The following is a 56,547-nucleotide window of genomic DNA, read 5'->3' as shown; positions in this document are numbered from 1 at the left end:
CGTTGATGATCGTCTCGGATGTGGGCCGGACGACCACGGGCTCCTCGAGCTTCTTGCCGCCGCCGTGCGTGACGATGGCGAGCTCAGGGGCGAACCCCTCGACGTGCTCCGCCTCCTTCGTCAGATACGACTGCGGGATGAAGAGCGGGAAGTACGCGTTCTGGACGCCCTCGGCCTTGATGCGGGCGTCCATGTCCTGCTGCATCCGCTCCCAGAGCCCGTAGCCATACGGTCGGATGACCATGGTGCCGCGCACCGGACCGTTGTCGGCCAGCTCGGCCTTGTTGATCAGATCCTGGTACCAGCGCGGAAAATCCTCCGCCTGGGGGGTGAGAACGGGAGCCTTCGCCATGGCGCCGATCGTACGGCGACGGCCCGCCGAACCGTGAATTCATTTGGCCAGGGCAACAACAGGGGAACAAGAGGGGCAACGGGGCGGCAGCCGGACCGCGCCCCCGGACGCAGTCGGGAACAGGGGGCGCACAACGGGGGCATACAAGCATGGCCGCGAAAGCTCTGGACGCGCGGACGGATGCGCAGTTCCCTGGCCTACGGGGGTGGAACGCGCGGCGCACAACGGTGGCAACAGGCTCTTCGGCTCACGGCACTGCTCTCGTCGGATTGGGGCGCATTCCATGACATCTACGCTCATACGGCGGCACCATTCCCCGTACCCCTCCTCCCCCTCCGCACCGGGCGCCGCGATATCCCGCGCCCGTGCCCGCGACTGGGCGGAGATCCAGGAACGGATGATGGTGCCGCTGTACGAGGCCGTGTACGAGCGCCTGGAGGTCGGCGCCGGTACCCGGCTGCTGGGCCTGGGCTGCGGCTCGGGCCTGGCCCTCCTCATGGCGGTGGCGCGCGGCGCCACCGTGTGCGGGGTGGACCCGGACGAGGAGCGCCTGGGGCTCGCCTGCGAGCGGCTGCTCGCGGGCCCCGGAGCGCGGCCGGGCGGCGCGCGCCCTGGCGTACCGGGCGGCGTCGCGCGCCTCGCCCGCCTGGCGGACGGCGTCGGCCTGGGGAGCGCTCTGACGGCGGCGGGGGCCGAGTCCGGATTCACCGTCGTTACGGCCTTCGGCCCGCTGTCGGCTCTCGGGTCCGGAAGCGCCCTGCCGGAGCGGCTCGCCTCGGCCGCCGCCCTCGCCGAACCCGGCAGCCCGGTCGTTCTGACCGGCTGGGGTCCGCCCGAGCGGTGCGACACCTCCACGGTGCTGCGCGTGGGCGCGCGCCTGGCCGACCGGACGGTCCCCCAGCTACCGCTGGGAGGTACCCCCTGCTGGCAGCCGTGTGGCAGGGACGAACTGGAGGACCTGGCCCAGCGGGCCGGGCTGCGGCTCGACGGCTCGGGCCGGGTGGCCTGCCCCTTCGGGTACGCGGACATGGACAGCGCGGTGCGCGGGCTGCTGTCGACCGGGCTGTTCGACGCGGCGGAACGCACCACCGACGCCATACAGGTGCGCAAGGAGATCACGGAAGCCCTCCATCCGTACCGGCGCCAGGACGGCACGGTGTGGATGGAGAACGTGATGCGCTATCTGATCGCGCGGACGTAAAGGCGCCCAGGCGTAAAGGCACCCCGGTGTAAAGGCGTGCAGGTGTGAGGGCCCGCGGGCGCCTCGGCCCGCCCAGCCCTCGCGCCTCGCCCGCTCAGCCCATGAACTTCTTGAACTCGTCGGGCAGTTCGAAGTCCTGCGCAGCCTGGCCGGCGGGCAGACCGAACGCCCCGCCCGGCTGCCCCGCCTGCTCACGGCGGGCCGCGGCGGCCTGCTCCTCGGCCTTGCGCTTCATCGGGTTGCCACTGCGCTGCTTGCCCTTGGCCTTCTTCTGCGGCTTGCCCTTGCGCTTGGCGGCGCCGCCGCCCATGCCCGGGATGCCCGGCATGCCGGGCATCCCGCCCTGCGCCATCTTCGACATCATCTTGCGCGCCTCAAAGAACCGCTCCACCAGGTTCTTGACCGCGCTGACCTCGACACCCGAGCCGCGCGCGATACGGGCGCGGCGCGAGCCGTTGATGATGGTCGGGTCATGGCGCTCGCCGGGCGTCATCGACTTGATGATCGCGGCGGTGCGGTCCACGTCCCGCTCGTCGAGGTTGTTGATCTGGTCCTTGATCTGGCCCATGCCCGGCAGCATGCCGAGCAGCTTGGAGATGGAGCCCATCTTGCGGACCTGCTCCATCTGCGCCAAGAAGTCGTCGAGCGTGAACTCCTTGGGGCCCTTCGCCAGCTTGGCCGCCATCTTCTCGGCCTCTTGCTGGCTGAAGGTCTGCTCGGCCTTCTCGATCAGGCTGAGCATGTCGCCCATGCCCAGGATGCGGGACGCCATGCGGTCCGGGTGGAACGCGTCGAAGTCGTCCAGCTTCTCGCCGTTGGAGGCGAACATGATCTGGCGGCCGGTGACATGCGCGATGGACAGCGCGGCACCGCCGCGCGCGTCGCCGTCGAGCTTGGAGAGCACCACGCCGTCGAAGCCGACGCCGTCGCGGAACGCCTCAGCGGTGTTCACCGCGTCCTGGCCGATCATCGAGTCGACGACGAAAAGGACCTCGTCCGGGCGGACCGCGTCGCGGATGTCCGCGGCCTGCTGCATCAGCTCCTGGTCGATGCCGAGGCGGCCGGCGGTGTCGACGATCACCACGTCGTGCTGCTTGGTCTTGGCGAACTCGATCGAGTCCTGGGCCACCTTCACGGGGTCGCCCACGCCGTTGCCCGGCTCCGGGGCGAAGACCGCGACACCGGCCCGCTCGGCGACCACCGAAAGCTGGTTGACGGCGTTGGGGCGCTGCAGGTCACACGCGACCAGCAGCGGCGCGTGGCCCTGCCCCTTCAGCCAGCGGCCGAGCTTTCCGGCGAGCGTCGTCTTACCGGCACCCTGCAGACCCGCGAGCATGATCACGGTCGGCGGCTGCTTGGCGAAGCGGAGGCGGCGGGTCTCGCCGCCGAGGATGCCGACCAGCTCCTCGTTGACGATCTTGATGACCTGCTGGGCGGGGTTCAGCGCCTGGGAGACCTCGGCTCCCGTCGCCCGTTCCTTGATCTGCTTGATGAAGGCCCGGACGACGGGAAGCGCGACGTCCGCTTCGAGCAGGGCGATACGGATCTCACGCGCCGTGGCGTCGATGTCCGCCTCGGAGAGGCGGCCCTTGCCCCGGAGGTTCTTGAAAGTCGCTGCGAGGCGGTCGGAGAGGGTATCGAACACGGTGGTCGCGAATCCTTCGGTCGGATGTCGGGTCGGCGGTCGGCCTCCAAGGGTATCCGCCCGCCGCCCGAACGGTCTGCCCCCTGGTGCCGCGCCCCGGTGGAGCCGCACCCGCCGGGCGCTACGCGCTCAGCGTCCGCTCGACCTCCTTGGCCACCTCCGCCGCACGCATGGGCTGCAGCGGGGCGCCTGAGGCGTCCGTGACGTAGAAGGCGTCCACCGCGTTGGCTCCGAGCGTGCTGACGTGGGCGCTGCGCACCGTGACCCCCGCGTCCTCCAGCGCGCGGCCGATGCGGTGCAGCAGCCCGGGGGCGTCCTGGGCGCGCACCTCGATCACCGTGGCGAGCTGGGAGCTGCCGGGCGCGACGGTGACCCGCGGGGGCGGGGCGTGCACGCCGCGGCGGCGGGGGTATTTGCGGTACGCGGCCTCGCGCTCCGTGAGCCTGGCCACTATGTCGAGCGACCCGTCCAGGGCCCGCAGCAGGTCCTTGCGCAGCCGTGCGGCCTGCGGCAGCGAGCCGTACTCGGCGGCCACCCGCCAGCTCAGCAGCAGCGCGCTGGGCCCCGCCCCGGACACCTCTCCTGCCGGTTCCCCGGTCAGTTCGCCGGGCAGCTCGACAGCGCGCAGGTCCGCCGCCCGTACGGTCAGCCGGTGCAGCGCCAGTACGCCGGCCGCCGCCGGCAGCACGCCGGGCTGCTCGGGTACGGCGATCAGAAGCTCGACTCCGATGGGCTCCGCACCAGGCTCCGCGTCGGCCCCCTCGCCCGCGCCCGGCTGTCCGGCGGCGGCCGCCTCGCCCGGCGCCAGCGCCTCCGAGCGCGCGCGCAGGGCGAGCACGGGGCCGCCGGTGCGCCAGGCCTCGATGGCCAGTCGCTCCTGTTCGGCGGTGGTCTGCTGGGGCGCGGAGGAGTCCGCCGCCGGCTCGCCGGCCAGGACCGCCGAGACCCGCTTGACCAGGTCGGTCACGAGCGAGCCGCGCCAGGCGCTCCAGGCCGCGGGGCCGGTGGCGAGGGCGTCGGCCTCGGTGAGGGCGTGCAGCAGCTCCAGGGTGGCCGTGGAGCCGACGGCCTCGGCGACCGAGCGCACGGTGGCGGGGTCGTCCAGGTCGCGGCGGGTGGCGGTGTCGACGAGCAGCAGGTGGTGGCGGACCAGCGTGGCGAGGACGGCGACGTCGGCGCGGTCGAAGCCGATCCGGGACGCCACGTCCCGGGCGATGGTCTCGCCCGCCACCGAGTGGTCGCCGGGCCAGCCCTTGCCGATGTCGTGCAGCAGCGCGGCGACCAGCAGCAGGTCGGGGCGGCCGACGCGGCGGCTGAGCGCGCTGGCCCGCACGGCGGTCTCGACGAGGTGGCGGTCGACGGTCCAGCGGTGCACGGCGTTGCGCTGCGGGCGGCAGCGCACCCGCTCCCAGTCCGGCAGCAGCCGGGTGATCAGCCCCTCGGCCTCCAGGGCCTCCCAGACCGCGACGGTGGACTCGCCCGCGCCGAGCAGCGTGACCAGCTGCTCCCTGGCCTCGGGCGGCCACGGTACGGGCAGGGGCTGTGCGGCGGCGGCCAGGCGCCGTACGGCGTGCAGCGACAGCGGCAGACCGGCCTGGGCGGCGGCCGCCGCGGCCCGCAGCGGCAGGACCGGGTCGCGCTCGGGGCGCGCGGTGCGTGCCAGCACCGCCTCGCCGTCCTGTTCGACGACGCCCTCGGCGAGCGGGCTGCGCTCCCCCGCCGCGTCCGCGCCGCCGCCCCCGGAGCCGCGTCCGCGGCTGCCGAGGAGGCCGCGCAGCCGCGGCCGGGTCGACCGGGCGCGCAGCACCCGCTCGACCTCGCGCCAGGTCACATCGCTCGCGTACGAAATGGTCCGGGCCGACTCGTACACCTGGCGCAGCAGGGTGTCGGCGTCCAGCAGGCCGAGCTCGGCCGCGACCTGGTCCTGCTCCTGGAGGGCGAGCCGGTCGGTGGCCCGGCCGGTGGTCAGGTGCAGCGCGTCCCGTACGTCCAGCAGCAGCCGGCGCGCCTCGGCAAGGCCCTCGCGCGGCGCGTCGGCGAGCCAGGAGGCGGCGATGGCCCGCAGCGCCGTCGCGTCGCGCAGCCCACCGCGCGCCTCCTTGAGGTCCGGTTCCAGCAGGAACTGCAGCTCGCCGTGGCGCTCGGCGCGCTCCTGGCCCAGTTCGCGCAGCTCGGGCAGGCGCTTGGGGGCCCTGGCCCGCCAGTCGGCGAGCACCGCCGTGCGCAGCCCCGCGCTGAGCGCGGCGTCGCCCGCGATATGGCGCGCGTCCAGCAGGCCGAGGTGGGCCTTCAGGTCCTCGCCGGCGGTCTTACGGGCCTGGTCGGGGGTGCGTACGGAGTGGTCAAGGGCCAGCCCCATGTCCCACACCGGGTACCAGACGTGGTCGGCGAGGGTGGCGATGGCTGAGGCGTCCGCCGAGCCGTCGTGGAGCAGCAGCACGTCCAGGTCGCTGCGCGGGGACAGTTCGCCGCGTCCGTATCCGCCGACCGCCACGAGGGCGACGCCTTGGGTGATACCGGCCTTCTCCGCCCCGCCGGCCAGCAGCGCGGCCAGCCATTGGTCGGTCAGCTCGGCGAGGGCGGTACGGCGCGGCGGCCCGGACCGCGACTCCTCTTGCAGGAGTCGCAGCCGGGCCGCCGCGTAGCCACCGGGCACCGAGTCGGCCATCTTCTCTGTCTTCGCCTCGACGCTGTCCGTCAACTCGGCTCCTTGATCACAGGGAAGGACGTCCGGGCGGTGGGGTTCCACGACACGTCGGAGATATGTCAGAGCGCGTCCGGACCGCGCTCGCCGGTCCGTACCCGCACCGCGGTGTCGACGGGGACGCTCCACACCTTGCCGTCCCCGATCTTGCCGGTGCGGGCCGACTTGACCACGACCTCGATGAGGTCGTCGGCGTCGTCGTCCTCGACCAGCACCTCGATACGGACCTTGGGCACCAGGTCGATGGTGTACTCGGCGCCCCGGTAGACCTCGGTGTGGCCGCGCTGGCGGCCGTAGCCGCTGGCCTCGGTGACGGTCAGGCCGTGCACCCCGAAGGCCTGCAGGGCTTCCTTGATCTCGTCCAGCCGGTGGGGCTTGACGACCGCGGTGATGAGCTTCACGCGTCCACCTTCTTGTTCTGCGGCGCGCCCGCGCCGGTCCCGTCCTGGATGGAGGCCACCGTAGACCGCCCCACATGCGCGCCTCCGACGGCGCTGAAGTCGTAGGCCGTCTCGGCGTGGTAGGCCTGGTCGAGGCCGCCGACCTCTTCGTCCTCACTGGCCCGCAGGCCGATGGTGACGTCGATCGCCTTGGCGAGGATCCAGGAGACGACGAATGAGTAGATCAGGACCGTGAAGGCGCCGAGCGCCTGCCTTCCCAGCTGGTCCAGGCCGCCGACGCCGTCGGTGGCGAGGAGGCCGACCAGGAGGGTGCCCAGGATGCCGCCGACCAGGTGCACGCCGACCACGTCGAGCGAGTCGTCGTAGCCCAGCTTGTACTTCAGGCTGACCGCCCAGGAGCAGACGACGCCCGCGACGAGGCCGATGATGATCGCGCCCCAGGCGTTGACGGCCGCACCGGAGGGGGTGATGGCGACGAGGCCCGCGACGGCGCCGGAGGCCGCGCCCAGCGTGGTGAAGGCGCCGTGCCGGATGCGCTCGTAGGCGAGCCAGCCGAGCATCGCGACGCCGGTGGCGAGCTGGGTGTTGAACGCCATGTTGGCGGCGGTGCCGTTGGCGGCGAGCGCGGAACCGGCGTTGAAACCGAACCAGCCGAACCACAGCAGACCGGAGCCCAGCATCACCAGGGGGAGGTTGTGCGGCCGCATCGGGTCCTTCTTGAAGCCGATGCGCTTGCCGAGGACCAGGGCCACGGCGAGACCGGCCGCGCCCGCGTTGATGTGGACCGCCGTGCCGCCCGCGAAGTCGATGACTTCCTTCTTGAACAGCCAGCCGTCGGCCTGCCAGACCCAGTGGGCGACCGGGAAGTAGACGACGGTGACCCACAGGGTGATGAAGAGCGTCCAGGCGCCGAACTTGACCCGGTCGGCGACCGCGCCGCTGATCAGCGCGGGGGTGATGACCGCGAACATCAGCTGGAAGAAGGCGAAGGCGAGTACCGGGATCGCGTCGGGCTTGGTGCCCCACAGCGACTCGGGGTTGATGCCCTTGAAGCCGATGTGGTCCAGATTGCCCAGCAGCCCGCCGCCGATGTCGTCACCGAAGGTGAGGGAGTAGCCGAACAGCACCCACAGGAGGCTGACGACACCCAGGGCGATGAAGGACATCATCAGCATGTTCAGGGCGCTCTTCACCCGGACCATGCCGCCGTAGAAGAAGGCCAGGCCGGGGGTCATCAGCATCACGAGCGCGGCGCTGATCAATACGAATGCGGTATTTGCGCCATTCAATGTGGACGTCTCCTCGAAATGACGGCCCGTGCGGGCAGAACTCTGTGGGCCGGTTTTCGCCACGAGGTTGGCGCAGCGCCGTTTCAGTCGATGCCGCTCGATGTTTCACGGCAGTGACGAAGGGCGTGGAAGTGTTACGCGCTGATGAACTGGTGCTGGACGGCCGGAGGGCCTGGTTACCGTGTCGCACCCACGGCCGGGCGGCTCAGACGGCGCGGACGGACTCCGCCGTATCCGATGAGTCGGGCAGGTGGTCGGCAAGCCGCTCGCCGAGCTGGACCACCTCGGGGACGCTCCCGAAGTCGCGGATCGCGGTGTCCACGGTCTTGCGCAGCCGGTTGCTGACCCGCTCGGAGCGCACCCGCCGGGCGAGCGGCAGGGCCTTCTCGGCGACCGCCGCGCACTGCTCGGGCTCCTTCTGGAGGAGGTGGACGGTGGCAAGACCGATCAGGTTGAGCGCATACGAACGCTGGTGCCCGCCCTCCTCGGCCGTCTCCTGGCCGAAGAGGTCGACCGCGCGGTGCATCACGGGGTCGGCCAGCTTGGCGTAGGTGGGGCTGCGGCCCGCGACATAGGCGAGGTCGCGGTACGAATGCGCGTTCTCCGCGTTGAGCTCGGCCTCGGAGAAGAAGCCGATCCAGTCCGGGTCCCCGTCGCCCCCGGCGGATTCGGCGAAGGTGTCCTCGGCCATCTTCACGGCGCGGTGGCACTTGCTGGGCTGTCCGATATTGGCGTACGCCCGGGCCTCCATCGCATACAGCATGGCCTGGGTGCGCGGCGTCGCGCTCTCCCGGCTGCCGTACTGGGCGAGGTGGATCAGCTCCAGAGCGTCCTCGGGCCGCCCCACATGGATCATCTGGCGGCTCATGCTGGAGAGGATGTACGAGCCGAGGGGCCGGTCCCCGGACTCCTTGGCCGCGTGCAGGGCGAGGACGAAGTACTTCTGGGCGGTCGGCTGGAGCCCGATGTCGTAGCTCATCCACCCGGCGAGCTCGGCCAGCTCACCCGCGACCTTGAACAGCCGCTTGGAGACCGCCTCGGGGTGCGGCTCCTGCAGCAGGTCCGTCACCTCGTGGAGCTGGCCGACCACCGCCTTGCGGCGCAGCCCGCCGCCGCACTGGGCGTCCCACTTCCGGAACATCACGATGGTCGACTCGAGCAGTTGGAGCTCGGGCTCGGAGAGCCGGGAGATCCGCCGGGAGCGGCCGGCGTCCGGCTGGGTCCGGCCGTCGGACCGGGCGGAGGGCGAGGGGACCAGCCAGCGCTGCATCGGCTCGATGAGGGCCGGGCCCGCCGACAGGGCGAGCGAGGTGCCGAGGAAGCCCCGGCGGGCGAGCATCAGGTCGCTGCGGGAGAATTCGCCGATCAGCGCGACCGTCTCAGGACCGGCCCAGGGCAGGTCCACCCCGGATACGGACGGTGACCGATGGGCGGTGCGCAGCCCCAGGTCCTCGATGCCGACCACACAGCCGAAGCGGTCGGAGAACAGCTCGGAGAGAATCTGCGGAATCGGCTCGCGCGGCTGCTCGCCGTCGAGCCAGCGGCGCACCCGCGAGGTGTCGGTGCTGATGTGGTGGGCGCCCAACTGGCGTGCTCTGCGGTTGACTTGACGCGCGAGCTCGCCCTTGGACCAGCCGCTGCGCACAAACCACGAACCCAACTGCGCGTTGGGACGCTTGTCAGCACTGCCGCCGTTGTCGCCCACTGGAACGCCCCCATCCCACGATTCCGCTCGCACCGCGACCAGAATGCCGTCTGTCACGGTCAGTTGTCCCCGCGATCCGCCGCATCAATCACGGGAGAAGGGGGGTCGTGTACTGAAAGTAATCTTACGATCACGCCTCCGGCGAGGAAGTTCGCTAAAACGCCACCATTCGCCACCCCTTCGAATGAACGCCACTGGCGATTCACACGATTCACTTGACACCGAACGACCAGGAAACAGTGGAAACAGGTGGAGGGGTGCGCACGACGGCGCGCGCCCAGTGTCTCACCACCCCTTTCACCACGCCGCACCACACTGCACTACTCCGTATCACCGCACCGACAGCCGCCGCACCACATCCGGCTACGGAGCGCGAGCGGGCGGCATCACTGCGTCATTCGGCTCGTAACCATCGGCAGGGCGACCCGTTGGAGGGGGCATGGGCTTCACGATCGGCGGCATCCGGGACATGCGGCCAGGCTCGCGGCGGCGCGGCCGTACATCCGAGTGCACGACGGTGGCGGAGTACACCGGCCTGTGGGGATGGGATGTGGTGCCGGGCGCCCGGGCCACCCGTGGCGCGGGCGGCAGCAGAAACGAATGTTCATGTGGCGAGGCCGACTGCGCCGCCCCTGGCGCCCACCCCCTCGCCTTCGCCTCCGCCGTCCCCGCGGGCGCCACCCTCGACGATGCGGCTGCGGCCTGGGAGCAGGTCCCGGGGGCCGCGGTGCTGCTGCCCGTGGGCAAGTCGTTCGACGTCCTGGAGGTCGCCGAGCAGGCGGGCCGGCTCGCCCTGGTCCGGCTGGAGCGCATGGGGCTGCCGCTCGGCCCGGCGACCGCCACACCACACGGGCGCGCCCAGTTCTTCGTCGCCCCGGGCGCCGCCGAACAGCTGCCGCAGCTGCTCTACCGCATGGGCTGGGACGACGCCGACCTGGACCTGCGCTGTCTGGGGCCCGGCGACCACATCACCGCCCCGCCCAGCGACCTCGGCGGGGTCGGCCCGGTCCGCTGGCTGCGCCCGCCCGCGCTCGACACCGCGGGCAACCCGCCCCATGCGCGGCTGCTGCTGGGCACGCTGGCGTACGCGGCCCACCGCGCGGGCGGCTGAACCGGAAACCGGGAACCGGATACCCGCCCCGGAGAAACACCCCGGATACCCGCCCCGAAGAAACGCTTCGGGCGCCCGAGAGGTCCCGGGCGCCCGGAGGGGAGAGGGCGGAGTGGATCAAGGGAATCGGCCAGTCAGTCGCCGATCAGCGCGTCGACGAAGGCCTCCGGCTCGAACGGCGCGAGATCGTCCGCGCCCTCGCCCAGGCCGACCAGCTTGACCGGTACGCCCAGCTCGCGCTGGACCGCGATCACGATGCCGCCCTTGGCGGTGCCGTCCAGCTTGGTGAGCACGATGCCGGTGATGTCCACGACCTCCGCGAAGACCCGCGCCTGCACCAGGCCGTTCTGCCCGGTGGTGGCGTCGAGCACCAGCAGCACCTCGTCCACCGCGCCGTGCTTCTCGACGACCCGCTTGACCTTGCCCAGCTCGTCCATCAGGCCGGTCTTGGTGTGCAGCCGTCCCGCGGTGTCGACGAGTACGACGTCCGCGCCCTCGGTGATGCCCTCCTTGACCGCGTCGAAGGCGACCGACGCCGGGTCGCCGCCCTCGGGGCCCCGGACGGTGCGGGCGCCGACCCGCTCGCCCCAGGTCTGCAGCTGCTCGGCGGCCGCCGCGCGGAAGGTGTCGGCCGCGCCGAGAACCACCGACTTGCCGTCGGCGACCAGCACCCGCGCGAGCTTGCCGGTGGTGGTGGTCTTGCCGGTGCCGTTGACCCCGACGACCATGACGACGCCCGGCTTCTCCTCGCCGTTCACGCCGATGCCGCTCTCGGTGTGCACGACGCGGTCGGCCTCGGTGCCGATCAGCTGGAGCAGTTCCGCGCGCAGCAGGCCGCGCAGCTCCTCGGGGGTACGGGTGCCCAGCACCCTGACCCGCTCGCGCAGCCGCTCCACCAGCTCCTGCGTCGGCGCGACGCCGACGTCGGCGGTCAGCAGAGTGTCCTCGATCTCCTCCCAGGTCTCGTCGTCGAGGTGTTCCCGCGACAGCAGGGTGAGCAGCCCCTTGCCCAGTGTGGTCTGGGAGCGGGAGAGCCGGGCCCGCAGCCGCACCAGCCGGCCGGCGGTCGGCTCGGGCACCTCGATCGCGGGTGCCTCCGGCTGCGCGGGCACAGCGGGCGCGGGGGGCGCCTCGGTGACCGACAGATCCACCTCTTCGATGGTTCTGCGCGGTTCCTCGAGCGTGGTTTCCGCCTCCTCGCCGACCTGCGGCTCGGCGGGCGGCGCGGTGACGGACGGACTGCTCGGCGGGGCCGGGGGCAGCCGCTTCTTCTTACGGCTGCCGATCACGAGCCCGCTGACCGCGGCGAGCGCGATCAGAGCGATGACTACAGCAAGGATGACTTGTTCCATAACGCACCCAGTATCAGCCAACGGGCTGCGGGGAGTCATTCACCTCCCAGCCCGGCCTCGCGGGCCCGGACGATCGCCTGGGCGCGATCGCGGACCTGCAGCTTGGCGAAAATGGAGCCCACGTGGTTACGCACGGTCTTGTCCGTGACCACCAGCCGCTGGGCGATCTGGCGATAGCCGAGCCCGCCGGCCAGCAGTTCCAGGACCTCGCGCTCACGGGCGGTGAGGGTGGGGAACGCCTCCTTGGCCGAGGCGGTGCCGAAGGAGCCGAGCAGGGTGCCGAGACGCTCGGCCATGCGCGGGCTGAAGACCGCGCCGCCGCGCGCCACCGTGTGCAGGGCGCGCAGGATCTCGTCCCGGCCCGCGCCCTTGAGCAGGTAGCCGCGGGCGCCGGCTCGCATGGCCGCCAGCAGGCTGTCGTCGTCCTCGGACATGGTCATGACGACCACTCGGGCCTCGGGGCGGGCGCACAGGATCCGACGTATGGCCTCCGTACCGGATCTGCCGGGCAGCCCGAGGTCCATCACGACCAGATCGGGCTCGGTGCGGTCGGCCTCGGCGACCGCCTCCTCGGCGGACGCCGCCTGCCCGACCACGGTGAACGCGTCGTCCAGGTTGACCGCGGCCGCCAGTCCCTCGCGGAAGAGCGGATGGTCGTCCACGAGCAGTACGTGCCACTGCGGTGCTCCCGCCGCCGCTGTCACCGGCCCGGCCCCTCTTCCCCACGCTCTCCGCCGTGCTGCCGACCGTGTTCCCGGCCTCCTTCGCGGCGCTGCTCTTCCGGTGCGAGGGATACGGCCGCCTCGTGCACGGCGTTCACAGCGTCGCGTTCGGGCTGCTCGGCCTCCCCCGGCCCGGCGAGCGGCAGAATCGCGTGCACCACCGTGCCCGTCGCGGATCCCGTCACCGAGCAGGAGCCGCCGATCTCCTCGGCGCGCTCCGCCACGGAAGCCAGCCCGACGCCGGGCACGGCGCCCCGCCGCAGCCCGCTCCCGTCGTCGATGACCTTGACCTCGAGCGTGTCCGGGCCCGCGGTGAGCTCGATCCGGACCTGCCGGGCCCGTGCGTGCCGCACCGCGTTGGTCAGCGACTCGGCGGAGATCCGGTACGCGGCCGTCTCCACGCCCGGCGACAGCGGCGGCAGCGCGGTGGGGTGGGTGGCCACGGTCACCCGGGGCCCGGCGCCGCCCAGCCGCCGTCCCAGGTCCCGTACCGCCTTGGCCAGGCCGCGCTCGGCCAGGGCGGCAGGGGCAAGCCCCGAGGTGATCCGCCGCACCTCGACCAGGGCCTCGGCGAGGGTTTCTGCGGCCTCGCGCAGCTGGTGGCGGGCCGGATGCCCGGGCGGGCAGGTGGTCTGCGCGATGTCCAGGCGCAGCCGTACGGCGGCGAGCTGCGGGCCGAGGCCGTCGTGGATCTCGCGCCGCAGCCGGCGGCGCTCCTGCTCACGGGCGAGCACCAGCCGCTCCCGCGCCGCCTGGGCCTCCTCGGCCAGGCGCAGCGCGGCGAGCGCCGGGGCCGCCTGGTCGGCGAGCAGGGAGAGCAGTCCGCTGTCCCGTTCGGCGGGGGTGCCGAAGCCGTCCCGGGCGACTTCGAGGCGGCCGACCGTACGGCCGTGATGGCGCAGCACGAACGCCTGGACCGGGCCGGTGAGCGGCGCCCCGGCCGCGGCCAGCCGCCGGGGTCCGGACCGGGTGTCGACGCTGACGGCGGCGCCCGAGACGCCGAGGTCCTCGACGGCGCTGCGGCAGATCTGCTGGGGCACCTCGCCTGGGTGGGGCGCCTGCTGGAGGCGTACGGCCAGGGCGCTGGCCGCCTCGTGGGGGCGGGCGCGCGGCCCGTAGAAGGCGCGCTCGACGCGCAGGGTCAGCCAGCGGGCGGTCGGCCGCAGCGCCCAGCCGAGCAGCAGGGAGCAGCCGACGGCGGTGCTGATCGCCCCGCCGCGCAGGGAGGGCAGTCCGGCCTGGACGGCGACGACCGCGCAGACCACGACGGCTGCGAGGGAGGTGAGGACGAAGGCGCGGGCGAGTCGGTGGCTGGTGACGCGGTCCAGGCGCCATATGCCGGTGCGGGCGACGCCCAGGCAGATCGCGGCCGCCCATACGGCGCTGCCGACGGTGCGCGCGACGATGGTGGGCATGCCCTCGGCCCATTCGGACAGCAGCAGGAACACGCAGGCCGGGTAGGCGGCGGCGAGCAGGGCCCAGTTGCGCCGCTCGGCGCTGCGGGTGACGGCGGCGCGGCAGCACAGCGAGCCCGTCACCACGGCGGCCACGGCGCGCAGCACCCACTCCTCCGCCTTCGCGTAGTGCTCGAGGTGGCCGAAGGCCCACTGACCGAAGTCGGTGGCGAAGAAGGGGTTGCCGGCCGAGCCGACCATCGGCTCGCTGACCAGCCAGAGGGCGGCGTAGCCCAGCCAGTACGCGGAGGCGCCGACGCTCATCGCCCACCACTGCCACCGCCGCTGGGAGCCGCGCGGGAACAGCCACAGCGGCAGCAGCAGGACGGTCAGCGGGCGGCAGGCGATCCCGGCGGCCGAGATCAGCAGCTGGACCACGGCGCCCGCCGAGCCCAGATCGGCCAGTCCCAGCAGGTCGGCGGCTGCCGAGGGCAGCAGCCACAGCGCCCCGGCGACCAGCAGGACGCTGCCGTAGCGGCGGGCGGAGCGCTCGGCCAGCAGGAGCACCCCGACGCCGAGGACCGGGATGCCCACGGCGACGCGGGTGAGCACGGCGGTGCCGCGCGGCTGCGGATAGGACAGGGCCAGCCATTCGTCGTTCACCCGCAGCAGTCCGGCCAGCCACCCGGCGAAGACCACCACGAACAGGGCGGAGACTCCGCCGGCGGCCTGCACGGCGCGGTCCTTGGGCTGGACCGCGCGCCTCATCCCATCCCAGAGCCCTGGGTCGGGGCAGGGGCCGAGGCCGGGCTCGCGGCCGGAGCCGGGGCCGAAGCCAGGTCGGCGGCATGGCTCCTGCCCGTGCCCTTGACCCACAGCGTGATGTAGTTGTCGCTGTGGCCCGGCCGGCATTTGTACTCGCTCCACTTGTGGGCGTCCACCCCGTTCCGGCCCGCCTTGCGGCAGGCGCTGGTGGTGTCGAAGTGCCCGGCCTGCCGCCATGCCGGGGCCGCGGCGGCGGACGCCGCCGGGGCGGCCCCCACGACGGCGCCGGTGAGCAGGGCGAGCGTGGTCAGGACGCGGGTCCGGCGGGTCCGGGATGGGGTCATCTGGCAACCTCCTTGGTTCTCCGGTCCGAGCACTACCCGCGGTGGGGCGGGTGAAGTGTGCGCGGGCCCGGGCCCACCCGAACCGGTGACGGACCCGCACCCGCGTTCCGGCCCTGTTCCGTCGGGCTCACCCGTCACCACACCAGCAGCAGGATGGCGACGGCGATGGCTTCGGCCTCGATATAGGGGACGCCGAACCGCATCAGGGTGAGCATGATCGGCTTGGCCGACCAGATCTCGAGGGTTTCCAGGAAGTAGCCGAGCCGGTGGGCGTAACGGCGGACCATGGCGGTCTCGCGCGGCCCGAGCCGGGTGAGCAGTTTGGCCAGCAGGTCGCCGCCGTGGTGCAGGGCGACGGTCAGCAGCCGCTGCCGGATGAGCTGCGCGTCGGCCGGGGCGGCGCCTGCCGTGCCGAAGAGCGCCGTCTTGGCCGCTTCGAGCTCCGCGGTGTCGCCGGCGGCGTGCCGCACCCGGATGACCAGGTCGTCGATGTCGGGTCCGGTGATAGCCGGTTCCCCCGTCGTGATCGTCACGCGCCCCTCCTTTTTATGTCCGCACGGCGGCTTTGTGTCGGCACGGCGGCGGGAAGTCGAGGCCCGGGGCACCGGGCCTGCCCCTACCGTCAGCCGCCCTGTGTCCCAGGCGCATGAGTCATCCGCCCCGCCCCTGCCCGGAGCGTCGCCAGGCAGCTCCCCTCTCTGTTTATTTGACGGACCGTCAGATAACGTGCCCCTCTCACCCGCCCACCGCTCAGGGACAGAAGGGGGACCTCCGCCATGCCCGTCACGGTCGTACGGCTCAACCTGGTCGATCCCGACGCCACACCCGAATCCCTGTCCCGGCGCTACCGGACGGCCGTCGAGATGGCCGCCTTCGCCGATGAGCAGGGCATCGACACCGTTCAGACCGAGGAGCACCACGGCGCCGCGAACGGCTGGCTGCCCTCCCCGCTGACCTTCGCGGGCGCCGTACTGGGCGCCACCCGGCGGATCGCGGTCACCGTCTCCGCGCTGATCGTCCCGCTCTACGACCCGCTGCGGCTGGCCGAGGACATCGCCGTACTCGACCTGGTGAGCGGCGGGCGCCTGGTCGCGGTGGCGGGCATCGGCTACCGGCCCGAGGAGTACGCGGGGCTCGGCAGGGAGTGGAAGCGGCGCGGCGCGCTCCAGGACGAGGCGCTGGAGACCCTGCTCGCGGCCTGGACCGGCGAGCCCTTCGAGTACCGGGGCCGTACGGTGCGGGTCACCCCGCGCCCGTACACCCGGCCGCATCCGACGCTGCTGGTCGGCGGCAGCTCCAAGGCCGCCGCGCGCCGGGCCGCGCGGCTGGGGCTGCCGTTCTTCCCCAGCGCCCATCTGCCGGAGCTGGAGGCGTACTACCACGCCCGGCGGGCGGAGTACGGGACGCAGGGCTGGTGCGTGATGCCCGCCGCGCGGACGTCCCTGCTGCATGTGGTCGAGAACCCAGAAGAAGCAGAGCGCGCCTGGGCGGAGTTCGGCCCGCATCTGCTGCACGAGGCGCGGATGTACGACTCCTGGCAGTCGGACGGGGCTGTGCACTCCGCCGTCCGCTCCCACGCCGAGGACGTGGCGGCGCTGCGCGACGAGGGCGTGTACCGCATCGTCACGCCCGAGGAGTGCGTGGCGCTGGCCAAGGAGGGCGGCGAGACGGCGAGCATGGTGCTGCATCCGCTGTGCGGCGGGATGCCCGTGGAGGAGGGCTGGCGCTCGCTGCGGCTGTTCGCGGAACGCGTTCTGCCCCGCCTCAAGGAGTGAGGCGGGGCAGAACCCTTGAAAGGTGAGGAGGGGGCTGGCGGGGGCGGGGTTAGCCCATCTCCTCCAACGCCTTGCCCTTGGTCTCCGGCACCCACTTGAGGATGAAGGGGATCGAGAGCGCGGCGAAGACGGTGTACATGATGTACGTCGCCGACAGGTTCCACTCGGACAGGCTCGGGAAGCTGGCGGTGATGGCCCAGTTGGCGATCCACTGCGCGGAGGCGGCGACGCCCAGCGCGGCGGCGCGGATCTTGTTCGGGAACATCTCGCCGAGCAGCACCCAGACCACCACGCCCCAGGAGAGGGCGAAGAAGAGGACGAAGGAGTGGGCCGCGATCAGGGCCAGGACGCCCTGGGCGTGCGGGAGCTTGCCGTCGACCAGGTGCGCCGAGAAGGCCCAGGCCACCAGACCCAGCGAGACCGCCATACCGGCCGAGCCGATCAGCGCGAGCGGCTTGCGGCCGATCTTGTCGACGAAGATCATCGCGATGACGGTGCCGATGATGTTGATGATCGACGTGGTGAACGAGTAGAAGAACGAGCTGCTCGGGTCGACGCCGACGGACTGCCACAGCGTCGAGGAGTAGTAGAACGCCACGTTGATGCCGACGAGCTGCTGGAAGACCGAGAGACCGATACCGATCCAGATCACCGGCAGCAGCCCGAACCGGCCGCCGAGCAGGTCCTTGAAGGTGGACTTGTGCTCGCCGCGCATGGCCTGCTCGATCTCGGCGACGCGCGCGTCGAGGTGGCCGCCCTCGCCCTCGACCTGGGCCAGGACCTCCTTGGCGCGGTCGGCCTTGCCGACGGAGATCAGGAAGCGGGGCGACTCGGGGATGGCGAAGGACAGCAGTCCGTACACCACGGCCGGGACGACCATCACGCCGAGCATCCACTGCCAGGCCTCGATGCCGCCGATCTTGCCGCGCTGGTCGCCGTCGGCGAGGTGGAGGATGCCCCAGTTGACGAGCTGGGACAGGGCGATGCCGACGACGATCGCGGCCTGCTGGAAGGAGGCCAGCCGGCCCCGGTACGCGGGCGGGGCGACCTCGGCTATGTAGGCCGGGCCGATCACGGAGGCCATGCCGATGCCGATACCGCCGAGCACCCGCCATACGGCCAGGTCCCACAGGGCGAAGGGCAGGGCCGAGCCGACGGCGCTGATGGTGAAGAGCACGGCGGCGATCTGCATGACGCGGATCCGGCCGATGCGGTCGGCGACCCGGCCGGCGATGGCGGCGCCGATGGCCGAGCCGATCAGGGCGATGGCCACGACCTGGGCGAGCGCGGCGGAACCGATGTCGTAGCGGCCGCGGATGGCCTCGACCGCTCCGTTGATCACCGAGCTGTCGTAGCCGAAGAGAAAGCCGCCCATCGCGGCGGCGGCGGTGATGAAGATGACACGGCCAAGGGGGGCCGGCCGGGCCTGGTGGCCCGCGGACCCCGGTGCCTGCGCGGTGGTGGTCAACGTGAACTCCTGTGGCCATCCGGCAGCGCTGCCGGACGTGGGGGGCCTTCCAGAGGGGGCTCGGCCGACCGGTCGGCCACCACTTGAAGGTAAAAGCGACGTTGCAGAGACTATGCCTTCAAGTTTCGAAGTCAATGGGATGTGACGCAGCAGTCATCACAGGTGGGTTGGTGGCTCACGGGCGCACTTGATCGAATGACTTCAAGTATTGAAGTGCTTACCGCAGCCTCTGGCTGATGACCTTCGAGACCCCGTCGCCCTGCATGGAGACCCCGTACAGCGCGTCGGCGACCTCCATCGTCCGCTTCTGGTGGGTGATCACGATCAGCTGGGAGCTCTCCTGCAGCTCCTCCATGATCCGGATCAGCCGCTGCAGATTGGTGTCGTCCAGCGCCGCCTCGACCTCGTCCATGACGTAGAACGGGCTCGGCCGCGCCTTGAAGATCGACACCAGCAGCGCCACGGCGGTCAGCGACCGCTCGCCGCCGGACAGCAGCGACAGCCGCTTGACCTTCTTGCCCGGCGGCCTGGCCTCCACGTCCACGCCCGTGGTCAGCATGTTCTCCGGGTCGGTGAGCAGCAACCGGCCCTCGCCGCCCGGGAACAGCCGCGAGAAGACCCCCTCGAACTCGCGCGCCGTGTCCCGGTATGCCTCCGTGAACACCTGTTCGACGCGCTCATCCACCTCCTTGACCACCTGCAGCAGATCCGCCCGCGTCTTCTTCAGGTCCTCCAGCTGCTCGCTCAGGAACTGATGCCGCTCCTCCAGCGCCGCGAACTCCTCCAGCGCCAGCGGGTTGACCTTGCCCAGCTGCTGGTACGCGCGCTCGGCGGCCCTCAGCCGCTTCTCCTGCTGCGCCCTGACGTAACGCACCGGCTGGTTGCGCGGATGCGACCCCGCGGCGGAGCCGCTATTCGATGCAGTCTCGGGCAGCACCTCTCCTTCCGCAGGAAGGAACGGCGGCACCAGTTGGTCCGGGCCGTACTCGGCGATCAGCCCGGCCGGCTCGACGCCCAGCTCCTCCAGCGCCTTCGTCTCCAGCTGCTCGATCCGCAGCCGCTTCTCGGCGCCCAGCACCTCGCCCCGGTGCACCGAGTCGGTCAGCTTGTCCAGCTCGCCCTTGAGCTCACGCCCGTGGTTGCGCTCGGCGACCAGTTCGCGCTCCCGCTCCGCCTTCGCCCGCTCGGCCGCGTCCCGCTCCTGCTCGGCCCGCACCAGCGAGACCTCCACATGCGCCAGCAGCTGCCGGGCGCCCGAGGCCACCGCCGAGGCCATGGTCGCCTCGTGCCGCAGCCGCGCCCGGCGCTGCTCCGCACGCGCCCGCGCCTCGCGCTCGGCGCGCGCGCCCCGGTCGAGCGCGTCCGCCCGCCCCGCGAGCCCCTTGACCCGCTCCTCATGCGTACGGACCTGGAGCCGCGCCTCCATCTCGGTCTGCCGGGCGTTCGCCCCATCGGCCGCCAGCCGATCCCGTACGGAGGTGTCCGGCTCCTCCTCGCCAGGCTCCTCCTCCGCCACGATCAGCCGCTCAGCCAGCTCCTCGGCCTCCTCCGTCGCTCTGGCCAGCGCCTCCTCCGCCTTGGCCGCGGCCGCGGTCATCCGCTCGGCCTCGCCCGCCGCGGCCCGCGCCTGCCCGGCCAGCCGCCCCAGCGACTGGGCGACCTGCGACTTCTCCCGATCGGCCGCGCTACGCCGGGCCGCCAGCTCCTCCACCCGCGCCGCGCACTCGGCCCGCCGCTCCGCCGCCGCCCGCTGCCCGTCGGTCAGCTCCTCGCACCGTACGGCGAGCTCCTTCAGCTCCGCCGCCGCCTCGTCGACCGAGGCCTGCACCTCCAGCAGACTGGGCGCCCCGGCGGAGCCGCCCTGGGCGAAGTGCGCCCCGAGCAGATCGCCCTCCGCGGTCACCGCCGTCAACTCCGGCCGCCGCTCGACCAGTTCCTCGGCGTCCTCCAGCGTCCCGACCACCACGACGTCCCGCAGCAGCCACCGCACCGCCGACAACAGCCCCCCGGGCCCGCTCACGAGCTCCGCCGCACGCGGTGCCCCGAGGTCATCGTCCGGCCCGGCCGTATCTTCGGCCGCCGACGCCGCCCGGCCCTCGTCGGGGACGTACGCGTCCCCGCCCTCGGCCACGGAAACCCCTCCGTGCGCGTCGGAGTCAGCCGCCCAGACCGCCCGGCCCCCGTCGCCGGAGACTGTGCCCCCGGCCGCGTCCGCGTCGGGCCCGTACGCCGTCCCGTCCCCGGGCTCCCCGGGTCTGGCGCCCGGAACCGTGATGCCCGCGTCGGCGGAAGCCCCACCGCCCGCCGGGGAGCCGGTCGTCAGGACGGCCGCCGCCGCGCCGGGCTCGGGCGCTGGCGGTGGCCCCGACGGGCCCGGGCCGAAGTGCGGGTCAATGTCGACCGCCGCGGCGCCGTCCGCGCGCGCCCCCTGGCCGTCCGCGCCGCCTTCGGCGGGGTGCGGCAGGCGTACGGAGCCGAGCTGACCGACCGTCGGGCCGCTGGGCGCGTCCGGCGCCGCGGCCCCGGGCGCGGACGAGGTGCCCGGGACACCCGGACCGCCCAGCGTTGCGCCGGCCCCGGCCGCCGCGCCGTCCGTCGGGTGCTCGCCGGGGCCGCCGTGGCCCGTTCCCGAGCCATTCGTCTCGGCCGGTCCGCCTGCCGCCGGCACCGCGACCCGGGCGTGCCCGGCCGGTGCGGCCGCCGCGGGGGCGCCGAGGAGGAGCGCCGCGCGGCCCGCGTCCTGTTTACGGAGGAGGCGGATGGCCTCCGCCGCGGTCCGGGGGTCCTCGACGGCGATCGCGTCGGCCGCGGCGCCCAAGGCCGCGGCCACGGGGACCTCGAAGCCGGGGGCGACCGTGAGGAGTTCGGCGGCCGGGCCGAGGAGGCCGGTCAGCCGGTCGGCGGAGCCGAGCAGGGCGCCCGTACCGTCCTTGCGGCGCAGGCCCAGGGCCAGCGCGTCATGGCGGGCGGCGGTCGCGGCGCGTTCGCGTTCGGCCGCGGTCAGGGCCTCACGGGCCGCCCGGTGCGCGGTCTCCGCCTCGGACAGCTCCCGTTTGGCGGCCTCATGGCGCTCCGCCAGTTCCGCGTCGCCCGCGTCCAGTCCGTCCACTTCGGCCTGGAGCTGTTCGTACTCCTCCTGCGCGGCGGCCGCCCGCTGCCGCGCCTCGTCGCGGGCGACGGCCAGCCGGTCGATCTCGGCCCGGGCCGAACCCGCCCGGCCCCGGGCGGCGTTCACCTGGCCCTGTAGCCGGGCCAGCCCCTCGCGGCGGTCGGCGATGGCGCGGGCCGCGTCCTTCAGCCGGCGCTCCTCGAGGGCCAGCTCGCGCTCCAGTTCGGCCCGGTGTGTGACGGTGTCGTCCAGCGCCCGGCTCGCCGCCTCCAGCGCGGCCTCCAGCTCCGCCTCCTGCTCGCGGATCCGGGCCGCCTCGCGCTCCATGTCCTCCGGGTCGCGGCCGCGCCGCTCCTCGCCGGGGGCGGAGGTGGCGCTCTTGATCCGGGCGTCGGCCAGACTGATCGTGCCGCGCACCCGCTCGGCGAGCTGCGAGAGCTCGTACCAGGTCTGCTGGGCGTCCCGCAGCCGCGGCGCCAGCTGCCTGACCTGCTCCTCCAGCGCCGCCTCCCGCTGCTGCGCGGTGCGCAGATCGGCCTCGGCACTCTCCTTGCGCTGCTTGAGCGCGGCCTCGTCGGCGATCTCGGTGCGCAGCGCCTCGCGCATGGTCACCAGGTCGTCGGCGAGCAGCCGCAGCCGGGCGTCGCGCAGATCGGCCTGGATGACGGCGGCCCGCCGGGCGACCGCGGCCTGCCGCCCGAGCGGTTTGAGCTGGCGCCGCAGCTCGTCAGTGAGGTCCTGGACCCGGGCGAGGTTGGCCTGCATGGCGTCGAGCTTCCGCAGCGCCTTCTCTTTGCGCTTGCGGTGCTTGAGTACGCCCGCGGCCTCTTCGATGAAGGCGCGGCGCCCGGTCGGGTCGGCGTGCAGGACGGAGTCGAGTTGGCCCTGGCCGACGATGACGTGCATCTCGCGGCCGATGCCGGAGTCGGAGAGCAGCTCCTGGATGTCCAGCAGGCGGCAGGTGTCCCCGTTGATCTGGTATTCGCTGCCGCCGTTGCGGAACATGATCCGCGTAATGGTGACTTCGGCGTATTCGATGGGCAGGGCGCCGTCGGAGTTGTCGATGGTGAGGGAGACCTCGGCGCGGCCGAGCGGGGGCCGGCCGGTCGTCCCGGCGAAGATGACGTCTTCCATCTTTCCGCCGCGCAGCGACTTGGCGCCCTGTTCCCCCATGACCCAGGAAAGCGCGTCCACGACATTGGACTTGCCCGAACCGTTGGGGCCGACGACGCAGGTGATACCCGGCTCGAAGCGGAGCGTCGTGGCGGAGGCGAAGGATTTGAAGCCTCGGAGGGTCAGGCTCTTGAGATGCACGCCTTTGGACTCTACCTCCCGTGTCTCACCCGGCACCGCCCATCGGCCGTGGCGTCACAGGGTCGCCCTTGGCTTCTCTCGGCTTCTCTGAGCTTCTCTCGGTGTTTCTCAGTGTTTCTCGGTTCTTCGCGTTCTCGCGGTTTCTTCTCGGTTTCACCGCTGAGGGGGTGGGGCACATCAGACGGTAAGGGAAGCGCGGCCGGCCGCCGCGGAAACGACGAAGGGACGCCGTCGGCGTCCCTTGCAGATTCTCAAGCGGCTGACGGTGCAGCCCGACCGGCCCGGAAGCCGGGTCAGGCGAGCGCAGGCTCCGCCTGGGGTACGTCGATGCTTTCGAGCAGCGAGTCGCCGTGGTGAGCGGCGGCGGACAGAGCGTCGTTCTCGGCCTGGATCCGAATGAGCTCGGATTCGAGGTCCTGGACGCGCTGCTGAAGCCGTCGCATCTCGGCGAGGACTCGGGGGTCGGAGCCGCCGACGTAACCGAGAAGCGCCTTTGCCATGATGGATGGTCCTCCACACTGAGTGACCGCGACCGAAGCGGTAGTGGGTCGTGAGGGATTTCGCACCCGCGATGCCTGCCGTTACTACCGTGTTGAGTGGCAAACAGTTAAGGTGCGCGGGGCTTCCAGCGTCTCACCAAATGGTTTGAGGGTCAACACGATCACAGGCCGACGGGACCCCTGCGGCCGGGGGCATATCGAGCGGCGAGAAGCGCCGAGCCCGTATCGATCAGGCCGTCGAAGCGAAGGGATCATCCCTTACGCGGCAGCCTTCCACGGACCGGCCGCATTGGCAACCATCAGCCTCTTTCCGCTCACGCGCGGTGTAAAAAGCCCGCCCGGCGCGGGGTCGCGGCGGGCGGGTGCGGCGGGGTGGCTCAGCGGATCTCGAAGGTCTCGTAGCCGCCCTTGGGTGTGTCCCAGATCTCGGTCACACCGTCGACGCGGCCGGGCGTGTCGTCGCTCCGCAGCCAGTCGAGCAACCGTTCGCAGTTCATACGTTCGCCTTCGGCGACGATCTGCACCCGTCCGTCGGACTGATTGGAGGCGAACCCGGCCAGCCCTCCGATGCGCAATGCGTTTGCCCTGGTGAACCAGCGAAAACCGACCCCCTGGACCCGACCGCGGACCCATGCGGTGAGGCGCACTCTCTCGTTCATGGCTGGCACGCTAGCGGAGCAATTTGCTCCCCGGACACCTCAGCCGCCCCCGCGATGGCGTACAGTCCCGGCTCAACGCAGTACTCACTCGTACGAGTGACGCATGTGACCCCGATCTTGCAAGGAAGGCAGGAGATGGGCCGCCATCGACGATCTGCCCTCGGATCCGCGCCGACACCTCCCGCTCCCGGCGCAGGGCGCCACCGAGGAGCCCGCCGAAGCCATCTGGCACCGGTGCGGACCGGATTGCTGAGTGTTTCCGCCGCCGTCGCGGTAGGCGCGGTTGCCATGGCCACCGGGCTGTTGCCGGGAGGTCCGACCCTTAGCGGAAGCAACGACCCGGCCGGAGGCGTGCGCGCCGACGCCCCGCCGGGCTCCGCCCTGGAGACGCAGGGCACCCCCTCGACATCGCCGGTGGACCGCGGTACGACCCCCGCGGACCGTGGCAACGACCGGCCGCAAGCACCGTCCACCACCCCCTCGAAGACCCCGGGCAAGCCCTCCGCCACGCCCTCCACCCCCTCGAAGCAGCCGGGCTCCTCGGACTCCGGCCAGGCGAACGGGAACGGGAACGGAAAGGGCAACGGGAACGGAAACGGGAAGGCGAACGGCAGCGGGAACGGCAAGGGGAACGGAGGTTCGGGCGGCAAGGGCTCCTCGTCGTCCCAGAAGCCCACCACGCCCCCCGGACAGAGCGAGGACCGCAACACCCCGGGGAACCCCGACAAGGCTGCGAAGTCCGCCGCACAGGAGGTCCTGGCGCTGGTCAACCAGGAGCGGTCGAAGGTCGGCTGCGAGCCGGTGACTGCGGACCGGAAACTGTCCCAGCTGGCCCAGGACTTCACCGACGACATGGCCCTGCGGGGCTTCTTCGACCACCTGGACCCGGACGGCGACACCCCCTGGGAGCGGGCGGAGCAGGTCGGCATCCTGAACCTGGGCGGGGAGAACATCGCCCGCGGCCAGCAGGACGCGCAGGCGGTGATGGACTCCTGGATGAACAGCGCCGGCCACCGCGCCAACATCCTCAACTGCACCTACAAGACCCTGGGCGTCGGTGTGAACTTCGGGGACGGGGACGGCCCCTGGTGGACGCAGGACTTCGGCTACTGAGCCGGTCCTGAGCCACCGGCCCACGCCGAGCCACCGGCCCGCACCGGCCCCGCCCCGCCCACCCCCTCGCCCACCGGGTCAGGCGGCGAGGGCGGCGCGCCCCGCGACGACGATCTTCGCGCTCTCGGCGATCCGGCGGCCGAGGTGCTCGGCGGTGGCCACGTCGGCCTTGTGCACCGCCTCCGGGCCCTCGTCCACGTTCGTCTGGGCGGCGGCGCCCAGGAAGACCCCGAGGCGGTTGAGGTCGTTCTCGGAGGCGGCCGAGCTGTTCCAGCCCGGGTGCAGACCGAGGTTCACCCAGTTCATCCCGTGCTGGGCGGCGAGCACGGTGAAGAACTGCAGGGTGTGCACCTTGTCGCCGCTCTTGGACCCCGAGTTGGTGAAGCCGGCCGCGAGCTTGTCCTTCCACGCCTGGGTGAACCAGCGCTGGGAGGACTGCTCGGCGAAGGCGTGGAAGGCGCCGGACGCGGTGCCCATGTAGGTGGGCGAGCCGAAGACGATCGCGTCCGCAGCGTCGAGCAGGCCCCACTGCTCCTCGGTGATCTCATCAACCTTGATCAGGTGAACGGTGGCGCCCTCGGCGGCCGCTCCGGCGCGGACGGCCTCGGCGAGGACGGCGGTGTGCCCGTGGCCGGAGTGGTAGGCGACGGCGATGACGGGGGTGGTCACGGTATGAGCTCCTGAGGTCAGGCGTACGTGCACCGTGGAATGGTTCGTGCACGGTGGAATGTCCGGAACAGAAAAGCACTAACTTTTAGAAAGCGCAACCCGCCGGTGAGCGCTGCGTTCAAGTATGCTCATGACATGGAGAGCGACTGCGCCACGCCGACGAGCACCGAAACGGCAAGCGACGACCTGGCCTTCAACGTGTTCGCCCGCGCCTGCCCCTCCCGCGGCACGCTGGAGCACATCACCGGCAAGTGGGGCGGGCTGACCCTGGGGGCGCTCAAGGAGGGCAGCTTCCGGTTCAACGAGCTGCGCCGCCGGGTCGACGGCGTCAGCGAGAAGATGCTGTCCCAGACGCTGCACGCGCTGGAGCGCGACGGCCTGGTGCACCGCGAGGCGCAGCCGACCAACCCCCCGCGCGTGGACTACGAGCTGACCCCGCTGGGCCACGCCGTCGCCGAGCGGCTGCTGGCGCTGATCGGCTTCGTCGAGGAGCGCATGCCGGAGGTGCTGACCGCCCAGGTGCGCTACGACGAGGAGCGCGGCACCGCGGTACGGGGCGCCGCAGCCGGAAGCGCCGGGGCCGCCGGGCGCGGCGGACGCTGACAGCGCGGGCAGAAGTAGCTGGAGCGGTTCATCCACGGGCGGCGGCGCATCGGTGTGCCGCAGCGGCGGCAGGGCTCGTTCTCCCGGCCGTACGCGTCCAGGGAGCGCTCGAAGTAGCCCGACTCGCCGTTCACATTGACGTAGAGGGAGTCGAAGCTGGTGCCGCCGACCGCCAGCGCGGCGTTCATGACATCGCGCACATGGTCGAGGAGTTCGACGCTGCGCGGGCGGGTGAGGGTGGCCGTCGGCCGGTCGTAGTGCAGCCGGGCGCGCCACAGCGCCTCGTCGGCGTAGATGTTGCCCACCCCGCTGATCAACGACTGGTCGAGCAGCGCCCGCTTGAGGGTGGTGCGGCGGCGGCGCAGCGCGGTGTGGAAGGCGGCCTCGTCGAACGCCGGGTCCAGCGGGTCGCGGGCGATATGCGCGATCGCGGCCGGCAGCCCGTCCGCGGCGCCCTCGACCGTCTCGTGCAGTGAGAGGCCGCCGAAGGTGCGCTGGTCGACGAAGCGCAGTTCGGTGCCGATGGAGTCGTTGAACCGCACCCGGATGCGCAGATGCTTCTCGTCCGCGGCGCCGTGCGGCTGGACGAGCAGCTGGCCGCTCATGCCGAGGTGCGCCAGCACCGACTCGTCGGCGTCCTCCAGCGGCAGCCACAGATACTTGCCGCGGCGACGGGCCACCCCGGCGCGGCGGCCCTTCAGCCGGGCGGCGAAGTCCTCCCCGCCCCCGAGGTGACGGCGCACCGCGCGCGGGTGCAGCACCTGCACCTCGGCGACCGTACGGCCGCTGACCCAGCGCTCCAGGCCACGGCGGACCACCTCGACCTCAGGCAGCTCGGGCAACGGGGGCCTCCTTGGCCGGCGCCCTCGCCCTCCCCACGGCCGGGGCCCGGTCGCGGGGAGGGCGAGGAGGGTTGATCAGTGTGCCGTCGGGGCCGTATCGGCGGCCTCGCCGTCCGAGGCCGCGGCGGTGCCCTCGGCCGTGGCCGCTTCGGCCTTGGCCTTGGCCTCGTCCGCCGCAGCGCGGATCGCGCGCCAGGCGGCCTCCGCCGCCTGCTGCTCGGCTTCCTTCTTGCTGCGGCCGGTGCCGGTGCCGTACGCGACACCACCGACGCGGGCGGCAGCCGTGAAGGTCTTCTCGTGGTCGGGTCCGGTCTCGGAGACCAGATACTCCGGCACCCCAAGGCCTTCGGTGGCGGTCAGCTCCTGGAGGCTGGTCTTCCAGTCCAGGCCCGCGCCCAGGTTCGAGGACCTGTCGATCAGCGGGTCGAAGAGCCGGTGGACCAGCTCCGCGGCGGCGTCCAGCCCCTGGTCGAGGTAGACGGCGCCGATCACCGCCTCGAGGGTGTCGGCGAGGATGGATGCCTTGTCCCGTCCCCCGGTGCCCTCTTCGCCCCGGCCGAGCCGGATGAAGGCGCCGAGGTCGAGGCCGCGCCCCACCTCGGCCAGCGCACGCGAGTTGACCACGGCGGCCCGCAACTTGGCCAGCTGGCCTTCGGGCAGGTCGGGGTGGATACGGTACAGCGTGTCGGTGACCACCAGGCCGAGCACGGAGTCGCCCAGGAACTCCAGACGCTCGTTGGTGGGCAGCCCGCCGTTCTCGTATGCGAAGGAGCGGTGGGTCAGCGCACGCACCAGAAGGGCGGACTCGAGCTGATACCCGAGCCGCCCTTCCAGAATCGTGTGGGACGAGGCCGTGTCCGCCTGGGCCGTTTCTCCCGCTCGCTTGCGGGGAGTCGTGTTGGCGTCCGACATAGAGCCTGTCACCCGCCGATCAGACCTCGAGGACCTGGCGGCGGTTGTAGGTGCCGCAGCTCGGGCACGCGATGTGCTGGAGCTTCGGCTCGTGGCAGCGCTCGCACGCCACCAGGGTGGGGACCGCAGCCTTCCACTGCGACCGGCGGTGGCGCGTGTTGCTGCGCGACATCTTCCGCTTCGGAACAGCCACGGCTACTTCTCCTGTGAGTCATCCCCGCGACCGCGGGGTGCGTTGTCCTTCTCGCCGTCCGAATTGGCCTCGGCGAGTCCCTGCAGCGCCGCCCAACGGATGTCGACGGCATCGTGATGGTGGTCGGGGTCCTCCTCGAGCCGCGCGCCGCATTCGGCGCACAGCCCGGGGCAGTCCTCCCGGCACACCGGCTGCAGCGGCAGTGCCAGCACCACCGCGTCCCGCAGCACGGGTTCGAGGTCGAACAGGTCGCCCTCGAGGAAGAGCGTGTCCTCCTCCTCGGCGTCGTCGCCGGTGTCCGCGTGGCGGCTCCGGTCGTCGGCGTCGGGGTAGGAGTACATCTCCTGGAAGTCCGCTTCGAGCTCCCGCTCCAGCGGCTCCAGACACCTTACGCACTCCCCTGTCAGCGGTGCACGGGCGGTGCCTGTGACAAGCACACCCTCCATGACCGACTCCTGGCGGAGGTCGAGCTCCACGGTCACGCCCTCCCGTACCCCGATGACCTCGATACCGAGATCCTTGGGGGCCGGGACCGAACGGGAGAGCCTTTTGAGCGCACCAGGACGACGGCCCAGCTCGCGCGTGTCGAACACGAGAGGGGCATGGTGGTCGAGGCGGGCGTTCAGGGCTTCCTGCTTTCTACGGCTGCGGCAGGCCACCCGACGCTGATATGACGAAACGGGCAGCCGAGATCGCGGAAGTACGCGCGACCGAACAGCCAGGATACTGGACCGGCCGCCATAGACCCAATCCGCCCCCGGGGCTGTGGATAAGGTCCGGCCGGGCTCAGCGGCCCTGCTCGTACTGACGCAGCTGGTCCAGGTCGATCATGCTGGTGTCGAACAGGCTGGTCTCGTCGAGGGCCGCGGCCGGCAGCTGGGGCTGCTGCTGAGGCTGGTGCGGCTGGTGCGGCTGGTGCGGCTGGTGCTCGAGCTGCTGCTGAGGCTGCTGTGGGGCCTGCTGTTCGGGGGCGTAGCCGCTCGGGTCGTAGCCCTGGGGCTGCTGCTGCCAGCCGTACGCGTCCTGCTGCTGGTAGCCGCCCTGGGCCGCCGCATACGGGTCCTGCTGCTGGACGTAACCCTGCTGCTGGTAGCCGCCCTGGGCCGCCGCGTACGGGTCCTGCTGCTGATATCCGGCCGTGGCCGCGTAGTACGAGGCGTCCGGCGCCGCCTCGGGCCGCGCCGTGGACAGCTGCGCCTGGGACTGGGCGAGATCCGCGAGGAAGTCGTCGTCGCTGGTCTGGTGGCCCAGCGGGGTGGCGGCGTCCTGGGCGGCCAGATGGGCGCCCAGCTCGTCGATCGCCCGGGCCCCGAGCAGCTTCTGCCGGCCCCGGCCGACCGCCTCCAGCGTCTTGCTGAGCACCGCCGAGACCGCGCCGAGCTTGGTGTCCACGTAGTCGTCGGCGCGCTGCTGCAGCATCTGCGGGTCGGCGCTGCGCTCCGGGCCGTCCTCCAACTGCCCCGCCGCCCCGTCCTGCTCCCCGCCCACGGCGCGGCCCAGCATCTTCTCGCGGCCGCGGTCGACGGAGCCGATGGTCTTGGTCAGCACGACCTCGAAGTTGGCCAGTTTGGAGTCGACGTAGTCGTCGGCCTCGGCGCGGATCTCCTCGGCCTCCCTGCGGGCCTCCTCCAGGATCCGGTCGGCCTCCTCCTGGGACTTCCTGGCGACTTCGGTGTCCGAGACCAGCGAACCCCGGTGGGCGTGCGCGGACTGGATGATCCGCTCGGCCTCCTGGCGGGCCTCTTCGACCATCCGCTCACGGCCGCCGATCACGTCCTGCGCCTGGGCGAGGGAGTCGGGGAGAGCGGCGCGCACCTCTTCGAGCATGGCGAGCAGCTCGGCGCGGTTGATCACGCACGAGGCCGACATGGGCATGGACCGGGCGTTGCCGACGGTGTCGACGATCTCGTCGAGCTTCTTCTGCACGTCCACCTTGGGTGCTCGCCACTCTCTCTTGACGGACTTGACGGAACTTGACGGAACTGGAGGGAACTTGACGCAACGAACAGGGCGGCCTGGAACGGCCGGGCACGACTGTACGGCCAGCGGGCCCCGCCCGACACCCGTCGGCCCGGCCGTCAGCGGGTCAGCGCCGGCCGAGCCGCTCGCTCAGGGCATCGAGCACCACCGGGGGCACCAGATGGGAGACGTCCCCGCCCCAGGTCGCGACCTCCTTGACCAGGCTGGAGGAGAGGAAGCTGTAGGTGGGGTTGGTGGGCACGAACAGCGTCTCCACCCCCGAGAGGCCGTTGTTCATCTGGGCCATCTGCAACTCGTAGTCGAAGTCGCTGACCGCCCGCAGCCCCTTGACGATGGCTGGGATCTCGCGCTCCTTGCAGAAGTCCACGAGGAGGCCGTGGAAGGCCTCCACCTGAACGTTTCCGTACTCGGCGGTGACCTGGCGGAGCAGGTCCATCCGCTCGTCCACGGTGAACATGCCCTGTTTGGACTTGTTGATCATCACGGCGACGTAGACGACGTCGTACAGCTTGGACGCACGGGCGATGATGTCGAGGTGCCCATTGGTGACGGGGTCGAAGGACCCCGGACAGACTGCGCGGCGCACTGGTGGTTCCTCGCTCTCGGGTCCGGTCATGACGCGTTGTCGCACGTCGAGGCGGCGCGACCGTACCAAAGCGTGCCCTCGCCGTAGCGACGGGCCCGCAAGCCCTCGAAACCGGCAGGCCACCCGAAATCTCCGCCTCGCGTGCTCCGCTCCACCGTGGCCAGCGCATCGGGCGCAAGCCACCGGTTACCGGCGAGTGTGAGCAGTATCTCCCGCAGCTCCTCGTCGGCGACGGCGTACGGCGGGTCCAGGAACACCACGTCGTACGGGCCGCTCGCGGGGGCCGGTCCGGCGATGGTCTGCTCGGCCCGGCCCGTGCGCAGTTCGGCACCGGGCAGGCCGAGCGCCCGGATGTTCGCCCGGATGGTGCGGGCGGCGCGCGCGTCGGACTCCACCAGCAGCACATGCTCCGCGCCTCGCGAGAGCGCTTCCAGGCCGACCGCGCCCGAGCCGCCGTAGAGATCGAGCACCCTGGCCCCGCGCAGCGAGCCCAGCAGCGACTCCCAGGTGGAGAAGAGACCTTCGCGCGCCCGGTCCGAGGTCGGTCGGGTGCCGTTTCCCGGCGGCACTGCCAGGCGGCGGCCGCCGGCGGCTCCGGCGATCACGCGGGTCATCGGTGAGGCAGTCCTTCGCGGTGGGAGGGGGCAGCGGCGGACCGTACGAGGCCCGCTGCCCTCCACAATATGGCGTCCCGGCCCGTGCTTCCGGCCTCAGGTCCCGCCGGGCTGTCGCCGATCGTCCCTCAGCCCCTGTCTGCAGTTCCTGTCAGCCCTTGTCACCCCTTGTCCAGGTACTCCTCGCGCTCCTCGTCCAGGAACGCGTCCAGCGCCGTACGCAGCTCCGGGTATCCGGCCAGTTCGGGATCGGCCGCGACGATCGCCGCCGCCTCCTCCCGGGCCGCCGCGATGACCTCCTCGTCGTCGATGACCGCGAGCACCCGCAGCGAGGAGCGCGCCCCGGACTGGGCCTGCCCCAGCACATCGCCCTCGCGCCGCTGCTCCAGGTCGATCCGGGACAGCTCGAAGCCGTCCAGCGTGGCCGCGACCGCGCCGAGCCGGGCGCGGGCCGGGCTGCCCTCCGGCATCTCGCTCACCAACAGGCACAGCCCGGCGGCCGAGCCGCGGCCGACGCGGCCGCGCAGCTGGTGCAGCTGCGAGACGCCGAAGCGGTCGGCGTCCATGATCACCATGGCGGTGGCATTGGGGACGTTGACGCCGACCTCGATGACCGTCGTGGCGACCAGGACGTCCACCTCGGCCGCGGCGAAGCGGCGCATCACCTCGTCCTTGGCCTCCGGCTGCATCCGGCCGTGCAGCACCTCCACGCGCAGCTCCCGCAGCGGGCCCTTGGCCAGCTGCTCGGCGATGTCGAGGACCGCGAGCGGCGGCCGCTTCTCGGCCTCGTCCTCGGGGGACTTGGCCGGGGACTTGGCCGGGGACTTGGCAGAAGACTTGCCCGGCGGCTTGGCCGACTTGCGCGCCGCGCCCTTGGGTTCGGCCCCCTCATCCCCGTTGTCCTCGCCCATCTCGTCGCCGATCCGCGGGCACACCACATACGCCTGGTGGCCGGCCGCCACCTCCTCGCGCACCCGCTCCCAGGCCCGCGCCAGGAAGTGCGGCTTGTCCTTCGCGGGCACCACATGGGAGGCGATCGGGGAGCGCCCGGCCGGCAGCTGGTCCAGCACGGAGGTCTCCAGATCGCCGAAGACGGTCATGGCGACGGTCCGCGGGATCGGCGTGGCCGTCATCACCAGCAGATGCGGCGGCTGCTTGCCCTTGGAGCGCAGGGCGTCGCGCTGCTCCACGCCGAAGCGGTGCTGCTCGTCGACCACGACCAGGCCCAGATCGTGGAACTGGACCTTGTCCTCGATCAGCGCATGGGTCCCGACCACGATCCCGGCCTCGCCGGTGACCAGGTCGAGCAGCGCCTGGCGGCGAGCCGCGGCACCCATGGACCCGGTCAACAGCACGATCTTGGTGCCCTGTTCCGAGCCGCCCAGCATGCCGCCCTCGGCCAGATCGCCCATCATCTCGGTGATCGAGCGGTGGTGCTGCTGGGCCAGCACCTCGGTGGGCGCGAGCATCGCGGCCTGTCCCCCGCTGTCCACGACGCCCAGCATCGCGCGCAGCGCGACCATGGTCTTGCCCGAGCCGACTTCGCCCTGCAGCAGCCGGTGCATGGGGTGGTCGGTGGCGAGGTCGGCGAAGATCTCCCGGCTGACGCTCTGCTGGCCCTCGGTGAGGGTGAACGGCAGCCGCTCGTCGAAGGCGTCCAGCAGGCCGCCCTCCGCCGGGGCGCGTGGTACGGCGGGCAGTTGGGCGTCGGCGTGGCGCCGCCGGGCGAGGGCCACCTGGAGCACGAAGGCCTCGTCCCACTTGAGGCGGTCCCGGGCCACCGCGATATCCGTCTTGGTGCGCGGCCGGTGGATCTTCAGCAGCGCCTCGGGAAGCTCGGCAAGACCGCGGCCGAGCCGCAGGCTCTCGGGCAGCGCGTCGACCAGACCGTCCCAGCCGGTGGCCTCCAGGCTGTCGAGCAGCGTCCCGACGGCCTTCTCGATCTTCCAGGACTCCAGCTGGGCGCAGGCGGGGTACAGCGGCCGCAGTTGGTTGGCCCACGCCTCCACGGCCGCCGCGCCGTCGTCCTTGCCGAGCAGTTCGTACGCGGGGTGGGCCAGCTGGCGAATATTGCGGAAGACGCCGACCTTGCCCGCGAACATGCCCCGGCGGCCGGGCAGCAGCTCCTTCTGCGCCGCGAAGACCCCGCGGCCGAAGAAGACCAGCTGGAGGCGGCCGCTGCCGTCGGTGAGGGTGACCTCCAGGCGCTGCTTGGTGCCGCGGTCGAATTTGTGCACGCGGGCGTCGGCGACCTGCGCGACGACCGTCACATGCTCGTCGAGGGGCAGGTCGGACAGCCGGGTCAGCTCGCCGCGCTCGGCGTACCGCCTCGGGTAGTGGTGCAGCAGATCGCCGACCGTGTGCAGGTCGAGGTGGTCGGCCATCACCTTCGCGGTGTTGCCGCCGAGCACTTTCTTCAGAGGTTCATCCAGCGCGGGCACGCTGTCCATTGCACACCACCGCACTGACAAGCGGGGTCACCCCGCCCCAGGATGCGCGGGCCGCGCCGACTTTTCGATCTGTTCGCCGCCTATTCGATGCCTATGATCAGCGGCACGCCCGGCTGGCCGCCGTGGTAGATCACCGTGTCGACCGCGAAGTGCCCGTCCCGTACGTGGCGCTCCAGGTGCTCGGCGACGCCGTCGGGGACGTCCGCGCCGACCACCAGCGTGACCAGTTCGCCGCCCGCGGCCAGCATCCGGTCCAGCACGGTCTCGGCGGTGCCCGCGATACCGTCGCCGATCACCGCCACATCGCCGTCGATCAGCCCGAGCACGTCTCCCGCCTGGCACACCCCGGCCATGGTCCAGGACTGGCGCTCGGCGACGGCCAGTTCGGCGTAGCGGGTGGCGCCCGCGGCGGAGGTCATGGCCACGACGTCCTCGTCGAAGCTGCGGCCCGGCTCGTGCACGGCGAGCGCGGCGAGGCCCTGGACCGGGGAGCGGGTGGGGATGACCGCCACCCGTACGCCCTCGGCACGGGCCTGGGCGGCGGCGGCAGCGGCCGTGTGGCGCAGTTCGGCGTCGTTGGGCAGCAGGACGACCTCCCGGGCGCGGGCCCGGCGTACGGCCTGGGCCAGCTCGCCGGCGGCCAGGCGCTCCCCGGGCCGTGCGGCGACCGTGGTCGCACCGGCCTCGGCGCACAGCGCGGCCAGGCCCTCGCCGGGGACCACCGCGACCACGGCGCGCGCCGCGCGCTCCGCGCGGGCGCCCGGGGGCTCCTGGGCGCCCGGCCGGTCCGGCCGCTGCCCGGTGTCTTCCGTACGGGGGCGGGCGTAGGGCTCGTCGGCGTGGGCCCGGCGGGCGGCGGCCGTGCCGAAGTGGGTGATGCGGACGCGGTGCGGGCGGCCCGCCTCGATACCCGCCTCCACGGCCGCGCCCGCGTCGTCCACATGGACGTGCACATTCCACAGTCCGTCGCCGCCGACGACCACCAGGGAGTCGCCGAGCGCGTCCAGCCGGTCACGGAGCCGGGCTACAGCCGTCTCGTCCGCCTCCAGCAGATAGATCACCTCGAAGGCGGGTCCGCCGCCCGGCCCTTCGCCCACGGAGCCCACGGAGCCGTCGGCGCCAGCCGCGTGCCCGGCGGCCGGGCAGCCGTCGGGGGCCGCGACGGGCCCGGCGGCGGGGGGTCGGCCCGCGGCGGCCGGCGGCCGGCCCGATACGGCCTCGGCGAGCGCGCCGAGGACCACCACCAGGCCGTAGCCGCCCGCGTCCACGACGCCCGCACGGGCGAGCACCCCGAGCTGGCTGGGGGTGGCCTCCAGGGCGGCACGGGCGCCCTCGTACGCGGCGCGGGCCACCGCGGCCGGGCCGCCCTCGGTGCGGGCGGCGGCGTCGGCCGCGGCCCGCGCGACGGTCAGTACGGTGCCCTCGACCGGGTGGGCCACGCCCCGGTAGGCCAGTTCGGCCGCGCGTCGCAGGGCCCGGCGCAGGCCGTCCGCATCGCCGCAATCGCCTGCGGCCCCGCCGTCCGCGAGGACGTCCGCCATGCCGCGCAGCAGCTGCGCCAGGATCGTGCCGGAGTTGCCGCGTGCGCCGATCAGGGCGCCGTGGGCCATGGCGCGCACCGCCTCGGACAGGCTCGGGCCGGCGGCGGGCCCCGGGGCGGCGGCGTGGCCGTCGAAGGCGGCGGTCACGGCCTGGGTGGCGGACTCGACGGTCAGGTAGAGGTTGGTGCCGGTGTCCGCGTCCGCGACCGGGTAGACGTTGATCGCGTCGATCTCCTCGCGGGCCCGGCCGAGCGCGTCCAGCGCCAGACCGCACCAGGTGCGTACCGCATCGGCGTCGAGCGTGTGCGGCACGTACGTCCTCCTCGGGAGGGCAGGGGGCGGGACCGTCATCGCAGGGTAGTCGCCACCCGCGCGCCGGAGGGGCGCGACCCTGTCGAAAGGGAGAGCGCGCGGAGGCCCTGAGGCTGCAATCGATATGCGGCTCCGCCGCGCGAAGGGCAGAGGCTGCGATCGCCACGCGGCGGAGCCGCAGATCGATACAGCCGACTACCGCCGCGTGGTCGACCGTCGACAGGGGCTGAGGCGCCCCTGGGGGCACCTCCCAGCGGTAGCTGGGGGAGAACCGATCTACGACAGCACCGGCCCGGGGGCATGGTAATTTCGGGGTAGCGGATCGGCCGTTGTATGCTGCTCCGGTTGCCCGATGCGAATCGGGCCGTTCCCCTGGTACCGCCGATCGTTCACGATCCCGGCGAGCCGGGGCTCACCGTAAGTGTCTGTCTCCTCGCGCCAGCGGGGTCGACCCGTCTTTGGAGTAACCCGTGGCTGCCAACTGCGACGTCTGCGGCAAGGGGCCGGGCTTCGGCAACAACATCTCGCACTCGCACCGCCGCACCCGCCGTCGTTGGAACCCCAACATCCAGACGGTGCGCGCTGTGGTCGGTCGGACCCCGAAGCGGCTCAACGTCTGCACCTCGTGCATCAAGGCCGGCAAGGTTTCGCGCTGACTTCCCGCGCGTTCGGGGGCGACCCCGAGCGTGTGTCGAGTGCGACCTTTCCGGTTGCCGAGCCGGTCCACCTTCGTGGTGGGCCGGCTTTTCGCATGCCCTGAGTTCCGGGATCAGCGCCACCGCCAGCCGTGATCCACCGGGCCGATTCCCTGGCCCAGCGGGAACCCGGCCGCGATCGCGCCCGTGACGTACTCCTTGGCCGCCGTAACGGCCCGCGGCACGTCCGCCCCCAGCGCCAGATACGAGGCGATGGCGCCGGCGAGGGTGCAGCCCGTGCCGTGCGTATGGCGGTTGTCGTGCCGGGTGGCGCGCAGCCAGTGTTCCTCGGTGCCGTCGGTGAGCAGATCGACCGCGTCGCCGTCCAAGTGGCCGCCCTTGATCAGCGCCCACCGCGGGCCGAATTCCAGGATCGCGTCGGCGGCCCGCCGCAGATCCCGCTCCGCCGCCACTTCCACGCCCGTCAGCTGGGCGACCTCGTCCAGGTTGGGCGTGGCCACCGTCGCGGCCGGCAGCAGCCGCGTACGGACCGTGTCGAGGGCTTCGGTGGCCAGCAGGGCGTCGCCGTGCTTGGAGACCCCGACCGGGTCGACCACGACGGGGGCTGAGACGTCCGCGAGCAGCCCGGCGACGGTCTCGACGAGCTCGGCGGACGCCAGCATCCCGGTTTTGACCGCCTGTACCCCGATATCGTCGACGACGCTGCGGAACTGGGCCCGTACGGCCTCGGCGGGCAGCTCCCACGCGCCGCTCACGCCCAGCGAGTTCTGTGCCGTCACGGCCGTGATCACGCTCATGCCGTGTACGCCGAGGGCCAGCATCGCCTTCAGATCGGCCTGGATACCGGCACCGCCGCCGGAGTCGGATCCGGCGACGGTGAGCACGCGTGGCGGGGCCACGGGTGGGCGTGGCGGGGATACGGGGAGAGTCGCCATGCCGCCGAATCTACTCGGCGATCCACCCGGGGCCGACAGGCGCTTCCAGTCAGCGCTGCCGGCCGGCGCTTCTAGTCGGCGTCCTTGTCCTTGCCGAAGTGGTCCCAGCCCGCGTGCGGCCAGGGCGCGCCGTCCACGGTCACCTGCGGCAGCGCCGAGGGGTTGAGCACTTCGCCGATCACCTTCCAGCGGGCGGGCAGCTTCACATCGGGCGGGAAGGTCGCCACGATGGCGTGGTCCTCGCCCCCGTTGAGCACCCACTGCAGCGGATCGACGCCCACCGCCTGCCCGATGTCGGACATCTGGGACGGGATGTCGATGTCCCCCGAGCGCAGATCGATACGGACCTTGCTGGCCTCCGCGATATGCCCGAGGTCGGCGACCAGTCCGTCGCTGACGTCGGTCATGGCGGTCGCGCCGAGCCCGGCGGCCGCGGGCCCCGCGTGGTACGGCGGTTCCGGCCTGCGGTGTGCCTCGACGAACGCTCGCGGCGAGCGGAAGCCGCGGGAGAGCACCGCGTGGCCGGCCGCCGACCAGCCGAGCCAGCCCGTGACGGCGACCACGTCGCCCGGCTGGGCGCCGGACCGGGTGACCGGTTCGTTGTTGCGCAGGTCCCCCAGGGCGGTGATCGCCACGGTGATGGTCTCGCCGCGCACCACATCGCCGCCCACCACGGCCGCGCCCGCCACCTGGCACTCGTCGCGGATGCCGTCCATCAGCTCGGCGGGCCAGGTCACCGGGAGTTCGGCGGGCACCACCAGGCCGAGCAGCAGCGCGGTCGGCACCGCGCCCATCGCCGCGATGTCCGCGAGGTTCTGGGCGGCGGCCTTGCGGCCGACGTCATAGGCGGTGGACCAGTCGCGGCGGAAGTGCCGTCCCTCCAGCAGTACGTCCGTGCTGGCCACGACCCGGCGGTCCGGCGCGGCCACGACCGCGGCGTCATCGCCGGGCCCCAGCCGCACGGCCGGGGTGGTGGTGAGCCGGGAGGTGAGCTCTCTGATGAGCCCGAACTCCCCCAACTCGCCCACGGTGCCCTTCATCCCATTGCCCCTTCGCACTTGTCGCTCGCTGCCCGCCGCGCCGCGCACGCCGCGCGGGTCTCCCCGCGCCGCTCGGCGACGCGGTACCGTGGCGTCCCTTCTCCCCACATGATCCTCGTAGCCGCCCTGGAGGTTCCGTGGTACAGGCGTACATCCTGATCCAAACCGAGGTCGGCAAGGCGTCGACCGTCGCCGACGTCATCGCCAAGATCCCTGGAGTGATACAGGCAGAGGACGTCACCGGCCCGTACGACGTCATCGTGCGCGCCCAGGCCGAGACGGTCGATGAACTCGGCCGCATGGTGGTCGCGAAAGTCCAGCAAGTGGACGGCATCACGCGGACCCTGACCTGCCCCGTCGTCCATCTGTGACTCCCCGTATGCTCAGCCCGTGAATTCCGCACACCGTAGCCCCACCCGAAGGATCGTCTCCACGTCCGCCGCCGCGGCGCTGCTCGTGCTGTCGGCGGCCGGGTGCTCCTTCATCGGAGGTTCGGACGGCTCGCTCTCGCTCACGGTTCCCAAGCCGCCCGCGGAGATGGCCACGCTGTGCCGGGCGCTGCACAAGGAACTTCCCAAGACCGTGGAGGGGCTGGAGCAGCGCACCCCCAAGCCCGCCTCGGACCTGACCGCCGCCTGGGGCGACCCCGCCATAAAGCTGCGCTGCGGGGTCGCCAAGCCCGCCGTTCTCACGCCCGGTACCGAGCACTACAACCCCTACACGCCCTCGGCCGACATCAACGGCGTGCAGTGGCTTCCCGAGCAGCAGGACGACGGCTATCGCTTCACGACGGTGCTGCGCAAGGCGTACGTCGAGGTGACGGTGCCCGGAAAGTACGCGCCGGAGGTCAACCCGCTTGTCGATCTGGCGAACGCCGTCAAGAAGACCGTGCCCGAGGGCGTGGTCTGAGCCCCGGGCGCGCCGCCCGGGGCCATGGCCCATCAGGGTCGGCCGGCTAGCGCAGCCCCGTCGGGCGGCGCAGGGCGGCCTGGATGAGCCGGTCCACCAGTTCGGGGTAGCTGACCCCGCTCTCCTGCCACATCCGCGGGTACATCGAGATGGGCGTGAAGCCGGGCATGGTGTTGATCTCGTTGATCACGAATTCGCCGCTGTCCAGCAGGAAGAAGTCCGCGCGGACCAGGCCCTCGCAGGACGTCGCCTCGAACGCCCGCACCGCCAGCTCCCGCACCCGCTCGGTCTGCTCCTCGGTGAGCGGCGCGGGCACCACACCGTCCGCCGAGTCGATGTACTTCGCCTCGAAGTCGTAGAAGTCGTGGGTGGAGACCGGCGGGATCTCGGCGGGCACGCTGGCCCGCGGGCCGTCCTCGAACTCCAGCACCCCGCATTCGATCTCGCGGCCGCGCAGCAGCGCCTCGACGACGATCTTCGGGTCGTGGCGCCGCGCCTCCTCGATCGCCTCCTCCAGGCCGGAGATGTCGTCGACCTTGGAGATGCCGATGGACGAGCCCGCGCGCGCGGGCTTCACGAAGACCGGCCAGCCGTGCTCGCCGGCGAAATCGACGATCTTCTTCCGGGCGGCGGCCGGGTCCTGGTCCCATTCGCGGGGGCGGATCACCTCGTACGGGCCGACCGGCAGCCCGAAGGAGACGAACACCCGCTTCATGTACTCCTTGTCCATGCCGACGGCCGAGGCGAGCACGCCCGCGCCCACATAGGGCACGCCGGACAGTTCGAGCAGCCCCTGAAGGGTGCCGTCCTCGCCATAGGGGCCGTGCAGCATGGGGAAGACCACGTCGACCTCGCCGAGCGCCTTGGGCACCGCGCCCGGCTCGGCGTAGACGACCTCGCGGTTGCCCTGGTCGACAGGGAGCAGGACCGAGCCCTCAGCGGACTCGGCAAGGCCCTCGACGCTGGGCAGCTGCCGGCCCTCGATGGCCATCCGGTCGGGCTCGTCGGCGGTCAGCGCCCAACGCCCGTCCCCTGTGATCCCGATCGGCAGCACGTCGTACTTCTCGCGGTCGATGGCGCGCAGCACCGCGCCTGCGGTGACCACCGAGATGGTGTGCTCGGAGCTGCGGCCGCCGAAGACGACGGCGACGCGCAGCTTCCGCGGCTCCCCTCCGGAGGGGGGCGGGACAGGGCTGGGGGCGGGGCTCTGGCTGCTCATAACGCGTTGAGGTTACCTTGCGGTCCGACGCCCGTCAGTGCCGCTCGGGCTTGGCGCTGCGCGACATCAGCTCTTTCAGCGCCACCAGGGGCGGTTTGCCGTCGTGGACGATGCTCACCACCGTCTCGGTGATCGGCATGTCGACGTCGTGCCGCCGGGCGAGATCGAGCACGGACTCACACGACTTGACGCCCTCCGCGGTCTGCTTGGTGGCCGCGATGGTCTCTTCCAGGGTCATCCCCCGGCCGAGGTTGGTGCCGAAGGTGTGGTTGCGGGACAGCGGCGAGGAGCAGGTGGCGACCAGGTCGCCCATGCCCGCCAGGCCCGCGAAGGTGTGCGCGTCGGCGCCCATGGCCAGCCCGAGCCGGGTCGTTTCGGCCAGGCCCCGGGTGATCAGCGACGCCTTGGTGTTGTCGCCGAGCCCCATGCCGTCGGCGATGCCCACGGCGAGCGCGATGACGTTCTTGACCGCGCCGCCGAGCTCGCAGCCGACCACGTCGGTGTTGGTGTACGGGCGGAAGTACGGGGTGTGGCAGGCGGCCTGGAGGCGGCGCGCCACGTCCTCGTCACGGCAGGCGACGACCGAGGCGGCGGGCTGACGGGCGGCGATCTCCTTGGCCAGGTTGGGCCCGGTGAGCACGGCGACCCGCTCCGGGGACGCCTTGGCGACGTCCTCGATCACCTCGCTCATCCGCTTGGCGGTGCCCAGTTCCACGCCCTTCATCAGGGAGACGAGCACGGTATCGGCGGGCAGCAGCGGCGCCCACTCGGCGAGGTTGCCGCGCAGCGTCTGGGAGGGCACGGCGAGCACGGCGAACTCGGCGCCGCGGGCCGCCTCGGCCGGGTCGGTGGTGGCCCGCACCGACTGCGGGAGCTCGATCCCCGGCAGATAGTCGGGGTTGGTGCGGGTGGTGTTGATGGCCTCTACGGGGCCGGTCCTGCGGCCCCACAGCGTCACCTCGCAGCCCGCGTCGGCGAGCACCATCGCGTAGGCGGTGCCCCAGGAGCCGGTGCCGTAGACGGCGCAGCGCGTCACTTGCTCTCCTCATCGGCCGCGGGAGGTTCCCCGGCGGCGCGGGACGTGCCGGACCGGTACTCGTAGCGCTCGGTGGGCGCGGGCTCCCCGCGCACCTCGGAGAGGAGTTCGGCGACCGCGGCCATGATGTCGTCGGTGGCCGCCCGCAGCACCTCGGCGGTGGCCTCCTTGCCGTAGTACGCGGACAGGTCCACGGGCGGGCCCGCGTGCACCGTGAGCGTCTTGCGGGGGAAGAACCGGGGCTTCTTGGTATACGGCGGCAGCGCCTCGTTGGCGCCCCACTGCGCGACGGGGATCACCGGCGCCTTGGTGAGCAGCGCGACGCGCGCCGCGCCGGTCTTGCCGCGCATGGGCCACAGCGCGGGGTCGCGGGTGAGGGTGCCCTCAGGGTAGAAGGCCACGCATTCGCCTCTGTTGACCGCGTCCACGGCGGCCCGGAAGGCGTTGGCCGCGTTGGTGGACTCCCGGTAGACCGGGATCTGGGAGGTCCCGCGCAGGAAGGCGCCGACGAAGCCGCCCTTGAAGACGCCGGCCTTGATGAGGAAGCGCGGCATACGCCCGGTGTTGTACTGGAAGTGGGCGTACGAGAAGGGATCGAGATGTGAGTTGTGGTTGATGGCGGTGATAAATCCGCCCTGGGCGGGAATGTGCTCCATTCCGCGCCAGTCCCGCTTGAAGAGGACCACGAGCGGCGGTTTCACCAGGACCGCCGCCATGCGGTACCAGAAGCCGATTCTGCGGCCGGACACTCGGAACATCCTCCTCTTGGACCCGCTGACCTGCTGGCTTTGCTGCCTGCTTTGCTGCCGTCCGGGCAGCCGCACAAGTGTCGCTCCAGGTACCCGGTCTGTCGAGGACACCGTAACCCCGCACCTGCCCGGCGCCTCAGGCAGCAGGCGAGAATGAGGCCCGTGGGAAGCGATGGAGCCCGTGTGGCGTGGACGCTGGTGGTGCCGCTGAAGCCCCTGTCGCGGGCCAAGAGCAGGCTGGCCGACGCCGCGGGGGACGATCTGCGGCCGGGGCTCGCCCTGGCGTTCGCGCAGGACACGGTGGGTGCGGCGCTGGCGTGCCGGGCCGTGCGGGGCGTGACGGTCGTCACGGACGACCCCCTCGCGGCGCGGGAGCTGTCGGCCCTCGGCGCCCGGATCCTCCCGGACCCGCCGGGCGGCGGTCTGAACGCGGCACTCGCGCAGGGCGCCCTGGCCGTACGGCAGCAGCTCCCTACGGCCGCTGTGGCGGCCCTGAACGCCGATCTCCCGGCCCTGCGGCCGACGGAGCTCGAGCAGGTGCTCGAGGCCGCCTCGGCCTTTCCACGGGCGTTTCTGGCGGATGCGGCGGGAGTGGGCACGACGCTGCTGGCCGCCGCGCCCGGCGTGGAGCTGTCCCCCGCGTTCGGCGGTCCCTCCCGGGCCCGGCACCGGGCGTCGGGGGCGCGGGAGATACGGCTGCGGGGCGTCGATTCGGTACGGCGCGACGTGGACACGGGCGAGGACCTGCGCGCCGCGCTCGCCTTGGGTGTGGGCCCTCATACGCTCCGCCACCCGTTCCCGGGCCTGCCCCAGCCGCCCGTGCCGTCGCCCCAGAACTGAGGCCCGCGCACAGCCGCCTAGGCTGGGCCCATGCAGGCGACCGCGTACACGTACGACCCCGAGACCCGCGCCGGCAGCGTGCTGCTGGACGACGGGACCCCGTTGCCCTTCGACGCGGCGGCCTTCGACGCCGGGGGGCTTCGGCTGCTGCGGCCCGGGCAGCGGGTGCGGATCGAGGTGGAAGGTCTCGAAGGGACTCCCGAGGGGCGCCGCATCGTGCTGGTGACCCTGCAGACCTTCTGAACGCACCGCGGGTGAACGCACCGCGGGCCGGGCCCGTCCAGGGAGCCCGGCCCGACGCGTGAGACCGCCGCTGTAAGCCGCTGACCATCTGGTCAGCGCTTGCGGGCGGTGGTCTTCTTGGCGGTGGTCTTGCGCGCCGGGGCCTTCTTCGCCGGAGCCTTCTTCGCCGCCGCCTTCTTCGCCGTCACCTTCTTGGCCGCGGCCTTCGCGGGAGCCTTCTTCGCCGCCGCCGCCTTCGCGGGAGCCTTCTTGGCCGCCGCCTTCTTCGCGGCGGGGGCCGCCTTCTTCGCCGCGGCCTTCTTGGCCGCCGCCTTCTTCGCCGCCACCTGGAGGCTGCCCTTGGGGGCCTTCTTCACGGCCACCTCGCCGCCTCGCGGGAGCTTCTTCGACCCGCTCACCAGGTCCTTGAACCCCTGACCCGCACGGAAACGGGGCACCGAGGTCTTCTTGACCCGGACCCGCTCCCCGGTCTGCGGGTTGCGGGCGTAGCGGGCCGGACGCTCGACCTTCTCGAACGAGCCGAATCCGGTGACCGAAACTCGCTCCCCGGAGACGACCGCACGGACCATCGCGTCCAGTACCGCGTCGACCGCTTCGGCGGCCTGCTGACGGCCGCCAACCTTGTCGGCAATCGCTTCTACGAGCTGCGCCTTGTTCACGTCTTCCCCTTCGGAGACATTGCCAGAACGAATGTGTTCAAGCTTTTTCGCACGTTAGGCAGATATATACCGCAAATCAAACACGAAACGGGCTAATCACCCTTGTGCCGCAACGCACTCGGATGTCATGGACTTCCGTCGGAGTCGGGATCTTGGGGGAAACGTCCCTCGTCGAGGTCGTTCATCAACCGCTCCAGACGCCTTGCCGCGTCCGCGAGATCGTGTTTCGCCGCAGCCGTGATGACCAGCAGCTTCCGGGACAGCGCCATCCGTACGCCCTCCGGGACTTGCAGTGAGCGCACCCTTGTGTGCGCTTCCTTGAGCCGGTCCGCGACAAGCCCGTAGAGCTCGAGTTGGCCGTCGCGTTCCATGCACTGATTGTGCCATCTGAGGCGAGTTGTCGCTTCAGGGGGCCTCAACATGCCGATGCGCCGCCGGCCCGAGGGCTGGCGACGCATCGTGTCAAACATGCTCTGTACAGGGAAGACCCGGGGGGCTCAGACCTCAACCGTGCTCGGCTTGAAGGTCGGCCGCAGCACCTCGTACGCGGCGATGTCGGCCTCCTGCCGGAGGGTGAGACTGATGTCGTCCAGCCCCTCCAGAAGCCTCCATCGGGCGTTCTCGTCAAGCTCAAAATCAGCCGTGATGCCCTCGGCCCGAACCTGGCGCTCGACCAGGTCCACGGCGACCTCGGCCGACGGGTCGGTCTCGATCAGCTTCCACAGCCGGTCCACGGTCTCCTGCGGCAGCACCACCGTCAGCAGGCCGTTCTTGAGGGAGTTGCCGCGGAAGATATCGGCGAAACGCGAGGAGATCACGGCCTTGAAGCCGTAGTTCTGCAGCGCCCACACCGCGTGCTCCCGCGAGGAGCCGGTGCCGAAGTCGGGCCCGGCGACCAGCACGGTCGCGCCCTTGTGCTCGGGCCGGTTGAGCACGAAGTCCGCGTCCTTGCGCCAGGCCTCGAACAGCCCGTCCTCGAAGCCGTCGCGGGTGACCTTCTTGAGCCAGTGCGCGGGGATGATCTGGTCGGTGTCCACGTTGCTGCGGCGCAGCGGAACGGCCCGGCCGGTGTGCGTGGTGAATGCTTCCATGTCTGCTCAGGCCCCCACGGGAACGGTTGCGTCGGCGTCGGACAGATCGGCGGGCGAGGCCAGATGGCCGAGGACCGCGGTGGCGGCGGCCACCTGCGGGGAGACCAGGTGGGTGCGGCCGCCCTTGCCCTGCCGGCCCTCGAAGTTGCGGTTGGAGGTGGACGCCGACCGCTCACCGGGCGCCAGCTGGTCCGGGTTCATGCCCAGGCACATCGAACAGCCCGCGTGCCGCCACTCGGCGCCGGCCGCGGTGAACACCTTGTCCAGACCCTCCTCCACGGCCTGCAGCGCCACCCGTACGGAGCCGGGGACGACCAGCATCCGCACCCCGTCGGCCACCGAACGGCCCGACAGGATCGAGGCGGCGGAGCGCAGGTCCTCGATGCGGCCGTTGGTGCAGGAGCCGACGAAAACGGTGTCGACCTTGATGTCCCGCAGCGCCTGACCGGCCGTCAGACCCATGTACTCCAGGGCCTTCTCGGCGGCGAACTTCTCGCTGGCGTCCTCGAAGGCGGCGGGGTCGGGGACGGCGGCCGACAGCGGCGCGCCCTGGCCCGGGTTGGTGCCCCAGGTGACGAACGGCGCGAGCTCCGCGGCGTCGATGACCACCTCGCGGTCGAAGACCGCGTCGTCGTCGGTGCGCAGCGTGCGCCAGTACTCCACGGCGGCGTCCCAGTCGGCGCCCTGGGGGGCGTGGGCGCGGCCCTTCAGGTACGCGAAGGTGGTCTCGTCCGGGGCGATCATGCCCGCCCGGGCGCCGGCCTCGATGGACATGTTGCAGACGGTCATCCGGGCTTCCATCGACAGCTTCTCGACGGCGGAGCCCCGGTACTCGATCACATAGCCCTGGCCGCCACCGGTGCCGATCTTCGCGATGATCGCCAGGATCAGGTCCTTGGCGGTGACGTCCTCGGGCAGCTCGCCCTCGACCGTGATCGCCATGGTCTTGAAGGGCGCGAGCGGCAGCGTCTGGGTGGCCAGCACATGCTCGACCTGGCTGGTGCCGATGCCGAACGCGAGCGCGCCGAAGGCTCCATGGGTGGAGGTGTGGCTGTCACCGCAGACGACGGTGGTGCCGGGCTGGGTCAGCCCCAGCTGGGGGCCCACCACGTGGACGACGCCCTGCTCGATGTCGCCGAGCGGGTGCAGCCGCACGCCGAACTCCGCGCAGTTCTTGCGCAGCGTCTCCAACTGGGCCCGGGAGACGGGGTCGGCGATCGGCTTGTCGATGTCCAGGGTGGGGGTGTTGTGGTCCTCGGTCGCGATGGTGAGGTCGGTGCGACGGACCCGGCGGCCGGCCTTGCGGAGGCCGTCGAAGGCCTGCGGGCTGGTCACCTCGTGCAGCAGGTGCAGATCGATGAAGAGGAGGTCGGGCTCGCCTTCGGCGCGCCGGACGACGTGGTCGTCCCAGACCTTCTCCGCGAGTGTCCGTCCCATCGCTTTCCCTCCGGCCGGCAACGTCGCCGGCCCTGCTCGTGTGTACTGCGTGCCCTGGTATGTGGGCCCGCCATTACAGAGTGGCGCGTTGCCTCGTAAAATGAACTTGCGTTTCACAGTGTGAGACGCGAATATCGTTTCATGGACAACTCTAGTGGCGTCGGCGTTCTCGACAAGGCGGCTCTGGTATTGAGCGCTCTGGAGTCCGGTCCGGCCACCCTCGCCGGGCTGGTCGGGGCGACCGGTCTCGCGCGCCCCACGGCGCACCGGCTCGCGGTAGCACTCGAACACCACCGGATGGTGGCCCGTGACATGCAGGGACGCTTCATTCTCGGCCCGCGCCTGGCCGAGCTGGCCGCCTCGGCGGGCGAGGACCGTCTGCTCGCCACCGCGGGCCCGGTGCTCACGCATCTGCGGGACGTGACCGGGGAGAGCGCGCAGCTCTACCGGCGCCAGGGCGATATGCGCATCTGCGTCGCCGCGGCGGAGCGGCTGTCCGGACTGCGGGACACCGTGCCCGTGGGCTCGACCCTGCCCATGAAGGCCGGCTCCGCGGCCCAGATCCTGATGGCCTGGGAGGAGCCGGAGCGGCTGCACCGCGGGCTCCAGGGGGCCCGCTTCACGGCGACCGCGCTGTCGGGCGTACGGCGGCGCGGCTGGGCCCAGTCGATCGGCGAGCGGGAGCCCGGCGTGGCCTCGGTCTCCGCGCCCGTACGAGGCCCCTCCAACCGCGTCGTCGCGGCGGTCTCGGTGTCCGGCCCGATCGAGCGGCTGACCCGGCACCCGGGGCGGATGCACGCCCAGGCGGTCATCGACGCGGCCGCACGCCTGACGGACGCCCTGCGCCGCGGCGCCTGAAGACCACCAACGGTCATGCGCCCTTCAGGTTCAGCCGGTCGGCCGCCCGGTCGCCGCGTCGGCCGACCGGGATGACACCGAGCGCCTTGGCCAGGCCGAACTCCGGCATGTTGATGTAGACGGACTCGTGCGCACCGGCCGGGACGACGAAGGTCTCGTGCCAGAAGCCGACCTTGCCCCGGCCCTCCCGCAGCCGCCGGTTGAACGCGGCCCAGGCCGGCCGGTGCTCCTTGTCCTGGTCCACGGCGTACGCCAGCAGCTTCTCGTGCGACTCCCAGTACTGGACCAGGTAGATCACCCGGGGCGGGCCGAACAGCAGGTGGTAGCCCATCATGCCGCTCTCCTTGTCCCGCGACAGCTCGCGCAGCATTCGCGGCATCGACCGGAACACCGGCCACCAGCTGCGCAGCGCCCGGAGGCGGTTGATCCGCATGCCGATCATGAACACGGTCACCCCGCCCTCGGCTTCGGCGGTCATGCGCCCGGCTATCGGCTTGGCACCCATGGTGATCCCCTCATCCCTCGTCAGGCGATAGTCTTGGATAGTGTCGCTACCCAATGATTGGATAGTGCCACTCTCCAACCAGGAAGGCAAGTGGATGCGTCTCAAGGAGTTGAGCGAGCGCAGCGGGGTGTCCACCGCGACGATCAAGTACTACCTGCGCGAGCGGCTGCTGCCGCCGGGCGAGCGCGTCAGCGCCACCCAGGCCGAGTACGGCGAGGAGCATCTGCGCAGACTGCGGCTGGTGCGGGCGCTGATCCAGGTGGGCCGGGTGCCGGTGGCCACGGCCCGCGAGGTGCTGGAGACCGCCGAGGACGAGTCGCTGTCCCAGAACACCCGGATGGGGGCCGCGGTCTGGGCACTGCCGCACGGCCCCGAGCCCGCCGAGGACGACCCCGAGACCGAGGATGCCGCCCGCCAGGTCGACGCCCTGCTGGAGCGGCTGGGCTGGACGTACGGCCAGGAGCTCGGCGACACCTCCCCCGCGTACGGGATGCTGGTGGCGGCCATCGCCTCACTGGCCCGGCTCGGCTATCCGCACGAGACCGACCATCTGCTGCTGCACGCCCGCCTGGCCGCCGAACTGGCCGTCGCGGACCTGGATCTGGTCGAGAAGTACGGCGGCTCCCCCACCGAGCGAATCGAGGCGGTCGTCGCGCTGACGGTGCTGTACGAGCCGGTACTGCTGGCCCTGCGGCGGCTCGCCGAGACCGAGGAGTCCGGCCGCCGCTTCGAGGGCTGATTCCGGGCACGAGAAAGCCCCCCGTGAAAAACACGGAGGGCTTTCGGAAATGTACCCCCGACCGGATTCGAACCGGCGCTACCGCCTTGAGAGGGCGGCGTGCTAGGCCGCTACACAACGGGGGCTTGAGTACTGCGCTGGGCTACCAGGACTCGAACCTAGACTAAATGAACCAGAATCACTCGTGCTGCCAATTACACCATAGCCCATGGTATAGACCAGTACCCCCGACCGGATTCGAACCGGCGCTACCGCCTTGAGAGGGCGGCGTGCTAGGCCGCTACACAACGGGGGCCCTAGCGATCTCCGTCTTCGGAAAGACGAAAGAGATCCGTACCCCCGACCGGATTCGAACCGGCGCTACTGCCTTGAGAGGGCAGCGTGCTAGGCCGCTACACAACGGGGGCTTGTTCCTGCTGATCAAGGGATTTCCGGGAGAAACCGAAGAATCCCTTGCTGGGGTACCAGGACTCGAACCTAGACTAAGTGAACCAGAATCACTCGTGCTGCCAATTACACCATACCCCACCAAAACGCCACCCTTTTGGGGGTTTTGTCTGGCTTGCGCCCCGGTCCGGCCTGTCGGCCCGCCCGAGCGGCGCAGGAAGAACATTACCCGATGGTGGACGGGCCACCAAAACGAGTATCGCCGTGCCACAGACGGCAGAGGCGGCCACCGGGACCCGGTGACCGCCCCCGTACACGCATGAAGAGCGCGAGGAGTCGGCTACGCCGTCAGCTTCGCCAGCGCCGCGTCGACACGGGCCAGCGTGCGCTCGCGGCCCAGCACCTCCAGGGACTCGAACAGCGGCAGACCGACCGTGCGGCCGGTGACGGCGACGCGCACCGGCGCCTGGGCCTTGCCCAGCTTGAGGCCGTGCTCCTCACCGGCCGCCAGGACCGCGGCCTTCAGGGTCTCGGCGTCCCACTCGGCCTCGGCGAGCCGGGTACGGACCGAGGCGAGCAGGGCGTCCGCGCCCGGCTTCATCGCCTTCGTCCAGGACGCCTCGTCCTCCACCGGCTCGGCGAGGAAGAGGAAGTCCACGTTCGCGGTGATGTCGGACAGGACCGTCAGCCGGGTCTGGGCCAGCGGGGCCAGCGCCTCGAAGGCGGCCGGGTCGAAGGCATCCGGGGCCCAGGGCGCGAGCGGCGCCTTGAGCCAGGGCCCGCACGCCTCGATGAACGTCTTCACATCCAACTGCCGGATGTGGTCGGCGTTGATCGCCTCGGCCTTCTTGAGGTCGAAGCGCGCCGGGTTGGCGTTCACCTGGGCGATGTCGAACGCGGCGACCAGCTCGTCCATCGAGAACACGTCCCGGTCGGGCGCCAGCGACCAGCCCAGCAGGGAGAGGTAGTTGAGCAGGCCCTCGGGGAGGAAGCCGCGCTCGCGGTAGAGGTTGAGCGAGGCCTGCGGATCGCGCTTGGAGAGCTTCTTGTTGCCCTCGCCCATCACATACGGCAGATGACCGAAGGCGGGCACGGTGCCGCCTCCCACGCCGATCTCGGCGAGGGCGCGGTAGAGCGCGATCTGGCGCGGGGTGGAGGACAGCAGGTCCTCGCCGCGCAGCACATGGGTGATCTCCATCAGCGCGTCGTCAACCGGGTTGACGAGCGTATAGAGGGGGGCGCCGTTGGCCCGCACGATCCCGTAGTCCGTCACGTTCTCCGGCGTGAAGGTGAGCTCGCCGCGCACCAGGTCGGTGAAGGTGATCGGCTCGTCGGGCATCCGGAAGCGCACGATGGACGAGCGGCCCTCGGCCTCGTACGCGGCGCGCTGCTCGGCGGTCAGGGTGCGGCACTTGCCGTCGTAGCCGGAGGGCCGGCCGGCCTTGCGGGCCTCCTCGCGGCGCTCCTCCAGCTCCTCGGCGGTGCAGTAGCAGCGGTACGCGTGACCGCTCTCCTGCAGCCGCTCCGCGACGTCGCGGTAGAGGTCCATGCGCTGCGACTGGCGGTACGGGGCGTGCGGGCCGCCGACCTCGGGGCCCTCGTCCCAGTCGAGGCCCAGCCAGCGCATCGCGTCCAGGAGCTGCTGGTACGACTCCTCGGAGTCGCGCGCGGCGTCGGTGTCCTCGATACGGAAGACCAGGGTGCCGCCGTGGTGCCGGGCGAAGGCCCAGTTGAACAGGGCGGTGCGGACCAGGCCGACATGAGGGTTGCCGGTCGGCGAGGGACAGAAACGTACCCGCACGGGAGCGGAGGGGGTTGCGCTAGCCACGCTTGATCACCTTGTTGGTGAGAGTGCCGATGCCTTCGATGGTGACGGCGACCTCGTCGCCGACGCTGAGCGGTCCGACGCCCGCCGGGGTGCCGGTGAGGACGACGTCGCCGGGGAGCAGCGTCATCGCCTCGGTGATGTGCACGATCAGGTCCTCGATCGGGCGCACCATCTCACTCGTGCGGCCCAGCTGGCGCTGTTGGCCGTTGACGGTGCAGCCGATGCCCAGGCCCGCGCTGATGTCGGCGGGGTCGATGCCGGTCTCCACCCAGGGGCCGAGCGGGCAGGAGGTGTCGAAGCCCTTGGCCCGGGCCCACTGCTTCTCGCGCTTCTGGACATCGCGCGCGGTGATGTCGTTGGCGCAGGTGTAGCCGAGGATCACGTCCTTGACGCGCTCCCTGGGCACCTCCTTGCACATCCGGCCGATGACCACGGCCAGCTCGGCCTCGTGGTGCACCTCCTGGGAGAAGGAGGGGTAGACGATCGGGTCGCCGGGGCCGACCACGGAGGTGGACGGCTTGAAGAAGGCGACCGGGACGTCGGGGACCTCATTGCCCAGTTCGGCGGCGTGCTCGGCGTAATTGCGGCCGATCGCCACGATCTTGTTGGGCAGGACGGGCGGCAGCAGCCGGACCTCGCTCAGCGGGACCGTCCGGCCCGAACGCTCGAATTCGGCGAAGGGGTGGCCTTTGATGATGTCGATCACAGGGCCGTCCTGGGCGGACGGTCCGTCCTCGACCACGCCGAAGGCGACGTTGCCGTCGATGGAGAACCTGGCAATGCGCACGGGAAGCTGCTGCCTCTTCACTGGACTCGCTGGAGACTGACGCTCCAGGCTATCGCTCCGCGCCCCGCGCGCCGCTGCCCATTTTGTCGGTCTCGCCCGCGACGCGGTTCTCCGCTGCCCGCGGGCCCCCGGCTCAGCTGTTGGGCACCTTGGTCAGGATGGTGCGCTTGGGGTTGGCGGTCTGCGTCGGGAGTTCGACGGGGTGCTCCGGGCGCTCCTCGGCCGCGATCTGCAGTTCCTCGGCGTCCTTCAGATGCGCCAGAGTGGTGCGCCGCGGGTTGGCTATGGTGCGGAACATCATCGTCGTCTTCACGTGAGTCATGCCTCGTGTTGTTGTCGTTTTGACCGGCTGTGTAAAGCGTCAGGCTAGAGGCCCCTTTGCCCACCGTTCCGGGAAAGAAGTCGCGATCGGCTTGTGAGTTTCCTCACGACTCCTCGGGCAAATGCCGCATTAAAGGCACTCACCCCAAGCTCTCGAAACGGATAATTCCGCCCCGAAGCTGACGTTCCGATCTTGATCATCGCCACCCGGACACGCGCTGTTTGCGGGTAACTCGCAGGAAAAAGTCCGTTATCACCGAGATGACTTTCTACGTCCGGTAATAAATCCCGTACTGAGCGTCACAACCATCACAGCATTTTCACTTGCCCTTGTTGCAGCATCCGGCACTGTGCTGGAATTCCCGGGACCGCCGCAGACACAGCCGGCGCGCAGGGGGTGCCAGGAGAAGGAGACGCCGAGCGGCGGTGGCTCCTCTTCTCGACTACGGAAGGATGCGCGTCGGTCACTCACGACCGCCAGGGGGGCCTGACCGTCCCCCATGACTCGACACCGCTTCACCGGATATCCGGTGAAGCGCCTGGTCCAGAGGTTGCGACACTAGTGCAGGGACGTTTCAAGAGGGAAGGTAAGGGGTCTCCCCAGGCCCTCCAGGGCCGAGGGGATGGCTCGGCGGACCCGGGGCCGCGCGGTGAGACCGACCGCGGCTCCTCACCCCCGCGCGCCCAAGTCACGGGACGGGCCCCGGCCGACCACCAGGGTCCGGAGTCCGCTACACAGACCGGCGGTGCCGCACCGGCCGCCCAGCCCAAGTCGAAGAGCCCCAGCGGACCTGGTAACAGGCTCGCCCTGCGCAACTGGCGCATCAGCACCCGGCTGGTCTCGCTGCTGGCACTCCCCGTGGTCGCCGCGACCACCCTGGGCGCGCTGCGGATCAACAGCTCGCTGGACAACATCGAGCAGCTCGACCGCATGAAGCTGCTGACCGAGATGACCCAGCAGGCCACTCAGCTGGCGAACGCACTCCAGGAGGAGCGCGACAAGTCGGCGGCGCCGCTGGCGGGCAAGGCCAACGCCAAGGACGACCGTGTCGTCGCGACCCGCGAGAAGACCGACCGCGAGGTGGCGGCGTTCAACCGGGCCACCCAGGACCTCGATCCCGGGGACAAGGCGCTGGCGGGCGTGCAGTCCACGCTCGTGGACATCAGCAAACAGCTCGGCAATATCAGCCAGATCCGCGACTCCGCCTATCAGGACGATCAGTACTACTCGCTGACCGCCCAGGACTACAACGAACTGATCGACTCACTGCTGCTGCTGTCCCAGGACATGGCCCAGGCCACCAGCAACAGCGACATGATCAACAATACCCGTGCGCTGGCCACCTTCTCCTCCGCCAAGGAGTACGCCTCGATCCAGCGCGCGCTCATCAGCGCCGCGCTCGCCGACCCCAAGGGCCCCGAGTTCTCCGCCAACGACCGCCGCTTCGCCAGGACCGCGGTCGACAAGGAGGAGGAGGCGCTGCGGCGGTTCAACCAGATCCGCGACGGCGACTCCGAGGATCTGCTGGAGCCGTTGGACAGCCGCGCGGACATCAAGTCGGCGACCCTGTACGCCGACCGCGCGGTACGCGACCCCCGAGGGCTCCAGGCCGAGAAGCGCTCCGCCATCGACTGGTACGACCAGGACTCCATCAAGATCGATGAGATGGCCCGGATCGAACAGACGCTGCTGGGCGAGATGAAGCAGAAGGCACGCGATCTACGCGCGGAAGCCCAGCAGGACGCGATCCTCAACGGCGCCCTGATCCTGCTCGTCCTCGGCGTCACGCTGGTCGGCGCGTTCGTCGTCGCCCGGTCCATGGTCCGCTCGCTGCGCCGGCTGCAGGACACCGCCCAGGAAGTCGCCCAGAAGCGGCTGCCGGAGCTGGTCAAGCAGCTGTCCGAGTCCGACCCGCAGGACGTGGACATCTCCGTCGAGTCCGTCGGCGTGCACAGCCGGGACGAGATCGGCAAGGTGGCCACGGCCTTCGACGACGTGCACCGCGAGGCGGTCCGACTGGCCGCCGAGCAGGCGCTGCTGCGGGGCAACGTCAACGCGATGTTCACCAACCTCTCGCGTCGCAGCCAGGGCCTCATCCAGCGCCAGCTCTCGCTGATCTCCGAGCTGGAGAGCCGCGAGGCCGACCCGGACCAGTTGTCCTCGCTCTTCAAGCTGGACCACCTCGCGACCCGTATGCGCCGTAACGGCGAGAACCTGCTGGTCCTCGCGGGCGAGGAGCCCGGCCGCCGGTGGACCCGACCGGTCCCGCTGGTCGACGTGTTGCGCGCGGCGGCGTCCGAGGTGGAGCAGTACGAGCGCATCGAGCTCAGCTCCGTGCCCACCAACGAGGTGGCCGGCCGGGTCGTCAACGACCTGGTGCACCTGCTCGCCGAGCTGCTGGAGAACGCCACCTCGTTCTCCTCCCCGCAGACCAAGGTCAAGGTCACCGGTCACGCGCTGCCCGACGGCCGGGTGCTGGTCGAGATCCACGACACCGGCATCGGGCTCTCCCCCGAGGACCTGGCGGCGATCAACGAGCGGCTGGCCAGCCCGCCCACGGTCGATGTGTCGGTCTCCCGGCGCATGGGCCTGTTCGTGGTCGGCCGGCTGTCGCTGCGCCACGGAATCCGCATCCAGCTGCGGCCGTCCGACTCGGGCGGCACCACGGCGCTGGTCATGCTGCCGGTGGACGTCGCCCACGGCGGCCGCAAGCCGGGCGCTCCGACGCCGGGCAACGCGGGCCAGGGTGGTCCGGGCGGCCCCGGCGGTCCCGGCGGTCCCGGCGCCCCCGGTGGCGGCTCGGCCGGAATGCTGGGCTCCCTGCCGTCGCGGCGGCAGGTCCCCGGCTCCGGTTCGCGGGCCGCGCTGCCCGGCAGCGGACTGCCCACCCGCCCCGTCGGAGCGGGCGCGGGCGCTTCGGGCGCCGCTCCCGCCGGCCCCAACTTGTTCGAGGGCGGCAACAACCGGCCCTCCGGCCAGCGGAACGCCCCGGCGGGCCCGCCCGGAGACTTCGCCGGGCGTCCCCCGCTCCCCTCGCGCGGCGATGCGCGCGGCGACGGCCCGACCGTGGCCCCGCCGACCGGTGCTCCGATGCGCGCGGACTCCGGCGTCGACCAGGGCGGCCGTCCGCAGCTGCCGTCGCGCGGCGCGGCGCCCGAGCTCCCCGGCCCTCAGGAGCCGGGCACCAGCTGGGGTGCGCGCCGGTCGGGCGAGGACGACTGGCCGACCACGCGCGAGGCCATGGACGCGCCCCGCGGGCACGAGGAGAACGACACCACCGGTCCGTTCGCCCGGCCCCAGCTGGGCCAGTCGCCGAGCGTGTTCGAGCCACGGCGCGGCCCCGGTGACACGGGCGAGTTCGCGCTGCCGGGCCAGGGCAACGGCGGCCGCGACCCGCTGGCGAGCCGCGGCCCGGGTGACACCGGCCAGTTCGCCCGGCCCGAGCTGGGCCAGGGTCCCGGCGACACCGGAGAGTTCCCGCAGCCGCAGTTCGGCCGCGGTCCCGGCGACACGGGCGAGTTCCCCCGGCCCCAGTTCGGCCAGGGTCCCGGCGACACCGGCCAGTTCCCCCGGCCCCAGTTCGGCCGCGGTCCCGGCGACACCGGAGAGTTCCCCCAGCCCCGGTTCGGCGAGCCCGCCGGGCAGGGGGGCCGTGGGCCCGGTGACACCTCCGAGTTCGCCCGGCCCGACTTCAACGCCCCGCGGCCGGAGGCCGACACCGGCTCCTACCGCCAGGGCGGCCCGGGCGTCGGGCGCGACCAGAACTCCGGCACCGGGGAGTTCCCGCTGCCGCAGGGCCCGGGTGGCGGCGGCGCCACGGGGCCCGGCTCGCTCCCGCCCGCAGGGCCGGGCGACGGCCGGACGCCGATCTTCGACACCATCGAGTCGAACTGGTTCCGCCCGCAGGACGGCGGAACCCTGGGCGGCGGCCAGCGGCTGACCACTCAGCCGCCGGGATCCGGCCGCCCGGCGTCCGCCGTGCCCCCCACCCCGCCCCGCGACCCGCAACCGACCTCCCGGAACACCGGCGAGGCCGCCGGAGTCGGCGCCGGACCGGGCGCCAACAGCTCCGGTACGAACGGCTCGGGTACGAACAGCTCCGGTACGAACAGCTCCGGTACGAACAGCTCCGGCCTCGGAACCAACGCCTTCGGGGCGTCGGGGACGAGCGGCTTCGGCTCCGGGGCGAACGGCACCGGCCCGGCGTCCAACTGGCGCACCTCGCCGAACGACGACAGCTGGCGCCGCGCCGAGCAGCTTCGCGAGGAGGGGCCCGCGGCGGGCGGTGTGACGTCTTCCGGGTTGCCACGCCGCGTACCGCGCGCGAATCTCGTGGAAGGCGCCGCACAGCAGCAGCAGTCCCGTCCGACCGGACCGCAGGTTTCGCGCGCGCCCGATGACGTGCGCGGGAGGCTGACCAACCTCCGCCGGGGGATCCAGCAGGGCCGCCGGGCCGGAACCGGCCCGAGCGGCAATCACGATCGCGGCGTAGGCCCGACTTACCAGCAGGAGCGTTAGTTGAGCCCGATGAGCCAGGCGGCGCAGAATCTGAACTGGTTGATCACGAATTTCGTGGACAACACCCCCGGGGTGTCGCACACGGTGGTGGTCTCCGCCGACGGACTCCTTCTGGCGATGTCCGAAGGCTTTCCCCGTGACCGAGCCGACCAGCTGGCGGCCGT

52 protein-coding genes and 5 tRNA genes (1 of these 57 only partly in view) are annotated in these 56,547 nt (G+C 71.7%); 14 read left to right on the top strand and 43 right to left on the bottom strand.

Annotated features, from left to right (window positions below; translation table 11 throughout):
• Positions 1–352: the 5' portion of a proline--tRNA ligase gene (gene proS, locus ACWDSL_RS09445; RefSeq protein ID WP_450483346.1), read on the bottom strand. The gene continues 1,064 nt to the left of window position 1, outside the view; the window shows 352 of its 1,416 coding nt (coding positions 1–352); it begins with the start codon at positions 350–352; the stop codon falls past the left edge of the window.
• A gap of 283 nt (positions 353–635) precedes the next feature.
• Between proS and ACWDSL_RS09440 the strand changes: the two genes are divergently transcribed.
• Positions 636–1,553: an SAM-dependent methyltransferase gene (locus ACWDSL_RS09440; RefSeq protein WP_450483344.1), complete on the top strand. Its 918-nt coding sequence runs from the start codon at positions 636–638 to the stop codon at positions 1,551–1,553.
• Between the two features lie 94 nt (positions 1,554–1,647).
• On the opposite strand, the gene ffh is transcribed toward ACWDSL_RS09440, so the two are convergent.
• The 5 genes from ffh to nsdA all read right to left on the bottom strand — a co-directional run bounded on the left by ffh (position 1,648) and on the right by nsdA (position 9,297).
• Entirely contained in the window at positions 1,648–3,198 is a 1,551-nt protein-coding gene (gene ffh / locus ACWDSL_RS09435) for a signal recognition particle protein (RefSeq protein WP_450483342.1), read from the bottom strand.
• Positions 3,199–3,319: 121 nt separating this feature from the next.
• Positions 3,320–5,866, bottom strand: coding sequence for a [protein-PII] uridylyltransferase (locus ACWDSL_RS09430; protein WP_450483382.1), 2,547 nt, complete (start codon positions 5,864–5,866; stop codon positions 3,320–3,322).
• A gap of 98 nt (positions 5,867–5,964) precedes the next feature.
• Positions 5,965–6,303: a P-II family nitrogen regulator gene (locus tag ACWDSL_RS09425; protein WP_014176070.1), complete on the bottom strand. Its 339-nt coding sequence runs from the start codon at positions 6,301–6,303 to the stop codon at positions 5,965–5,967.
• A complete protein-coding gene (locus ACWDSL_RS09420) occupies positions 6,300–7,592 on the bottom strand; it encodes an ammonium transporter (RefSeq protein ID WP_450483340.1) in 1,293 nt (430 codons plus the stop codon). The genes ACWDSL_RS09425 and ACWDSL_RS09420 overlap by 4 nt, the downstream gene beginning before the upstream one ends.
• 205 nt (positions 7,593–7,797) lie before the next feature.
• Positions 7,798–9,297 carry a transcriptional repressor NsdA gene (nsdA, locus tag ACWDSL_RS09415; RefSeq protein ID WP_450483380.1) on the bottom strand — a complete coding sequence of 500 codons (1,500 nt, stop codon included), beginning with the start codon at positions 9,295–9,297 and terminating at the stop codon, positions 7,798–7,800.
• A 439-nt stretch (positions 9,298–9,736) separates the two neighbouring features.
• Between nsdA and ACWDSL_RS09410 the strand changes: the two genes are divergently transcribed.
• Positions 9,737–10,408 (top strand): bifunctional DNA primase/polymerase, encoded by a 672-nt coding sequence (locus tag ACWDSL_RS09410; protein ID WP_450483338.1) that lies wholly within the window; start codon positions 9,737–9,739, stop codon positions 10,406–10,408.
• Positions 10,409–10,542: 134 nt separating this feature from the next.
• Here the strand turns inward: ACWDSL_RS09410 and ftsY are convergent, their stop codons facing one another.
• The 5 genes from ftsY to ACWDSL_RS09385 form a co-directional block, all read right to left on the bottom strand.
• Positions 10,543–11,760, bottom strand: a complete 1,218-nt coding sequence (gene ftsY / locus ACWDSL_RS09405) for a signal recognition particle-docking protein FtsY (RefSeq protein WP_450483336.1) — start codon at positions 11,758–11,760, stop codon at positions 10,543–10,545.
• 35 nt (positions 11,761–11,795) lie between these two features.
• Entirely contained in the window at positions 11,796–12,464 is a 669-nt protein-coding gene (locus ACWDSL_RS09400) for a response regulator (protein ID WP_450483334.1), read from the bottom strand.
• The gene (locus ACWDSL_RS09395; protein ID WP_450483332.1) at positions 12,461–14,644 is read right to left on the bottom strand and encodes a sensor histidine kinase; all 2,184 of its coding nucleotides are present in this window, start codon (positions 14,642–14,644) and stop codon (positions 12,461–12,463) included. The genes ACWDSL_RS09400 and ACWDSL_RS09395 overlap by 4 nt, the downstream gene beginning before the upstream one ends.
• On the bottom strand, positions 14,641–14,985 hold the full coding sequence (locus tag ACWDSL_RS09390) for a hypothetical protein (protein ID WP_450483330.1): 345 nt from the start codon (positions 14,983–14,985) through the stop codon (positions 14,641–14,643). The genes ACWDSL_RS09395 and ACWDSL_RS09390 overlap by 4 nt, the downstream gene beginning before the upstream one ends.
• Positions 14,986–15,119: 134 nt before the next feature.
• Positions 15,120–15,518 (bottom strand): hypothetical protein, encoded by a 399-nt coding sequence (locus tag ACWDSL_RS09385; protein WP_450483328.1) that lies wholly within the window; start codon positions 15,516–15,518, stop codon positions 15,120–15,122.
• Between the two features lie 243 nt (positions 15,519–15,761).
• On the opposite strand from ACWDSL_RS09385, the gene ACWDSL_RS09380 reads away from it, so the two are divergent.
• Positions 15,762–16,760 carry an LLM class flavin-dependent oxidoreductase gene (locus ACWDSL_RS09380; RefSeq protein ID WP_450483326.1) on the top strand — a complete coding sequence of 333 codons (999 nt, stop codon included), beginning with the start codon at positions 15,762–15,764 and terminating at the stop codon, positions 16,758–16,760.
• Between the two features lie 49 nt (positions 16,761–16,809).
• On the opposite strand, the gene ACWDSL_RS09375 is transcribed toward ACWDSL_RS09380, so the two are convergent.
• The 4 genes from ACWDSL_RS09375 to ACWDSL_RS09360 all read right to left on the bottom strand — a co-directional run bounded on the left by ACWDSL_RS09375 (position 16,810) and on the right by ACWDSL_RS09360 (position 23,810).
• Positions 16,810–18,228, bottom strand: a complete 1,419-nt coding sequence (locus tag ACWDSL_RS09375; RefSeq protein WP_450483324.1) for a sugar porter family MFS transporter — start codon at positions 18,226–18,228, stop codon at positions 16,810–16,812.
• 217 nt (positions 18,229–18,445) lie between these two features.
• Positions 18,446–22,651, bottom strand: a complete 4,206-nt coding sequence (locus ACWDSL_RS09370; protein WP_450483322.1) for a chromosome segregation SMC family protein — start codon at positions 22,649–22,651, stop codon at positions 18,446–18,448.
• Between the two features lie 293 nt (positions 22,652–22,944).
• Entirely contained in the window at positions 22,945–23,151 is a 207-nt protein-coding gene (locus ACWDSL_RS09365; RefSeq protein ID WP_014176082.1) for a hypothetical protein, read from the bottom strand.
• A 377-nt stretch (positions 23,152–23,528) separates the two neighbouring features.
• Positions 23,529–23,810, bottom strand: a complete 282-nt coding sequence (locus ACWDSL_RS09360; protein ID WP_450483320.1) for an acylphosphatase — start codon at positions 23,808–23,810, stop codon at positions 23,529–23,531.
• A gap of 351 nt (positions 23,811–24,161) precedes the next feature.
• On the opposite strand from ACWDSL_RS09360, the gene ACWDSL_RS09355 reads away from it, so the two are divergent.
• The gene (locus ACWDSL_RS09355; protein WP_450483318.1) at positions 24,162–24,923 is read left to right on the top strand and encodes a CAP domain-containing protein; all 762 of its coding nucleotides are present in this window, start codon (positions 24,162–24,164) and stop codon (positions 24,921–24,923) included.
• Between the two features lie 78 nt (positions 24,924–25,001).
• Here ACWDSL_RS09355 and ACWDSL_RS09350 read toward each other — a convergent pair whose 3' ends face one another.
• Positions 25,002–25,592, bottom strand: coding sequence for a flavodoxin family protein (locus ACWDSL_RS09350; RefSeq protein WP_450483316.1), 591 nt, complete (start codon positions 25,590–25,592; stop codon positions 25,002–25,004).
• Between the two features lie 135 nt (positions 25,593–25,727).
• Here ACWDSL_RS09350 and ACWDSL_RS09345 point away from each other — a divergent pair, with 135 nt between their 5' ends.
• Positions 25,728–26,195: a winged helix-turn-helix transcriptional regulator gene (locus tag ACWDSL_RS09345; RefSeq protein ID WP_450483314.1), complete on the top strand. Its 468-nt coding sequence runs from the start codon at positions 25,728–25,730 to the stop codon at positions 26,193–26,195.
• On the opposite strand, the gene mutM is transcribed toward ACWDSL_RS09345, so the two are convergent.
• The 9 genes from mutM to ACWDSL_RS09300 form a co-directional block, all read right to left on the bottom strand.
• Positions 26,117–27,037 carry a bifunctional DNA-formamidopyrimidine glycosylase/DNA-(apurinic or apyrimidinic site) lyase gene (gene mutM, locus ACWDSL_RS09340; RefSeq protein WP_450483312.1) on the bottom strand — a complete coding sequence of 307 codons (921 nt, stop codon included), beginning with the start codon at positions 27,035–27,037 and terminating at the stop codon, positions 26,117–26,119. The genes ACWDSL_RS09345 and mutM overlap by 79 nt on opposite strands.
• A 75-nt stretch (positions 27,038–27,112) precedes the next feature.
• On the bottom strand, positions 27,113–27,949 hold the full coding sequence (rnc, locus tag ACWDSL_RS09335; protein WP_089510900.1) for a ribonuclease III: 837 nt from the start codon (positions 27,947–27,949) through the stop codon (positions 27,113–27,115).
• A 19-nt stretch (positions 27,950–27,968) separates the two neighbouring features.
• Entirely contained in the window at positions 27,969–28,142 is a 174-nt protein-coding gene (gene rpmF, locus ACWDSL_RS09330) for a 50S ribosomal protein L32 (RefSeq protein ID WP_065965136.1), read from the bottom strand.
• A 2-nt stretch (positions 28,143–28,144) separates the two neighbouring features.
• Complete coding sequence (locus tag ACWDSL_RS09325; protein WP_450483309.1) at positions 28,145–28,735, bottom strand: YceD family protein; 591 nt, start codon at positions 28,733–28,735, stop codon at positions 28,145–28,147.
• 193 nt (positions 28,736–28,928) lie between these two features.
• A complete protein-coding gene (locus ACWDSL_RS09320; RefSeq protein WP_450483307.1) occupies positions 28,929–30,074 on the bottom strand; it encodes a cell division initiation protein in 1,146 nt (381 codons plus the stop codon).
• 154 nt (positions 30,075–30,228) lie between these two features.
• The gene (gene coaD, locus ACWDSL_RS09315) at positions 30,229–30,738 is read right to left on the bottom strand and encodes a pantetheine-phosphate adenylyltransferase (protein ID WP_450483305.1); all 510 of its coding nucleotides are present in this window, start codon (positions 30,736–30,738) and stop codon (positions 30,229–30,231) included.
• A complete protein-coding gene (gene rsmD / locus ACWDSL_RS09310; RefSeq protein ID WP_450483303.1) occupies positions 30,735–31,322 on the bottom strand; it encodes a 16S rRNA (guanine(966)-N(2))-methyltransferase RsmD in 588 nt (195 codons plus the stop codon). Before rsmD ends, coaD begins: the two co-directional genes overlap by 4 nt.
• 161 nt (positions 31,323–31,483) lie before the next feature.
• Entirely contained in the window at positions 31,484–33,772 is a 2,289-nt protein-coding gene (gene recG / locus ACWDSL_RS09305) for an ATP-dependent DNA helicase RecG (RefSeq protein WP_450483301.1), read from the bottom strand.
• 80 nt (positions 33,773–33,852) lie between these two features.
• Positions 33,853–35,625: a DAK2 domain-containing protein gene (locus tag ACWDSL_RS09300; protein ID WP_450483299.1), complete on the bottom strand. Its 1,773-nt coding sequence runs from the start codon at positions 35,623–35,625 to the stop codon at positions 33,853–33,855.
• Positions 35,626–36,095: 470 nt separating this feature from the next.
• Here ACWDSL_RS09300 and rpmB point away from each other — a divergent pair, with 470 nt between their 5' ends.
• Entirely contained in the window at positions 36,096–36,281 is a 186-nt protein-coding gene (rpmB, locus tag ACWDSL_RS09295; protein WP_009714771.1) for a 50S ribosomal protein L28, read from the top strand.
• 113 nt (positions 36,282–36,394) lie between these two features.
• Here rpmB and thiD read toward each other — a convergent pair whose 3' ends face one another.
• Both thiD and ACWDSL_RS09285 read right to left on the bottom strand, forming a co-directional pair.
• Positions 36,395–37,216, bottom strand: coding sequence for a bifunctional hydroxymethylpyrimidine kinase/phosphomethylpyrimidine kinase (gene thiD / locus ACWDSL_RS09290; RefSeq protein ID WP_450483297.1), 822 nt, complete (start codon positions 37,214–37,216; stop codon positions 36,395–36,397).
• 71 nt (positions 37,217–37,287) lie between these two features.
• Positions 37,288–38,256, bottom strand: coding sequence for a thiamine-phosphate kinase (locus tag ACWDSL_RS09285; protein ID WP_450483295.1), 969 nt, complete (start codon positions 38,254–38,256; stop codon positions 37,288–37,290).
• 137 nt (positions 38,257–38,393) lie between these two features.
• Here ACWDSL_RS09285 and ACWDSL_RS09280 point away from each other — a divergent pair, with 137 nt between their 5' ends.
• Together ACWDSL_RS09280 and ACWDSL_RS09275 are read left to right on the top strand one after the other, a co-directional pair.
• On the top strand, positions 38,394–38,627 hold the full coding sequence (locus ACWDSL_RS09280; RefSeq protein WP_014176096.1) for an Lrp/AsnC family transcriptional regulator: 234 nt from the start codon (positions 38,394–38,396) through the stop codon (positions 38,625–38,627).
• Between the two features lie 19 nt (positions 38,628–38,646).
• Positions 38,647–39,165, top strand: coding sequence for a DUF3515 domain-containing protein (locus tag ACWDSL_RS09275; protein ID WP_450483293.1), 519 nt, complete (start codon positions 38,647–38,649; stop codon positions 39,163–39,165).
• Positions 39,166–39,211: 46 nt separating this feature from the next.
• Here the strand turns inward: ACWDSL_RS09275 and ACWDSL_RS09270 are convergent, their stop codons facing one another.
• The 3 genes from ACWDSL_RS09270 to ACWDSL_RS09260 are packed head-to-tail and all read right to left on the bottom strand — an operon-like array spanning position 39,212 to position 42,169.
• The gene (locus tag ACWDSL_RS09270) at positions 39,212–40,384 is read right to left on the bottom strand and encodes a D-alanine--D-alanine ligase family protein (protein ID WP_450483291.1); all 1,173 of its coding nucleotides are present in this window, start codon (positions 40,382–40,384) and stop codon (positions 39,212–39,214) included.
• Positions 40,385–40,418: 34 nt separating this feature from the next.
• A complete protein-coding gene (locus ACWDSL_RS09265) occupies positions 40,419–41,420 on the bottom strand; it encodes an NAD(P)H-dependent glycerol-3-phosphate dehydrogenase (protein ID WP_450483289.1) in 1,002 nt (333 codons plus the stop codon).
• A complete protein-coding gene (locus ACWDSL_RS09260) occupies positions 41,417–42,169 on the bottom strand; it encodes a lysophospholipid acyltransferase family protein (RefSeq protein ID WP_450483287.1) in 753 nt (250 codons plus the stop codon). The genes ACWDSL_RS09265 and ACWDSL_RS09260 overlap by 4 nt, the downstream gene beginning before the upstream one ends.
• A 183-nt stretch (positions 42,170–42,352) precedes the next feature.
• Here ACWDSL_RS09260 and cofC point away from each other — a divergent pair, with 183 nt between their 5' ends.
• Positions 42,353–43,009, top strand: coding sequence for a 2-phospho-L-lactate guanylyltransferase (gene cofC, locus ACWDSL_RS09255; RefSeq protein ID WP_014176101.1), 657 nt, complete (start codon positions 42,353–42,355; stop codon positions 43,007–43,009).
• Between the two features lie 30 nt (positions 43,010–43,039).
• Positions 43,040–43,252 (top strand): hypothetical protein, encoded by a 213-nt coding sequence (locus ACWDSL_RS09250; protein WP_014176102.1) that lies wholly within the window; start codon positions 43,040–43,042, stop codon positions 43,250–43,252.
• 92 nt (positions 43,253–43,344) lie between these two features.
• On the opposite strand, the gene ACWDSL_RS09245 is transcribed toward ACWDSL_RS09250, so the two are convergent.
• From ACWDSL_RS09245 to leuC, 4 genes are all read right to left on the bottom strand, one after another.
• Entirely contained in the window at positions 43,345–43,911 is a 567-nt protein-coding gene (locus ACWDSL_RS09245; RefSeq protein ID WP_450483284.1) for an HU family DNA-binding protein, read from the bottom strand.
• 125 nt (positions 43,912–44,036) lie between these two features.
• Positions 44,037–44,282 (bottom strand): SCO5555 family protein, encoded by a 246-nt coding sequence (locus tag ACWDSL_RS09240; protein ID WP_014176104.1) that lies wholly within the window; start codon positions 44,280–44,282, stop codon positions 44,037–44,039.
• Between the two features lie 126 nt (positions 44,283–44,408).
• On the bottom strand, positions 44,409–45,002 hold the full coding sequence (gene leuD, locus ACWDSL_RS09235) for a 3-isopropylmalate dehydratase small subunit (RefSeq protein WP_450483282.1): 594 nt from the start codon (positions 45,000–45,002) through the stop codon (positions 44,409–44,411).
• Between the two features lie 6 nt (positions 45,003–45,008).
• A complete protein-coding gene (gene leuC / locus ACWDSL_RS09230) occupies positions 45,009–46,439 on the bottom strand; it encodes a 3-isopropylmalate dehydratase large subunit (protein ID WP_450483281.1) in 1,431 nt (476 codons plus the stop codon).
• Positions 46,440–46,580: 141 nt separating this feature from the next.
• Between leuC and ndgR the strand changes: the two genes are divergently transcribed.
• The gene (ndgR, locus tag ACWDSL_RS09225; protein ID WP_089510951.1) at positions 46,581–47,297 is read left to right on the top strand and encodes an IclR family transcriptional regulator NdgR; all 717 of its coding nucleotides are present in this window, start codon (positions 46,581–46,583) and stop codon (positions 47,295–47,297) included.
• A gap of 13 nt (positions 47,298–47,310) precedes the next feature.
• Here ndgR and ACWDSL_RS09220 read toward each other — a convergent pair whose 3' ends face one another.
• Entirely contained in the window at positions 47,311–47,802 is a 492-nt protein-coding gene (locus tag ACWDSL_RS09220) for a DUF4188 domain-containing protein (RefSeq protein WP_450483279.1), read from the bottom strand.
• Between the two features lie 94 nt (positions 47,803–47,896).
• Here ACWDSL_RS09220 and ACWDSL_RS09215 point away from each other — a divergent pair, with 94 nt between their 5' ends.
• Positions 47,897–48,541, top strand: a complete 645-nt coding sequence (locus ACWDSL_RS09215; RefSeq protein ID WP_450483378.1) for a MerR family transcriptional regulator — start codon at positions 47,897–47,899, stop codon at positions 48,539–48,541.
• A gap of 52 nt (positions 48,542–48,593) precedes the next feature.
• Here the strand turns inward: ACWDSL_RS09215 and ACWDSL_RS09210 are convergent.
• The 8 genes from ACWDSL_RS09210 to ACWDSL_RS09175 form a co-directional block, all read right to left on the bottom strand.
• A tRNA-Glu gene (locus tag ACWDSL_RS09210) sits at positions 48,594–48,666 on the bottom strand.
• A 12-nt stretch (positions 48,667–48,678) separates the two neighbouring features.
• Positions 48,679–48,750, bottom strand: a tRNA-Gln gene (locus ACWDSL_RS09205).
• A gap of 13 nt (positions 48,751–48,763) precedes the next feature.
• A tRNA-Glu gene (locus ACWDSL_RS09200) sits at positions 48,764–48,836 on the bottom strand.
• Positions 48,837–48,875: 39 nt separating this feature from the next.
• Positions 48,876–48,948: transfer RNA gene (locus ACWDSL_RS09195), tRNA-Glu, on the bottom strand.
• 49 nt (positions 48,949–48,997) lie between these two features.
• Positions 48,998–49,069: transfer RNA gene (locus tag ACWDSL_RS09190), tRNA-Gln, on the bottom strand.
• 199 nt (positions 49,070–49,268) lie between these two features.
• Entirely contained in the window at positions 49,269–50,756 is a 1,488-nt protein-coding gene (gltX, locus tag ACWDSL_RS09185) for a glutamate--tRNA ligase (RefSeq protein ID WP_450483277.1), read from the bottom strand.
• Entirely contained in the window at positions 50,749–51,543 is a 795-nt protein-coding gene (locus tag ACWDSL_RS09180; protein WP_089510948.1) for a fumarylacetoacetate hydrolase family protein, read from the bottom strand. The genes gltX and ACWDSL_RS09180 overlap by 8 nt, the downstream gene beginning before the upstream one ends.
• Before the next feature lie 133 nt (positions 51,544–51,676).
• Positions 51,677–51,856 (bottom strand): hypothetical protein, encoded by a 180-nt coding sequence (locus ACWDSL_RS09175; RefSeq protein WP_450483376.1) that lies wholly within the window; start codon positions 51,854–51,856, stop codon positions 51,677–51,679.
• 570 nt (positions 51,857–52,426) lie between these two features.
• On the opposite strand from ACWDSL_RS09175, the gene ACWDSL_RS09170 reads away from it, so the two are divergent.
• A complete protein-coding gene (locus ACWDSL_RS09170; RefSeq protein WP_450483275.1) occupies positions 52,427–56,383 on the top strand; it encodes a nitrate- and nitrite sensing domain-containing protein in 3,957 nt (1,318 codons plus the stop codon).
• A gap of 9 nt (positions 56,384–56,392) precedes the next feature.
• On the top strand, positions 56,393–56,547 hold a 155-nt coding region (locus ACWDSL_RS09165; RefSeq protein ID WP_356211799.1), incomplete at its 3' end, for a roadblock/LC7 domain-containing protein.

Source organism: Streptomyces sp. NPDC000941, assembly GCF_053599555.1.
Note: the sequence above shows the minus strand (reverse complement) of the source record. Positions and strands in the feature narration are given on the sequence as shown.

Coding starts and splice junctions, on each gene's coding strand:
- ACWDSL_RS09440 (WP_450483344.1), top strand. CDS start 636: ATGACATCTACGCTCATACGGCGGCACCATTCCCCGTACCCCTCCTCC.
- ACWDSL_RS09345 (WP_450483314.1), top strand. CDS start 25,728: ATGGAGAGCGACTGCGCCACGCCGACGAGCACCGAAACGGCAAGCGAC.
- ACWDSL_RS09430 (WP_450483382.1), bottom strand. CDS start 5,866: ATGGCCGACTCGGTGCCCGGTGGCTACGCGGCGGCCCGGCTGCGACTC.
- ACWDSL_RS09380 (WP_450483326.1), top strand. CDS start 15,762: ATGCCCGTCACGGTCGTACGGCTCAACCTGGTCGATCCCGACGCCACA.
- ACWDSL_RS09410 (WP_450483338.1), top strand. CDS start 9,737: ATGGGCTTCACGATCGGCGGCATCCGGGACATGCGGCCAGGCTCGCGG.
- ACWDSL_RS09215 (WP_450483378.1), top strand. CDS start 47,897: ATGCGTCTCAAGGAGTTGAGCGAGCGCAGCGGGGTGTCCACCGCGACG.
- ndgR (WP_089510951.1), top strand. CDS start 46,581: ATGGACAACTCTAGTGGCGTCGGCGTTCTCGACAAGGCGGCTCTGGTA.
- ftsY (WP_450483336.1), bottom strand. CDS start 11,760: ATGGAACAAGTCATCCTTGCTGTAGTCATCGCTCTGATCGCGCTCGCC.
- leuD (WP_450483282.1), bottom strand. CDS start 45,002: ATGGAAGCATTCACCACGCACACCGGCCGGGCCGTTCCGCTGCGCCGC.
- ACWDSL_RS09220 (WP_450483279.1), bottom strand. CDS start 47,802: ATGGGTGCCAAGCCGATAGCCGGGCGCATGACCGCCGAAGCCGAGGGC.
- coaD (WP_450483305.1), bottom strand. CDS start 30,738: ATGACCGGACCCGAGAGCGAGGAACCACCAGTGCGCCGCGCAGTCTGT.
- rsmD (WP_450483303.1), bottom strand. CDS start 31,322: ATGACCCGCGTGATCGCCGGAGCCGCCGGCGGCCGCCGCCTGGCAGTG.
- ACWDSL_RS09390 (WP_450483330.1), bottom strand. CDS start 14,985: ATGACCCCATCCCGGACCCGCCGGACCCGCGTCCTGACCACGCTCGCC.
- recG (WP_450483301.1), bottom strand. CDS start 33,772: ATGGACAGCGTGCCCGCGCTGGATGAACCTCTGAAGAAAGTGCTCGGC.
- ACWDSL_RS09285 (WP_450483295.1), bottom strand. CDS start 38,256: ATGAAGGGCACCGTGGGCGAGTTGGGGGAGTTCGGGCTCATCAGAGAG.
- leuC (WP_450483281.1), bottom strand. CDS start 46,439: ATGGGACGGACACTCGCGGAGAAGGTCTGGGACGACCACGTCGTCCGG.
- ACWDSL_RS09250 (WP_014176102.1), top strand. CDS start 43,040: ATGCAGGCGACCGCGTACACGTACGACCCCGAGACCCGCGCCGGCAGC.
- ACWDSL_RS09360 (WP_450483320.1), bottom strand. CDS start 23,810: ATGAACGAGAGAGTGCGCCTCACCGCATGGGTCCGCGGTCGGGTCCAG.
- thiD (WP_450483297.1), bottom strand. CDS start 37,216: ATGGCGACTCTCCCCGTATCCCCGCCACGCCCACCCGTGGCCCCGCCA.
- rnc (WP_089510900.1), bottom strand. CDS start 27,949: ATGTCGGACGCCAACACGACTCCCCGCAAGCGAGCGGGAGAAACGGCC.
- ACWDSL_RS09365 (WP_014176082.1), bottom strand. CDS start 23,151: ATGGCAAAGGCGCTTCTCGGTTACGTCGGCGGCTCCGACCCCCGAGTC.
- ACWDSL_RS09240 (WP_014176104.1), bottom strand. CDS start 44,282: ATGGAACGCGACGGCCAACTCGAGCTCTACGGGCTTGTCGCGGACCGG.
- ACWDSL_RS09395 (WP_450483332.1), bottom strand. CDS start 14,644: ATGAGGCGCGCGGTCCAGCCCAAGGACCGCGCCGTGCAGGCCGCCGGC.
- ACWDSL_RS09270 (WP_450483291.1), bottom strand. CDS start 40,384: ATGAGCAGCCAGAGCCCCGCCCCCAGCCCTGTCCCGCCCCCCTCCGGA.